This window comes from Mycobacterium sp. NGS61, from assembly GCF_059812325.1.
On record NZ_JCALCL010000002.1, the window covers coordinates 402,481 to 460,151 of the forward strand.

The window sequence follows — 57,671 nt, forward strand, 5'->3', positions numbered from 1 at the left end:
TCACGCTGCCGTCGACGCGGCAGCCGACCGGTGCGCGGCACCCGATCACAATTCTGGCCGAGCACATCGCCGACACCTTCGTCGCGATGGGCTGGGAGCTGGCTGAGGGGCCGGAGGTCGAGACCGAGCAGTTCAACTTCGACGCGCTGAACTTCCCGCCGGACCACCCCGCCCGCAGCGAACAGGACACCTTCTACATCGCGCCGGAGGATTCGCGGCAACTGCTGCGCACCCACACCTCCCCGGTTCAGGTGCGCACGCTGTTGGAGCGGGAATTACCGGTGTACATCATTTCGATCGGGCGCACCTTCCGCACCGACGAACTCGATGCCACCCATACGCCGGTCTTCCACCAGGTGGAAGGTCTGGCGGTGGACCGCGGGCTGACCATGGCGCACCTGCGCGGCACTCTGGACGCGTTCGCGCGCGCCGAATTCGGGTCGCTGGCCCGGACCCGGATGCGCCCGCACTTCTTTCCGTTCACCGAACCCTCCGCCGAGGTCGACGTGTGGTTCGAGGGCAAGAAGGGCGGCGCGGACTGGGTGGAGTGGGGCGGCTGCGGCATGGTGCATCCGAATGTGTTGCGCGCCGCAGGAATCGACCCGCAGGTCTACTCCGGGTTCGCTTTCGGGATGGGTCTGGAGCGAACCCTGCAGTTCCGCAACGGTATTCCCGACATGCGCGACATGGTCGAAGGCGACGTCCGGTTCTCGCTGCCGTTCGGGGTAGGTGCCTGATGCGGGTTCCGTACAGCTGGTTGCGCGAGGTGGTCCGCGCCGGTGCCCCGGATTGGGAGGTCAGCTCCGCTGAATTGGAGCAGGCGCTGGTCCGGGTGGGTCACGAGGTCGAAGAGGTGCACACGCTCGGCCCGGTCGACGGGCCGCTGCGGGTGGGCCGGGTGGCCGAGATCGAGGAGCTGACCGGATTCAAGAAACCCATCCGGGCATGTCTGGTGGATGTCGGCGCCGATGCACATCAGGAAATTATCTGCGGTGCAACGAATTTCGCGGTCGGCGAGCTGGTTGTCGTGGCACTACCCGGGGCCACCCTGCCCGGGGACTTCACCATCGCCGCGCGCAAGACCTACGGGCGTAATTCCCACGGCATGATCTGTTCAGCCGCCGAACTCGGTTTGGGCACAGATCATTCCGGGATCCTGGTGTTGCCTCCGGGAACCGCCGAACCAGGAGCCGACGGTGCGGCGGTGCTCGGTCTCGACGACGTCGTCTTCGATCTGGCCATCACCCCCGACCGTGGGTACGCCATGTCGGTGCGCGGCCTGGCTCGCGAGATCGCCTGCGCCTACGACCTGGACTTCGTGGATCCCGCCGCGCAGGTCGCGCCGTTGCCCGTCGACGGGCAGGCCTGGCCGCTGACGGTGGACCCCGCCACCGGGGTGCGCCGCTTCGCGCTGCGTCCGGTCACCGGCATCGACCCCGTCGCGGTGTCACCGTGGTGGCTGCAACGACGACTGCTGCTGTGCGGCATCCGGGCCACGTCACTGGCCGTCGACGTCACCAACTACGTCATGCTCGAACTCGGCCACCCGATGCACGCGCACGACCGGAGCCGGATTACCGGTGGCTTCGCCGTCCGTTTCGCGCGGGCCGGTGAAACCGTCGTCACCCTCGACGACATCGAGCGCAAGCTCGAACCCGCCGACGTCCTGATCGTCGACGACGTCGCGACCACCGCGATCGGCGGCGTCATGGGGGCGGCCAGCACCGAGGTCCGTGCCGACTCCACCGAGGTGCTGCTCGAGGCCGCCGTCTGGGATCCGGCGGCGATTTCGCGCACCCAGCGTCGACTCCATCTGCCCAGTGAGGCCGCCCGCCGGTACGAGCGCGTCGTCGACCCGGCCATCTCGGTGGCCGTATTGGATCGCTGCGCCCAACTGCTGGTGGAGATCGCCGGCGGAACGGCCGAACCCACACTGACCGATTGGCGAGGCGACCCACCCGTCGCGGATTGGGCCGGTCGGCCGATCACGATCCCCGCCAACCTGCCCGACCGTTTCGCCGGGGTGAGCTACCCGCCAGGGACCACCGCGCGGCGTCTGACCCGGATCGGGGCCCGGGTGGACGCAGCAGGCGACGCCCTGACCGTCACGCCGCCCAGCTGGCGTCCGGACCTGCAGCAGCCCGCCGACCTGGTTGAGGAGGTGCTGCGGCTGGAGGGCTTGGAGGGCATTCCGTCGGTGCTCCCGGCGGCGCCCGCGGGTCGCGGGCTCACGGCCAAACAGCAGCGGCGCCGTGCGGTCGGCAAGTCGCTGGCCCTGTCCGGCTACGTCGAGATCCTGCCGACGCCGTTTCTGCCGGCCGGGGCATTCGACGTGTGGGGGTTGGCGGCCGACGACCCCCGCCGCAACACCACCAACGTGGTCAACCCGCTGGAAGCCGACCGACCGCAGCTGGCCACCACGCTGTTGCCGGCGTTACTGGAAGCATTGAGCCGCAACGTATCCCGCGGTATCGGCGATCTGGCGCTGTTCGCGATCGCGCAGGTGGTGCAACCCACCGAGCACACCCGCGGCGTCGGGTTGATCCCGGTCGATCGCCGGCCCACGACAGCCGAGATCGCGGCACTGGACGCGTCGCTGCCGCGGCAACCCCAGCATGTCGCCGCGGTACTGGCGGGGCTGCGCGAGCCGCGCGGCCCGTGGGGGCCGGGTCGTGCCGTCGAAGCCTCCGACGCGTTCGAGGCGGTGCGGATCATTGCGCGCGCCAGCGGAATCGAGGTCACGCTGCGGGCGACGCAGTACCTGCCGTGGCATCCGGGTCGATGCGCTGAAGTGCTTATCGGCGACACCCTGATCGGTCACGCCGGGCAGTTGCATCCCGCCGTCATCGAGCGCGGGGGCCTCCCGCGTGGCGCCTGCGCGCTGGAGTTGAACCTGGACGCGATCCCCACCGCTGGGGTGCTGCCGGCACCCCGGGTGTCACCGTTCCCGGCTGTGTTCCAGGATCTGAGCCTGGTGGTGCCCGCCGGCGTGCCCGCGCAGGCGGTGCAGGACGCCGTCCGTGCAGGTGCGGGCGAACTGCTCGAACACATTCAACTGTTCGACGTCTACGTCGGTGCGCAACTCGGCGATGACCGCAAATCGCTGACGTTCGCGCTGCGGTTCCGCGCGCCCGACCGCACGCTGACCGAAGACGACGCGAGCGCGGCGCGGGACGCGGCGGTGCGGGTTGCGGCCGAGCGGGTCGGCGCCGTTCTGCGCGGTTGATTACATGGTTGCCGAATTGAGGCCGATGCTGCGAAATCAATTGTTCTTCGTCCGAACTGCAATGATCCAGTCGCGAACTTGACGGATCTCCGCTGGGCTCGCTTTCGAGCCGACGAGCCTGCTGCCTTCCCTAGTTGATCCCCTCAGGTCCGCGCAGTGGCGCAGCACGCAGTTGGTATGCAGCAATTCGCGAGGTGCCAATCCAAGTAAATTCCCGCGCATTGTCGGGAGTCGATTTAGGCTGCGATACACCCTGAGACAGATCAGGCGAACTCTGCAACGAAGCGAGGAAGCCAACAATGTCGTACTTGGTTGCAACGCCAGATCTGTTCACCGCGGTCGCTGACAATCTGGCCGGAATTCGCACGGCGCTCGGCGACGCCGCTGCCGCCGCGGCGGCCCCGACGACGACGTTAGCGGCTGCCGCGGCTGACGAGGTGTCGGCGGCGGTTTCCCAGCTGTTCGGGGTCTACGGCCAACAATTCCAGTCGCTCAACGCGCAGGCCTCGGCGTTTCACGCCCAGTTCGTGCAGACCTTGAACGCGGGTGCGGCCTCGTACGCGGCCGCTGAGGCGGCCAACGCGTCGCAGGCCCTGGCCGCAGCCATCAACTCGCCCGCCGAGACACTGTTGGGCCGCCCGCTGATCGGCAACGGCGCGGACGGGGCTGCGGGAACCGGGTCAGGCGCAGGCGGCGACGGCGCGCCGGGTGGGCTGCTGTTCGGTAATGGCGGCAAGGGCGGGGCGGGCGGTCCCACGGATGGCGCCGGCGGCAACGGCGGTGCGGCGGGGTTGTTCGGCAATGGTGGTGCTGGGGGCACCGGGGTCGGTGCCGGCGCCGGAGGCCGAGGCGGCACCGGTGGATTGTTCTACGGCAACGGAGGCGCTGGCGGGGGCAGTGGCACGGGTGCGGCCGGCGCCGGCGGCAGCGCCCTGTTCTTCGGCAACGGCGGCGGTGGTGGCGCCGGGCCGTCCGGCGGCGCAGCCGGTCAGGCCGGCCTGTTCGTCGGCGACGGCGGCAGCGGCGGGGCCGGGACCGGAGCCGCCGGGGCGGACGGCGGGTTCATCGGTAGCGGTGGTGCCGGCGGATCCAGTACGACGGGTCCGGCTGGCAACGGCGGAAACGCCTTCTTCGGCAACGGCGGCGAGGGTGGAACGAGTACCGCCGGGGCCGGCGGCAGCGGCGGAGACACGTTGGTCGGCATTGGGGGTGCCGGGGGATCGTCCGGGGGTACCGGCGGGGCGGCCGGTGGTGCTGGCGGCAATGTCGGAATTTTGGGATCTGGTGGCAGCGGAGGTGGCGGTGCCGCCAGCGGCGCCACCTTGGGAATCGGTGGACCCGGTGGCGCCGGCGGACGGGGTGGAAACGCCGGACTGCTGTACGGCGACGGGGGTGCCGGTGGAGCTGGCGGAAACGGTGGCACCACGTCCGGACTGGCACTGACAGGTGGTAATGGCGGCATCGGCGGTGCTGGTGGCAGCGCCGGCCTCATCGGCAACGGCGGCGCCGGGGGGTTCGGCGGCACAGGCGGACCCAGCACCTCCAGCCTTTTGGGCGCCCTGTCCGGCGGGACCGGCGGGGCCGGCGGCCAGGGAGGTGCCAGCGGGTTGCTCTATGGCACCGGCGGTAGTGGCGGCGACGGCGGCATTGGTGGGACTACCGCCAGAGGCAGCCAACCCGGTGGCACCGGCGGTGCGGGTGGTTCCGGCGGAGCCAGCTTCCTGGTTGGTGGTGGCGGAACCGGTGGGGAGGGTGGGACCGGGGGATCTCACACCGGGACTGGTTCTCAGGCAGGCACTGGCGGTACTGGCGGCGCCGGTGGTAACGGCGGTGACGCCGCGATTGCCGGGAATGGTGGAGACGGCGGCCCGGGCGGCGGTGGTGGCGCGGGTGCTGCCGGGGCCGGCGCCAAGGGAGGCGGCGGCAACGCAGGTTCCGCCGGTCTGCTCTTTGGGCAGAGCGGCGCTCCCGGGGCCGCAGCGGTAGCTGCCGGCTTGGGCGACAGCATTCCGATCCTTGAACCGTACGAGAATTTGTTCAACAACACCGTTGCCAACTTGCGAAGCATCGGCAGCAGTTACCTGGCCGACCCTTCGTCGTTCCTGCAGCAGATCCTGGCTAACCAGTACGACTATGGGCGGCTGACGCTGACGTCGCTCACCAATGCGACGCGCGACTTCTCGATTGGGGTGGCGGGCATACCCTCCAGCCTGCAAGTGGCCTTCCAGGACCTTCTGGCGGGTGACACCGGTGGCGCGGTGCGCGTCGTCGGAGGTGCACTGCTCAACACCCTGATCAGTGGCCTCGACACTGCGGACCTGTCGAACATCAAGCTGGTCGGGACGCTCGGTGACCTGTTGCCCATCTTGAGCATCCCGGGTGAGTTCGCGCAGAACGTCACCAACGTGATCGACACCGTGCTGGACACCAATATCGCCGCGGCGATCAACACCACGACGCTGAGCGGCAGCATCACGTTCGGCTTGCCGCTGGCGCTGGCCGTCGATGCCCTAGGAGCACCTCTCACCAGCACGATAGCCACGGTCAATAGCGCGACAACTTTCGTCAATGCCGTTCAGGCGGGCAATTTCGCGGCGGCTTTGACCACACTTGTCGAATCGCCGGCAATCATCACCGACGCCTTCCTCAACGGCGAGGCGACGCTGCCGCTGGCCTTGGCGCTACCCGGATTGCCCCCGGCAACAGTCGGTGTTCCGATCGGCGGCATTCTTTCGCCGCTACGACCGTTCACCGCGACAGTGACGGTTTCCCCGTTGCCGCCGATCACCATCGTGCTCGGTGGTACTACCGCTGGTGGCATCGTTCCGGCGCTGCTGAACTACGCGCCCGCACAACTCGCGCGAGCTATCGCGTAGTAGATCTGCAGTTGAGCGACGAGTTCGAGCTGCAGGATTCCGTTGAGCTGCCAGTGGCTTGAGGCCCGGCCAAACCCACAAATGGCGGCCGGGCCTGTCGCCTAACCCACGTTCAGGCCGAAGCTGGCATTGATCGCGGCCTGAAGAGCCAACTGCAAGTTGGTCAGTGCGGCATTACCGGCCAGGGCCAAGCTGAGGGCGACGTCATCGAGCGAACCCAAGAACGCACCGCCAGTCTGAGTCAAGCCGTTGAGCGCACCCTGCAGGCCTGCTGTCAACGCCCCGCCGGTCTGGCCAAACCCGGCAAGACCAGCATTGATGCTGCTGTTGAGGGCTCCACCGAAGACGGAGGCGACCTCGTTGGCGGCATCCAGCCAGATGTCAGCCAGGGCGAAACCGGTTCCGGTACTACCGCTCAGAGCGCCGAGGAGATTGGCCGTCAGATTCGCCCCGGTCTGCGTAAGCCCCGTCAGACCAGCGCTCAAGCTTGCCGCCAGAACCTGACCAGAATTGACCACACCTTCGAGTCCGGCGTTGAAGGCACCCGACAGCGCTGCGCCGAGGTTCGCCGCGACCTGTGCGCTGACGTTGAGCGACGCGCTCAGCATCGGCAGAGCTGGGAAGTTGAAGGTCGGGAGGGTGAAGTCGAAGTCGAATGCCGGGAAGGTGAAGCCGGGGAAGCCGGGCAGGGCGGGCAGGGTGAGGTTGCCGGCCAGGTTGACCAGGGTGTTCAGCCCGCCGGTCAGGGCGGCGCCGAAGTTGGGCAGCGACAGTCCGGGGATGCCGGGGATGGTGATGCCGGGCAGGCCGAAGTCCAGGTCCAGGCCGGGGAAGGTGAAGCCGGGGAAGCCGGGCAGGGCGGGCAGGGTGAGGTTGGCGCCCAGGTTGAGTATTGCGTTGATGCCGCTGTTGAATGCAGCGTTCAAGGCTGGCAATCCGCCGCTCAGCGCGGCGGAAATGTTGCCGATCAACGCGCCGCCGGTTTGTGCAAGCGCAGCCAGCGACGGCAGCGCCCCGGTGAAGTTTGCGGTGAGGTTCGCGGAGATGTTGGCGCCCAGTGTTCCGCTCAAGAACGCCGCAAGCGCAGCGTTGGCCTCGCCGGTAAGTCCCGCGCCCAAGGCCGAGATAGACGCACCAGCGCCGCCCAGCCCCACGCCGAGGTTGGTGATGATCTGACCGGTTTGGGCAAGCCCCGCGCCGAAGCCAGAGGCAAGCGCCCCGCCAGTCTGCAGCGCCAGACCCGCGCCGAGGCTGGGCAGTGCTGCGAAGGCGCGGAAGGCGTTCGCGGCGTTGAGGCCGAGGGACCCGGATCCGCCGAGCGAGAGGCCGAAGCCACCCAACGATGCGTTGAGGGCACCGTTGAGCCCGGCGGCCAGATTGCCGAGACCGATCTCAATATTGGTGGCGAGCTGACCCAGATTGAACAGGGCCGACACGTTCAACGCTTCCGCGGCAGCGTAGGACGTCGCGCCACGGGTCAGTGCATTGACGAACTCCTGGTGATACGCCGCGGCTTGGGCGCTGGCGGCCTGGTAGTCGCTACCAAAGGTGCCGAACAGCCTCGCGATTGCAGCTGACACCTCATCTGCGGCCGCCGGCGCCACCTCAGCCGTCGCTCCCACTGCTGCAGAACTGACGTCGACCAATGTGGAACGAAGCCCGGCCAATTGCTCGGCAGCCGCTTCCACGAATTCAGGCACGATCAATACAGACATGTCCATCTCCCCAGATGACCCAAACAGACATAAACCATGAGCCTCAGACGCCCGAACGCCGCGAAGGCAACACGTGCGCAATAGATCCCCACGCCAGGATTGCGCTAAACCAAATATTTCTGAGAGTTTCCGGCCGGAATCTTAGGGTCTGCGATCACCCCAGCAGTCCTACCTTTGGGCCGAAATCAACTGCGCGAGAGAGCAACTGCTCCTGCGTAGCAGGGCTCCGATGGGGATCGGGTGAGGTCCTCACCGGCGTGTCGAGTTGACTTTAGCGCCAACCGACGAGGAGTCAATGGGCAAGGTGCTATCCCGCGGTGTACGGAATGAATTTGCAATCTAATGAATAACCATGCAACTATCGCCGGATGATCGACGGGATGAAGGTGGCCGTTGCCGGGGCGAGTGGCTATGCGGGTGGTGAGATCCTTCGTCTGCTCCTCGGGCATCCCGCACTGGCCGACGGTCGGCTTACCATTGGAGCAGTCACCGCGGCATCCAGCGCCGGCAGCACCCTCGGCGAACATCACCCGCACTTGGTCCCACTGGCACACCGGGTAGTCCAACCTACTGATCTCGACATCCTCCGTGGCCACGACGTGGTCTTTCTCGCTCTCCCCCACGGGCATTCGGCCGCCCTTGCCGAACAGCTCGGCCCCGAGACCCTCATCGTCGACTGCGGTGCGGACTTTCGGCTCACCGATGCCGCAGCCTGGGAACGCTTCTACGGCTCCGCGCACGCCGGGAGCTGGCCCTATGGGCTGCCCGAGTTGCCCGGCGCGCGAGAGCAGCTCAAAAATGCCCGACGCATTGCCGTGCCTGGCTGCTACCCGACGGCGGCACTGCTGGCCCTGCTGCCTGCAATCGCTGACGAACTCGTCGATCCAGCGGTCACCGTGGTGGCTGTCAGCGGGACCTCGGGCGCCGGTCGCGGCGCCAAGACCGAATTGCTCGGCGCAGAGGTGATCGGGTCGGCGCGGGCATACAGCATCGGTGGCGTCCACCGCCATACTCCCGAGATCGCCCAAGGATTAGGTGCAGTCGGCGCCGGTGACATCACCGTGTCATTCACTCCCGTGTTGATTCCGACGTCGCGCGGCATCCTGGCCACCTGCACGGCACGTACCCGAGCCTCCATCGACCAGTTCCGAACCGCTTACGAGAAGGCCTACGACGCCGAGCCCTTTGTTTACCTGTTGCCGGAGGGTCAATTGCCGCGCACCGGGTCTGTGATCGGTAGCAACGCCGCGCACATCGCGATAGCAGTGGATGAGCGGGCGCAGACATTCGTGGCAATCGCAGCCATCGACAATCTCGTCAAGGGCACCGGCGGCGGCGCGGTGCAGTCGATGAATCTGGCACTGGGATGGCCTGAAACCGAGGGGCTTTCGGTCGTCGGAGTCGCGCCGTGACTGAAACTGTCAACGCCACGCGACTGCTGCGGGCCCAAGGGGTCACCGCCCCGGCCGGCTTCCGCGCCGCCGGAATCGCCGCCGGCATCAAGGTGTCCGGTGCTCTGGATCTGGCATTGGTCTTCAATGAGGGGCCCGATCATGCGGCGGCCGGCGTCTTGACCCGCAACAAGGTCAAGGCCGCCCCTGTGCTGTGGACCCAGCAGGTGTTGACCACCGGTCGCCTGCGGGCAGTCATTCTCAATTCCGGTGGCGCTAACGCGTGCACCGGTGCGGGCGGTTTCCAGGACACCCACGCGACGGCCGAAGCGGTGGCTGCCGCATTGTCGGACTGGGGAACCGAGACCGGGGCCATCGAGGTCGCCGTGTGCTCCACCGGGTTGATCGGCGACCGGCTTCCGATGGACAAGGTCCTCGCCGGAGTTCGCGACATCGTTCACGACATGCACGGCGGACTGACCGGAGGCGACGATGCCGCACACGCCATCATGACCACCGACACGTTTCCGAAACAGGTTGCGCTGCACCACAAAGACAACTGGACGGTGGGCGGGATGGCCAAGGGCGCCGGGATGCTGGCACCGTCGCTGGCCACCATGCTCTGCGTGATCACCACCGACGCGGTGGCCCAGACCCCCGCGCTCGAACATGCATTGCGCCGCGCCACCGCCCGCACGTTCGACCGGCTCGACGTCGACGGCAGCTGTTCCACCAACGACACCGTCTTGCTGTTGGCCTCGGGCGCCAGCGAAATCATCCCCTCCCAAGCAGATCTCGATGAGGCGGTGCTGCAGGTCTGTGACGACCTGTGTGCCCAGTTGCAGGCCGACGCCGAGGGCGTCACCAAGCGGGTAAACGTGACGGTGAAAGGCGCCGCCTCAGAGCAGGACGCGCTGGTCGCGGCGCGGGTCATCGCCCGCGACAGTCTGGTGAAAACCGCTCTATTCGGATCCGACCCGAACTGGGGCCGAGTGCTCGCAGCCGTGGGGATGGCACCGGTCGCACTCGAGCCCGAGCTGATCACCGTGTCATTCAACGACTTTGTCGTCTATCGCGACGGGGCAGGGGCGCCGGGCGCCCGCGACGTCGATCTATCGGGTGCCGACATCAACATCGTGGTGGACCTTGCGCTCGGTGACGGTGCGGCCACCATCCGCACCACCGACCTTTCGCACGGGTATGTCGAAGAGAACTCGGCCTACAGCTCATGACCGACGGCACCGACATGTTATCCACCCAGGTCAAGGCGCAGGTATTGGCTGAGGCACTGCCGTGGCTCAAACAGCTGCACGGCAAGATCGTGGTCATCAAGTACGGCGGCCACGCGATGATCGACGAATCGCTGCGCCGGGCATTCGCCGCCGATATGGCGTTTCTGCGTAATTGCGGCGTGCACCCCGTGGTGGTCCACGGTGGCGGGCCGCAGATCACCGCTATGCTGCGGCGGCTGGGCATCGAAGGTGACTTCAAAGGCGGATTCCGCGTCACCACACCGGAAGTGCTCGACGTCGCCCGGATGGTGCTGTTCGGCCAAGTGGGCCGCGAGCTGGTCAACCTCATCAATGCGCACGGGCCGTACGCGGTCGGGATCACCGGCGAGGATGCGCAGTTGTTCACCGCGGTGCGGCGCAGCGTGACTGTCGACGGCATCGACACGGACATCGGCCTGGTCGGCGATGTCGAATTGGTGAATACCGCAGCAGTTTTGGATCTCATTGCGGCACGGCGCATTCCGGTGGTTTCCACGCTGGCACCGGATGCCGAAGGCGTGGTGCACAACATCAACGCCGACACTGCGGCCGCTGCACTGGCCGAAGCCCTGGGTGCCGAGAAGTTGTTGATGCTGACCGATGTCGAAGGTCTCTACACCAGCTGGCCGGACCGCACCTCGTTGGTCAGCGAAATCGACACGGCCACACTGTCTCAACTGCTCCCCAGACTGGAGGCGGGCATGATCCCCAAAGTCGAGGCATGCCTGCGGGCCGTCACCGGTGGAGTACCCAGCGCGCATGTCATCGACGGACGTGTTCAGCATTGTGTACTTGTGGAGTTGTTCACCAACGCCGGGACCGGCACCAAAGTGGTGTCGGCATGACGAAAACAAGGGCGCTTCAACAACGTTGGCAAGCAGTCATGATGAACAACTACGGCACGCCGTCGATGGCATTGGCCAGCGGCGACGGGGCCGTCGTCACCGATGTGGACGGTAAAACCTATATCGACCTACTGGGCGGGATCGCGGTCAATGTTCTCGGACATCGCCATCCCGCCATCATCGACGCTGTCACCCAACAGATGTCGACACTCGGCCACACCTCCAACCTGTACGCCACCGAGCCCGGGATCGCCCTGGCCGAGCAGCTGGTCGAACTGCTCGGCGCCGACGCTCCAGCGCGAGTATTCTTCTGCAACTCCGGAACCGAGGCCAACGAGGTGGCGTTCAAAGTCACCAGACTCACCGGCCGCACGAAAATCGTTGCCGCACAGGAAGCCTTCCACGGCCGGACGATGGGTTCCCTCGCCCTCACCGGACAACCTGCCAAGCAGGCACCGTTCGAGCCGTTGCCGGGCAACGTCACTCACATCCCGTACGGCGACGCTGAGGCCCTCACCGCTGCGGTCGACGACGACACGGCCGCGGTCTTTCTGGAGCCGATCATGGGTGAAAGCGGTGTCGTCGTCCCACCCGAGAGTTACCTGACGGCTGCCCGCGAGGTCACCGCACGCCACGGCGCGCTGCTGGTGCTCGACGAAGTGCAGACCGGAATGGGGCGCACCGGAACGTTTTACGCCCATCAGCACGACGGCATCACTCCTGACGTGGTGACCTTGGCCAAGGGCCTGGGCGGGGGTCTGCCGATCGGGGCGTGTATCGCGATCGGACCCGCCGCCGACTTGTTGACCCCCGGCCTGCACGGCAGCACTTTCGGCGGCAATCCGGTGTGCACCGCGGCGGCGCTGGCTGTGCTCCAGGTTCTCGAGGCCGACGATCTGGTGCGCAGCGCGGACGTCAAAGGCAAGGCACTGCGACACGGTATCGAATCGCTGGGCCACCCGCTGATCGAGCAGGTGCGGGGACGGGGACTGTTGCAGGGCATCGTGCTGAGGGCGCCGCACGCCAAAGCCGCCGAAGCGGCGGCCCGGGACGCCGGGTATCTGGTGAACGCGGCCGCTCCCAACGTTATTCGGCTGGCACCGCCGTTGGTCGTCAGCGAGGCTCAGCTCGAGGGCTTCGTCGCCGATCTCACCGGCATCCTCGACACGGCAGGAACACGCGATGCTTAGACACTTCCTGCGCGACGACGACCTCACGCCAGCGGAACAGGCCGAGATCCTGACCCTGGCAGCCGAACTCAAGAAGTCTCCGTTCAGCCGTCGTCCCCTCGAGGGGCCGCGCGGAATCGCGGTGATCTTCGACAAGAACTCCACCCGTACCCGGTTCTCGTTCGAGATGGGCATCACCCAGCTGGGCGGGCACGCCGTCGTCGTGGATGGGCGCAGCACCCAACTGGGCCGTGACGAGACCCTCGAGGACACCGCCAGGGTGTTGTCCCGCTTCGTCGATGGCATCGTGTGGCGGACGTTCGGCCAGGAACGCCTGACCGCCATGGCATCGGCCGCATCGGTGCCCGTCGTCAACGCGCTGTCCGACGAATTTCACCCCTGTCAGGTGCTGGCCGACCTTCAGACCGTCGCCGAGCGCAAGGGGACGTTGAACGGCCTGAAGATGACCTATCTGGGCGACGGCGGCAACAACATGGCTCACTCGCTGATGCTGGGCGGTGTGACCGCCGGCATGCACGTCACCGTTGCTGCGCCCGAGGGTTTTACCCCCGATCCCGAGGTGGTCGCCGCGGCCGAGCGGCGCGCCCAGCAGACTGGCGCGACAGTCACCGTCACCGCCGACCCGGAGGGCGCGTCCGGCGGCGCCGACGTCCTGGTGACCGACACCTGGACGTCGATGGGGCAGGAGGACGACGGACTGGACCGGGTCGAACCTTTCCGACCGTTCCAGGTCAACCAGCGCCTGCTGAGCATCGCTGACCCGGAAGCCATTGTGCTGCACTGTCTTCCGGCGCACCGCAGTGACGAGATTACCGACGAGGTGATCGACGGGCCGGCCAGCGCGGTGTGGGATGAGGCCGAGAACCGGTTGCACGCCCAGAAGGCGCTGCTGGTGTGGTTGCTGGAGCAGCGCTCATGACCACCGGCGGCACCAAGGCCGCACCCGAGGTCAGCGCCAACCGGGCCGGCCGGCAGGCCCGCATCGTGGCCATCCTGTCCACCCACGAGGTGCGTAGCCAAGGCGAACTGGCGGCCCTGCTGGCCGCCGAAGGTGTCGAGGCCACCCAGGCCACCTTGTCCCGTGACCTCGAGGAGCTGGGTGCAGTGAAGTTGCGCGGCGCGGACGGCGGCGTGGGCGTCTACGTCGTCCCCGAGGACGGCAGCCCGGTGCGCGGCGTCGCCGGCGGTACGTCGCGACTTTCGAGGTTGCTCGGCGAGTTGCTGGTGTCCACCGATGCCAGCGCCAACCTCGCGGTGCTGCGCACTCCACCCGGTGGGGCGCCGTACCTGGCCAGCGCGATCGATCGCGCGGCGTTACCGTACGTGGTCGGCACCATTGCCGGCGACGACACCGTGTTCGTGGCGGCCCGCGAGCCGATGACCGGCGCCGAGCTGGCGAACGCACTGGAAGACCTCAAATAAACTGCTGCAGACTCGCGACCCTAAAGGAGAACTGTTCATGTCAGAGCGCGTCATCCTGGCCTACTCCGGCGGCCTGGACACCTCGGTGGCCATCAGCTGGATCGGCAAGGAGACCGGCCGCGAGGTCGTTGCGGTGGCGATCGACCTCGGCCAGGGCGGCGAGGACATGGAAGTCGTGCGGCAGCGGGCACTGGACTGCGGAGCTGTCGAGGCCGTCGTCGTCGACGCCCGCGACGAATTCGCCGAAGGCTACTGCCTGCCGACGATCCTCAACAATGCGCTCTACATGGATCGTTACCCGCTGGTGTCGGCGATCAGCCGACCGCTGATCGTCAAACACCTGGTTGCCGCGGCACGTGAGTACGGCGGCAGCATCGTCTCGCACGGCTGCACCGGCAAAGGCAACGACCAGGTCCGGTTCGAAGTCGGATTCGCTTCGCTGGCACCAGATCTCGAGGTGCTGGCGCCGGTCCGCGACTACGCGTGGACGCGGGAGAAGGCCATCGCGTTCGCCGAGGAGAACGGTATCCCGATCAGCGTCACCAAGCGTTCACCGTTCTCCATCGACCAGAACGTGTGGGGCCGCGCGGTGGAAACCGGGTTCCTCGAGCACCTCTGGAACGCGCCCACCAAGGACGTCTACGACTACACCGAAGACCCCACTGTCAACTGGAACACCCCCGACGAGGTCATCGTCGGCTTCGAACAGGGCGTGCCGGTCTCGATCGACGGCACCCGGGTGAGCGTCCTGCAAGCTATCGAGGAGCTCAACCGCCGCGCCGGCGCCCAGGGTGTAGGGCGCCTCGACGTCGTCGAGGACCGGTTGGTGGGCATCAAGAGCCGCGAAATTTACGAGGCGCCCGGTGCGATGGTGCTGATCACCGCACATAGCGAACTCGAGCACGTCACCCTCGAGCGCGAGCTCGGCCGGTTCAAGCGCCAGACCGACCAGCGCTGGGCCGAGTTGGTCTATGACGGCCTGTGGTACTCGCCGTTGAAGATTGCGTTGGAGAGCTTCGTCGCCAAGACCCAGGAGCACGTCACCGGCGAGATCCGCCTGGTGCTGCACGGCGGTCACATCGCGGTCAACGGCCGGCGCAGTCCTGAATCGCTGTACGACTTCAACCTGGCCACCTACGACGAGGGCGACACCTTCGACCAGTCCATGTCCAAGGGCTTCGTCTATGTGCACGGGCTGTCGTCGAAGCTGTCCGCCCGCCGGGACCTACGGTGACGGCAGGCCGGCGAGCAGACACAGAATCGCACCGAACTGCGCGATTGAGTGCGATTCTGTGTCTGCTCGCGGGAGAAAAGTGAGCACCAATGAGGGGTCGCTGTGGGGCGGCCGGTTCGCCGGCGGACCCTCGGACGCGTTGGCCGCGCTGAGCAAGTCCACCCATTTCGACTGGGTGCTGGCCCCTTACGACATCATCGCGTCCCGCGCGCACACCGTGGTGCTGTACGCGGCCGGGCTATTGACCGAGGACCAGCGCGACGGCCTGCTGACCGGCCTGGACAGCCTGGCCGAAGACGTGGCCGACGGCAGTTTCGGGCCCCTGGTCACCGACGAGGACGTGCACGCCGCCCTGGAACGCGGCCTGATCGACCGGGTCGGAGCGGACCTCGGTGGCCGCTTGCGGGCCGGACGCTCCCGCAACGACCAGGTGGCCACCCTGTTCCGGATGTGGTTGCGCGACGCAGTGCGCCGGGTCGCCGACGGGGTGCTGGATGTGGTCGCCGCGCTGGCTGACCAGGCCGGCGCCCACCCGACGGCCATCATGCCGGGCAAGACCCATCTGCAGTCCGCGCAGCCGATCCTGCTGGCACACCATCTGCTTGCGCACGCCCAGCCGTTGCTGCGGGACGTGGACCGGATCCTCGACTTCGACAAGCGTGCGGCGATCTCGCCGTACGGATCAGGTGCGCTGGCCGGCTCGTCGCTGGGTCTGGATCCCGACGCGATCGCTGCGGACCTGGGCTTTTCCGCAGCCGCCGACAACTCGGTGGACGCCACCGCGGCCCGGGATTTCGCGGCGGAGGCCGCGTTCGTCTTCGCGATGATCGGCGTCGACCTGTCCCGCCTCGCCGAAGACATCATCATCTGGAGTTCGACCGAATTCGGTTACGTGAGACTGCACGACTCCTGGTCCACCGGCAGTTCGATCATGCCGCAGAAGAAGAACCCCGATATCGCCGAACTGGCCCGCGGCAAGTCCGGTCGAATGATCGGCAACCTGGCCGGCTTGCTGGCCACCCTGAAGGCCCAACCGCTGGCCTACAACCGTGACCTGCAGGAAGACAAGGAGCCGGTCTTCGACTCGGTCGCGCAGTTGGAGTTGCTGCTGCCCGCGATGGCGGGTCTGGTGGGCAGCCTGACGTTCGACGTCGAACGGATGGCGGCCTTGGCGCCGGCGGGTTACACGCTGGCCACCGATATCGCGGAATGGCTTGTGCGGCAAGGTGTTCCGTTTCGCTCCGCGCATGAGGCGGCGGGTGCGGCGGTACGCACGGCCGAACAGCGTGGCGTCGGGCTGCAGGACCTGACCGACGACGAACTGGCCGCGATCAGCCCCGAGTTGAGCCCGACCGTCCGTGACGTGCTGACCATCGAGGGTTCGGTGTCGTCCCGGGATGCGCGGGGCGGCACCGCCCCGGTTCAAGTGGCCGCGCAACTGGACGCCCTGCGGTCGGCCGCCGACCGGTTGCGCGAGCAGTTGCAGCGCTGAGCCGCGGCCTGCTCCTTTGCCGGTCAGATTGAGGCCGACTAAACTTTGACCTTTGAGCGATTCCGTTGACCGATCCTGGTGAACAAAGCGACCTTGATGTTCGTATCAAAGGGGTGGGACCAATGAGCGTCATCGCAGGTGTTTTCGGCGCGCTGCCCCCGCATCGCTACTCGCAGGACGAACTGACCGAGACCTTCGTCAACATCCCCGACTTCGCGGGATATGAAGATATCGTTCGGCAGCTGCACGCCAGCGCAAAGGTCAACAGCCGCCACCTGGTGTTGCCGCTGGAGAAATACCCTCACCTCAACGATTTCGGCGAGGCCAACGAGCTCTTTCTGGAGAAGGCCGTCGATCTGGGTGTCGAGGCCCTGGTGGGCGCCATCGAGGAAGCCGGGCTGGCGCCGGAGGATCTCGACGTGCTCATCACCACCACGGTGACCGGCCTGGCAGTACCGTCGCTGGACGCCCGGATCGCGGGGCGACTGGGGTTGCGCCCCGATGTGCGCCGGGTGCCGTTGTTCGGGCTGGGTTGTGTTGCCGGCGCGGCCGGCGTGGCCCGGCTGCACGACTATCTGCGGGGCGCTCCCGACGGCATCGCGGCGCTGGTGTCGGTCGAGTTGTGTTCGCTCACCTTCCCGGGATACAAGCCGTCGGTGGCGGGACTGGTGGGCAGTGCGCTGTTCGCCGACGGCGCTGCCGCGGTGGTGGCGGTCGGAGACCGTCGCGCCGAGCAGGTCGGGGCCAATGGTCCAGCCATCCTCGCTTCGCGCAGCCACCTCTACCCGGACTCGCTGCGAACCATGGGTTATGACGTCGGCTCCGCGGGTTTTGAACTGGTGCTGTCGAAGGATCTGGCCGCTGTCGTCGAGCAGTACGTCGGCCAGGATGTTTCTGCGTTCCTCGGCGAACACGGTCTACAGATCACCGACATCGGTGCCTGGGTGACCCACCCGGGTGGGCCCAAGATCATCAACGCGATCACCGAAACGCTCGGGTTGCCGTCGGAGGCACTGGAGCTGACTTGGCGGTCGCTGGGCGAGATCGGCAACCTTTCCTCGGCCTCGGTGCTGCATGTGCTGCGCGACACCATCGCCAAACCACCGCCCAGCGGCAGTCCGGGCCTGATGATCGCGATGGGTCCCGGGTTCTGTTCCGAACTGGTGCTCCTGCGCTGGCACTGAATTGGCGCCCAACCGGCCGGTTTTATGACCAGTACCCAAGACGAGCTCATCGAGGCCCTCCGCCGGTCCCTCAAGGAGAACGAGCGACTCAAGCGGGAGAACCGCGACTACCTGGCTCGGGCCACCGAACCAATTGCGTTGGTGGGCATGGGTTGTCGCTATCCCGGCGGGGTCGATTCAGCCGAGGCGCTGTGGCAGCTGGTGGCCGACGGGCGCGACGTGATCTCAGCGTTTCCGACCGACCGCGGCTGGGATACGACGGGATTGTTCGATTCCGATCCGGACGCTGCCGGCAAGTCCTACACCCGATCCGGCGGTTTCCTGGCCGACGTCGCGGGATTCGACGCCGAGTTCTTCGGGATCGCGCCCAGCGAGGTGCTCGCGATGGACCCGCAGCAGCGGTTGTTGCTGGAGGTGTGCTGGGAAGCGTTGGAGCGAGCGGAGATTGACCCGCTCTCGCTACGGGGTTCGTCGACCGGGGTGTTCGCCGGCGTGTTCCACGGTTCCTACGGTGGTCAGGGCCGGGTGCCCGCAGAGTTGGAGCGTTACGGGTTGCGTGGTTCGACCTTGAGCGTGGCCTCCGGCCGGGTCGCCTACGTGCTGGGGCTGGAAGGTCCGGCGGTGTCGGTGGATACTGCGTGCTCGTCGTCGTTGGTGGCGCTGCATCTGGCGGTGCAGTCGTTGCGCTCGGGGGAGTGTGACCTGGCGCTGGTCGGGGGGGTCACCGTGATGGCTACGCCCGCCATGTTCATCGAATTCAGTCGGCAGCGGGCGCTTTCGCCGGACGGTCGATGCAAGGCGTACGCCGGTGCTGCGGACGGGACGGCGTTCGCCGAGGGCGCCGGCGCCCTGGTCGTGGAGCGGCTCGCGGATGCGCGGCGGTTGGGACACCGGGTGTTGTCGGTGGTGCGGGGCTCGGCGGTCAACCAGGACGGCGCTTCCAACGGTCTGGCCACCCCGAACGGTCCCTCCCAGCAGCGGGTCATTCGGGCGGCATTGGCCAGCGCCCGCCTGTCCCCGGCTGACGTGGATGTTGTCGAAGGCCACGGGACCGGCACCACGCTCGGGGATCCCATTGAGGCACAGGCGATTCTGGCTGCTTACGGAAAGGGTCGTGCCGAGCCGCTGTGGCTGGGTTCTATCAAATCGAACATGGGCCACACGTCGGCGGCGGCCGGGGTGGCCGGCGTCATCAAGATGACGATGGCGATGCGGAACGGCGTGCTGCCCAAGACATTGCATGTGGATGTGCCGACGCCGCAGGTGGATTGGTCTGCGGGCGCGGTGTCACTGTTGACCGAGGCGCGGGCATGGCCCGAGTCCGGGCGGCCACGCCGGTCCGCGGTGTCGTCGTTCGGGATCAGCGGGACCAACGCCCACGTGATCCTGGAATCAGTTCCTGACACGAACCGAGACGTGGAAAGCTCTGTGCCATCTCGTGGTTCGGCTCCATGGCTGCTGTCGGCGCGCTCCGCTCAGGCCTTACGCAACCAGGCGGCACGATTGCTGGCCTGGGTGGGCGGCGACGACGATGTGAGTGCGCCCGACGTGGGTTGGTCGTTGGTCACCACGCGATCGCTGTTCGAGCACCGGGCGGTCGTGGTCGGTGCCGACCGTAGGCAGCTGATGGACGGGCTGGCCGGGTTGGCTGCCGGTGACCCCGGTTCCGGCGTGGTGGTCGGCCAGGCCCGCCCGGTGGGCAAGACGGTGTTCGTATTTCCCGGCCAGGGGTCGCAGTGGGCCGGCATGGGTGCCGAATTGCTCGACAGCTCGGCGGTTTTCGCCGCACAGCTACAGCGGTGTGAGCAGGCGCTGCGAAAGCATGTCGAGTGGTCCCTGCTCGACGTGATCCGGGCCGCGCCCGGGGCGCCCGGGTTGGATCGGGTGGATGTGGTGCAGCCCGCACTGTGGGCGGTGATGGTGTCGCTGGCCGAACTGTGGCGTTCGCTGGGGGTGAAACCCGACGCGGTGATCGGACATTCGCAGGGCGAGATCGCCGCGGCCTGTGTGGCGGGGGCGCTTTCGCTGCCGGATGCGGCGCTGGTGGTGGCGCTGCGCAGTCGTTTGCTGGTGCGGCTGGCCGGGTCCGGTGCCATGGCATCGGTCGCCGTCGGGCCGGCTGAAGCTGAGCGGCTGGTGGCTCGGTGGGCCGGGCGAATGAGTATTGCCGCGGTGAACGGAGTTTCGGCGGTGGTCGTGTCCGGCGAGGTGGCCTGCATCGAGGAACTGCTTCGCCAGTGCGATGCCGCCGGCATTCGGGCCCGGCGAATCGACGTCGACTACGCCTCGCACTCTGCCCAGGTCGAGGCGATCCGCGCCGATCTCACTGCGGGACTCAGATCAATCCAGCCCCGGTCCAGTCCGGTGGCTTTCTTCTCCACGGCGACCGGCGAACTTTCCGACACCGCCGGGTTGGACGCCGATTACTGGTATCGAAGTATCAGGCAGCCAGTGCAATTCGAGCGTGCCGTGAGCGCCGCAGCCGATGCCGGCTACCAGGTGTTCATCGAATGCAGCCCGCACCCGGCACTTCTCGGCGCCGTCGAGGACACGGTGCAGGCGCACCATCCGGTGGTGGTCCCGACGTTGGGTCGCGACGATGGTGGGCTGCTTCGGTTCTGGCTGTCGGCCGCCCAAGCCCACGTGTCGGGTGTGGCGGTGGATTGGCGGCAGGCGTTCGCGGGAGCCCGTCCGGTGGCATTGCCCACATATGGGTTTGCGCGACGACGGTTCTGGCTGGCTGAGTCCGCTACCCGGGATGTGCGTCGCGACGGTTTGCTCGGCGCCGGGCACGGGATGCTTGGTGCGGTGGTGGAAAGGCCCGATTCCGCCGGCGTGGCGCTGACCGGCCTGTTGTCGTTGACTGCACAACCGTGGTTGGCCGACCACGCGGTCAGCGGCTCGGCACTGTTTCCCGGCGCGGGTCTCGTCGAATTCGCCATCCGCGCCGGGGATCAGGTCGGGTGTCCGGTCGTCGAAGAGCTCACGCTGACGGCGCCGTTGTGGGTGCGCGGCGACACCCGGATCCAAGTGGTGCTCGGTCCGCCGGACCATTCGGGCCGCTGCTCGATCGCGATCTATTCGTCCGCCCAGTCGGATTCGGGGTGGACGTTGCACGCCGAGGGCATCCTGAGCGCCGGTGTGCCGGTGCCGCAAGCAGGCATGGCGGTGTGGCCGCCCGCGGCCGCGCAGCCGATTGATCTGGGTGACGCCTACCAGCGGTTGGCTGCCCGGGGATACGACTATGGTCCGGCGTTTCGCGGCTTGCGGGCGGTGTGGCGCTCCGGTGACGATCTCTACGCTGAAGTCGCGCTCGCCGACGATGCCGGGCTGACCGCGACGGGTTTCGGTATCCATCCGGCACTCCTGGATGCCACGCTGCATGCCCTCGGACTCATCGACGCGCACGCCGGCACGGTGGTGCCGTTCGTCTGGCAAGGGGTGGCGTTGCACGCCGCGGGGGCCACGGCGCTGCGGGTCCGGATCAGCCGCACCGAGACCGACTCGGTCTCGTTGGAGCTGGCCGATCAGGCCGGGCTTGCCGTCATGATCGTCGAAAATCTGGTCTTCCGCCCGCTGTCGGCACACCCGTCGCCGGCGACCGGTGATGCCGGGTTGTTCCAGGTCGAGTGGTCGCCGGTCGCCGCCGCTGGGTGCGATACGCCGGTGACGTTGTGGCAGCTGCCATCCGGAGCTGCTGGGCTGCCGGAGGCGGTGTATGCGGCCACGCACGCCGCACTGGCGGCGGTGCAGGCGTGGTTGGCCGGTGACCAACCCGGGGTGCTCGTCGTGCTCACCGACGGGGCGGTGGCGTTGGACGACGAGGACGTCTCGGATCTGACCGGCGCTGCGGTGTGGGGCTTGGTCCGTTCCGCGCAGGCCGAACATCCCGGCCGGCTGCTGCTGGTGGACTCGGACGGAACGGTCGATGTGCACAAGGTGATCGGTTGCGGCGAAACGCAATTGGTGATCCGCCGCGGAGCCGCCCACCGCGCGCGGCTGAGGCCGGCCGGTCCACCGTCGACTCTGGTGTTGCCGGAGGCCTCCTGGCGCCTGGTCACCGGTGCGGCGGGGACGATCGAGGATGTACGGGTTGCGCAGTGTGCGCCGGCACCGCTCGGTGCCGGGCAGGTGCGTGTCGCGGTGCATGCCGTAGGAGTGAACTTCCGGGATGTTCTGGTGGCCCTGGGCATGTATCCCGGCGGTGGCGAGCTGGGTGTGGAGGGTGCCGGAACAGTCACCGAGGTGGGTGCGGGAGTTTCCGATCTCGCTGTCGGTGAGGCGGTGACGGGCCTGTTTGGCGTGGTGGGTCCCGAAGCGGTGGTCGATCGTCGGCTGGTGACGCCGGTTCCGGACGGCTGGTCCATGGCGACCGCGGCCGGTGTTCCGGTGGTGTTTCTGACTGCGTGGTACGGATTGTCGGTGTTGGGCTCGGCTCAGGCCGGTGAGCGGGTGCTGGTGCACGCGGCCACCGGTGGGGTCGGTATGGCCGCGGTGCAGTTGGCGCGGTGGTGGGGGCTGGAGGTGTTCGCGACCGCCAGCCGCGGCAAGTGGGACACGTTGCGCGCGATGGGTTTTGACGACGATCATATCGGCGACTCCCGGACCCTGGAGTTCGAGACACATTTCCGGAAGGCCACCGCCGGTGCCGGCGTCGATCTGGTGCTCAACTCGCTGGCCGGGGAGTTCGTCGACGCCTCGTTGCGGCTGTTGAACGAGGGCGGGCGTTTCGTGGAGATGGGCAAAACTGATGTTCGCGATGCGCAGGCACTGGCCCACCGTGGGGTTCGCTACCGGGCGTTCGACTTGATCGAGGCGGGACCGGACCGCACCGCGCACATGTTGAGCGAACTGATGGTGCTGTTCGACGCCGGAGCCTTGACACCGTTGCCGGTCAAGGTCTTTGATGTGCGGTCGGCGCGGCAGGCGTACCGCTATGTGAGCCAGGCCCGGCACACCGGCAAGGTGGTGCTGACCATGACCAGCGCGACCGCCGACGCGGTAGCCAACGGCACCGTGCTGATCACCGGTGGTACCGGGATGGCCGGCGCCGCGCTGGCGCGGCATGTGGTGTCCCGCTACCGGGTGCCGCACGTGCTGCTCACGAGCCGTTCCGGACTGGAGGCGCACGGTGTTCCGGAGTTGGTGCGCCAGCTGCAGGACGCCGGCGCCCAGGTGTCGGTGGCGGCCGTTGACGTGGCGGACCGTGACAGTGTTGCCACCTTGCTGGGCGAGGTACCCGAGAAGTTTCCGCTCAAGGCCGTGATTCACGCCGCCGGAGTTCTCGACGACGGGTTGATCGCCGCGTTGACGCCGGACCGGCTGGACGCGGTACTGCGCGCCAAGGTCGACGGGGCATGGAACCTGCACGAACTGACCCGCGATCACGACCTGGCCGTCTTTGCGGTGTTCTCCTCGATGGCCGGTATCCTGGGCACCCCGGGGCAGGCCAATTACGCGGCGGCAAACAGCTTCCTGGACGGATTGATCGCACACCGGCGCGCGCAGGGACTGCCGGGTCTGTCCCTCGCGTGGGGGCTCTGGGAGCAGCCCAGCGCCATGACGCGACATCTGGGGGACCGCGACAGGACCCGGATGAGCCGGGCAGGTTTGGCCGCGCTGTCCACCGAGCAGGCGCTCGCGTTGTTTGACATGGCGGTCGCCAGGACTCTCGGTGCCGCCGGCACCCTGGTCGCCACCCGCCTGGATGCCGCCGCACTCGGCGACGAGGCTCCGGTGTTGCTGCGCGATCTGGCCCGCCGCCCCACCCGACGTGTCGTCGATGACACCGAAGTCAGCTCAGCGTCAACGGGTCTGGCTGCCCGTCTGCGTGGCCTCGACGCCGATCAGCGTCATCGCGAACTCGTCGATGTGGTCTGTAGCAACGCCGCCACCGTGTTGGGCCGTTCGAGTATCGCCGACATCAGCGCCCAGCGCGCATTCCAGGACCTGGGGTTCGACTCGCTCACCGCCGTGGAACTGCGCAATCGACTGAAAAAGGCTACCGGCCTTGCACTTTCGCCCACATTGATCTTCGACTATCCCAGCCCCAGTGCGCTGGCCGAGCACCTCGACCTGCGGTTGACGACCCCCGCCGAGCACGCTCAGCCGATGAGCCGCTTCAACGACATCACCCGGGAATTGGACGCCTTGGTCAATCGGGGGGACTGGACGCCGACCGAGAGGGCGCAGCTGTCACACCGACTGCACGCGATCCTGGCCGACCTGACCACCGATGACGACCTGGCCGCGGCCAGCGAGGACGAACTGTTCGCCATCCTGGACGAAGAGCTGGGCTCCTAGACGATGGACCCAGGGATGCAGGACACCTCCAAGCACGTGGACTACCTCAAGCGGCTCACCGCCGATCTGCGACGTACCCGGCGCCGGTTGTCCGAACTGGAGGGCAAGCTGTCCGAACCGGTCGCTGTGGTGGGCATGGCGTGCCGGTATCCGGGCGGCGTGGATTCGCCGGAAGCGTTGTGGGACATGCTGATCGCCGGGCGCGACGGCGTCTCGGACTTCCCCGGGGATCGGGGCTGGAATATCGACGACCGCTACGATCCGGATCCGGACAAGCCCGGCAAGACCTACACCCGCCGGGGCAGCTTCCTGCACGATGCCGGTGACTTCGACGCCGGTTTCTTCGGCATCGGACCCAACGAAGCGCTGGCCATGGACCCTCAGCAGCGACTGATGTTGGAGGTGTCCTGGGAAGCGTTGGAACGCAGCGGAATCGACCCGGCCACGTTGCGCGGCACGTCGACCGGAGTGTTCGCCGGGGTGATCCACGCCGGGTACGGCGGCGAGGTCAAGGGCGAGTTGGAAGGCTACGGCCTGACCGGTTCGACGTTGAGCGTGACATCGGGGCGGGTGGCGTACGTACTGGGCCTCGAGGGTCCCGCGGTCTCAGTGGACACGGCGTGTTCCTCGTCGCTGGTGGCGCTGCACCTGGCGGTGCAGTCGTTGCGCGCGGGGGAGTGTGATCTGGCGCTGGTGGGCGGGGTGACGGTGATGGCCACCCCGGCGGCATTCGTCGAGTTCAGCCGGCAGCGGGCGCTTGCCGCCGACGGCCGGTGCAAGGCCTACGCGGGTGCGGCGGACGGCACGTCGTGGTCCGAAGGTGCCGGGGTGCTCGTGGTCGAGCGGTTGGCCGACGCGCAGAAGTCGGGGCACCGGGTACTGGCGGTGGTGCGCGGCTCGGCGGTCAATCAGGACGGCGCCTCCAACGGGTTGACGGCGCCGAACGGTCCCGCGCAGCAACGCGTCATTCGCGCGGCGCTGGCCGGCGCCGGTCTGACGGCAGCCGAGGTGGACGTTGTCGAGGGGCACGGGACCGGCACCACGTTGGGTGATCCGATTGAGGCGCAGGCGATTCTGGCGGCCTACGGCCAGGACCGTAGCGAGCCGCTGTGGCTTGGTTCGATCAAGTCCAACATCGGTCACACCTCGGCTGCGGCGGGGGTGGCCGGGCTGATCAAAATGATGTTGGCCATTCAGCACCGGGTGATGCCCAAGACGTTGCACGTGGATGTGCCGACGCCGCATGTAGATTGGTCGGCGGGTGCGGTGTCGCTGCTCACCGACGCGCGGCCGTGGCCGGACCCGGGTCGCCCGCGGCGGGCCGGGGTCTCGTCGTTCGGTATCAGCGGTACCAACGCGCACGTGATTCTCGAAGAGGTGAACACACCCGAAAACGTTGCGGCACCGCCGTTCAGCGGGGTACTGCCGTGGGTGTTGTCGGCCCGCTCGGCAGCGGCACTGGCGAACCAGGCCCGCCGGTTGCTGGCGCATGTCAGTGCTGACCACAGTGCGCTGGATGTCGGTTGGTCGCTGGTCAGTACGCGATCGCTGTTCGAGCATCGTGCCGTGGTGGTGGGCGCGGACCGGGCTCAATTGCTGACCGGCCTGGAACGGGTTGCCGCGGCGGAGCCGGCACCGGGCGTGCTGATGGGCCGCGCGCACGCGGTGGGCCAGACGGCGTTCGTGTTTCCCGGTCAGGGCGCCCAATACCTGGGCATGGGACGCGGCCTCTATCAACGGTTCCCGTTGTACGCCAGAGTGTTCGACGACGTCGCCGCAGCGTTGGATGATCATGTGCGGGTGCCGCTGCGCCAGGTGGTCTGGGGTACCGATGAGGCGCTGCTGGAAAGCACCGAGTTTGCGCAGCCGGCCTTGTTCGCCGTCGAAGTGGCCCTGGCCGCCCTGCTGCAATCCTGGGGCGTCCTGCCCGACCTGGTGCTGGGTCATTCGGTGGGCGAGCTGGCTGCCGCGTACGTGGCGGGGGTGCTGTCGCTCGGGGACGCAGCGCGTCTGGTCGCGGTCCGTGGCCGATTGATGGCCGGCCTGCCCGCCGGCGGGGTGATGGTGGCAGTGACGGTCAGCGAGGCCGAAGCGGCGGAGCAACTCGGCGACGAGGTCAGCATCGCCGCCGTCAATGCCCCGGAATCGGTGGTGCTTTCGGGTGGGCAGGCGGCAGTCGGTGCGGCGGTGGGTCGATTGACGGGCCGCGCGCGCCCCTTGGCCGTGTCGCATGCATTCCACTCGGCACTGATGGAGCCGATGATTCCGGAGTTCTCGGCATCGCTGGCCGACGTGGCCGCCGGTGAGCCGCGAATCAGGCTGATATCCAACGTGACCGGCCGGCTCGCCGCTACCGGATACGGCACGGCGGCCTATTGGGCCGAGCACGTGCGCAAACCCGTCCGGTTCGCCGACAGCGTGCGGCTGGCGCAGACGCTGGGCGCCGGGGTGTTTGTCGAGGTCGGTCCCAGCGGAGGATTGGCCGGACTGGTCGAACAGTGCCTCGACAATCCGGCCTTATCGGCTGTGACGCTGGCCAAGAACCGGCCGGAGATCGACTCGTTGTTCACCGCACTGGGACAACTGTTCACCGCGGGTGCCGGCGTGGATTGGCGGGAAACGTTCACCGGTCTAGGGGCGCGCAGCACGCCGTTGCCTACCTACGGCTTTGACCGACGCCACTTTTGGTTGACCGACCTGGGAACCGGGCCCGCCCAGTTGGGTGCCGCCGGGCTGGACGGACTGGGTCATCCGCTGCTGGGCGCGGCGGTGGCGCGACCGGATGTCGGCGGGGTGGTGCTGACGGGTTGGCTGTCACCAGCTGTGCAGGGGTGGCTGGCCGACCATGTCGTCAGTGGCGTGCCGCTGTTCCCGGGCGCCGGCTTCGTGGAACTTGTCCTGCGGGCCGGAGAGCAGGCCGGCGCCCCGGTGGTGGAGGAGTTGACGCTGCTGTCGCCGTTGGGGTTGCCGGCCACCGGCGGGGTGCGGATCCAAGTGGTGGTCGGACCCGCCGACGATGTGCGGCGGTCGAGCGTATGGGTGTATTCCGCTGCGCCCGAATCTGATTCGTGGATCCTGCATGCCGAGGGGGTGCTGGGCCCGGGTGGTATCCGCGGGGGTGCTGACCTGTCGGCGTGGCCGCCGGTCGGTGCCGCGGCGGTGGACGTGTCCGGGGTGTACGAGCAGTTGGCCGTGCGCGGCTACGCCTACGGCCCGGCGTTCCAGGGTCTGCGCCGGGTATGGCGGCGCGGACGCGAGATCTTCGCCGAGGTCGTCGCCCCCAGAGGCCTGAGTGTGGGCGGTTTCGGACTCCACCCGGCCCTGCTGGACGCCGCGCTGCAGGCCTGGGGAGTGGTCGAGGGCGGCGAGCGGTTGGCGTTGCCGTTCTCCTGGCAGAACGTGTCGCTGCACGCCGCGGGTGCGTCGAGGTTGCGGGTCCGCGTCGCGCCGACCGGGGCCGGGTCGGTGTCGGTGGAACTGGCCGACTCCGGGGGGTTGCCGGTGTTGTCGGTGCGGGAGTTGGTGGTCCGCCCGGTGTCTGCCGACGCGTTGTCCGCGGCGATCTCGTCGGGTCTGGCTCCGGGCACCGGCCTGCTGGACCTCAGGTGGTCACCCGTGCAGAGCGACGCCGTCGAGTTCCGCGGCGATGTGATGGTGTGGCAGTCCGAGCCCGGCGCGGTGTCGGGGGCCACGCATCGGGCGCTGGAAGCGGTGCAGGCGCACTTGCGCGCGGGATCCGGTCTTCTCGTCGTGTCGACCCGCGGTGCGGTGGGGTTGCCGAATGAGGCCGTGACCGACCTGGCGGGTGCGGCGGTATGGGGCCTGGTGCGTGCTGCGCAGGCCGAGCATCCGGGCCGCGTGGTGTTGGTGGATTCCGATGACTCGATACCCGTGCAAGACGTGGTGCGGTACGGGGAGCCGCAACTGGTGGTGCGGTCGGGCGTGGTGTACGGCGCGCGGCTGGCCCGGGTCGAGTCGTCGGGCAACGTGCAGTTGCCGGATGGGTTGTGGCGGTTGAGTGTTGGTGACGGCGGCACGCTGGATGACGTTGTCGCGCGCCGCAGCGCGCCGCTGGAGCTGGGTCCCGGTCAGGTGCGTGTCGCGGTGGGTGCGGTGGGGGTGAACTTCCGGGATGTGTTGGTGGCGTTGGGCATGTATCCGGGCGGCGGGCAGCTGGGTGCCGAAGGCGCCGGGGTCGTCGTCGAGGTTGGGCCTGGGGTGACCGACGTATCCGAAGGCGACGCGGTGCTGGGTCTGCTGGGCGTGGTGGCGCCCGAAGCGGTGGTTGACCGGCGCTTGGTGGCAGCCGTTCCGGCCGGCTGGTCGTTGGACACGGCCGCCGGTGTACCGGTGGTGTTCCTGACCGCGCTGTACGGCTTGTCGGTGCTTGCCGGACTCAAAGCCGGCGAACGGGTCCTGGTGCACGCCGCCACCGGTGGGGTGGGGATGGCAGCGGTGCAGTTGGCCCGGCACTGGGGTTGTGAGGTGTTCGCCACCGCCAGCCAGGGCAAGTGGGAGACGTTGCGGGCCATGGGGTTCGACAACGACCACATCGGCGATTCCCGCAGCCTGGAGTTCGAGACACAATTCCTGAAAGCCACCGACGGCGCCGGGGTCGACGTGGTGCTCAACTCCCTGGCCGGTGACTTCACCGACGCCTCGTTGCGGTTGCTGGCCCCGGGCGGGCGGTTCATCGAGATGGGTAAGACCGACCTGCGCTCCCCGGAAGCAGTCGCCGAACACTACGGGGCGGTCAGCTACCGGTCGTTCGACCTGATGGAGGCCGGTCCGGATCGCATCGCGGAAATGCTGGCCGAGGTGTTGGCAATGCTGCAGGCGGGAGCGGTGAAACCGCTGCCCGTGAGAGCTTTCGACGTTCGCTGTGCTCGGCAGGCGTACCGATTCGTCAGTCAGGCCCGCCATATCGGCAAGGTGGTGCTGACCATTCCGTCCAGACCCGACGGACCGGCCGGAGCGCAGTCGCCCCTGGCGGGGGGCACCGTGCTCATCACCGGCGGCACCGGGATGGCCGGCGCAGCGGTGGCTCGTCATCTGGTCGACCGGTACGGCGTCGCCAACCTGGTGTTGGTGAGTCGCTCCGGCGCGGCGGCCGACGGTGTCAGTGATCTGGTCAGCGAACTTCAGGGGGCCGGCACGCGGGTGGCGGCCGCCGAGTGCGATGTGACCGACCGGGCCGCACTGGCCGGTCTGCTGGCGCGGATTCCCGCCGAGTTTCCACTCAAAGGGGTCTTCCATGCCGCCGGCGTGCTCGACGACACCGTGATCACGTCACTGAGTGCGGACCGGCTGGACGCGGTGTCGCGGGTCAAGGTAGACGGCGCATGGAATCTGCACGAGCTGACCCGCGACGCGAACATTGCTGCGTTCGTGATGTTTTCATCGCTGGCGGGAATCGCGGGCAGTCCGGGTCAGGGCAACTATGCAGCCGCGAACGCTTACCTGGACGCGCTGGCCGGTTACCGGCGCCACCAGGGTCTGCCCGGCCTGTCCATCGCGTGGGGGCTCTGGGAACAGGCCAGCGCGATGACCCGGCACCTCGGTGATCGAGACCTGGCCCGGATGCGGCAGGCTGGATTGTCGCCGCTGCCCACCGAACAGGCGCTGGCGCTGCTGGATGCGGCGCTGCTCACCGATCGGGCACTGGTGATCGCTGCCCGGGTGGACACCGCCGCACTGGTAGGTGCGGCCGAACTGCCGCCTCTCTGGCAGGATTTGGTCACCCGCCGTGCCCGGCGCGTTGTCGATGCGGCCGATACCGCCGCAGCCGCAACGGGTTTGCTCGCCCGCCTCCACGACCTGGCACCAGAGCAACGGCAGCGCGAGCTCACCGATTTCATATCGAGCAATGCCGCAACGGTGTTGGGTCATTCCAGCACAGTTGACATCGATGCCCACAAGGCGTTCCAGGAACTCGGCTTCGACTCCCTGACCGCCGTCGAATTGCGCAACCGCCTCAAAACCGCCACCGGGTTGACGCTGTCGCCCACCCTGATCTTCGACTACCCGACGCCGGCCGCGCTGGCTGAACATCTCGCCGGTGAATTGGTTGGCAGCGCGCCACTTGTCGCAGCGAAGCCCGACCTGATGGGCCGTTTCGACGACGTCACCCGCGAACTCGATGCCCTGATCCACCGGCCCGAGTGGACTGAGGCGGAAAAGACCCACGTCACCAGCCGGTTGCATGCGATGATCGCTGAGCTGACCGCAGCACCGGCAGCCGAGCCGAAGCCCGGCCGGGACAACGACATCGCCAGGGACGGCGAGTTGTTCGCCATCCTCGACGATGACTTCGGCCTCTGATGGCGCCAACCGCGATCGCCGTCATCGGGCTGGCATGCCGATTCCCCGCCGCGGCCGGGCCGAGTGAATTCTGGCGGTTGGTCAGTACCGGGCAGGAGGTGTGCCGCCCGCTCGATGCCGTGGCCGATTTCGACGCGGCATTTTTCAACATTTCGCCCCGCGAAGCGGCTGCAATGGATCCGCGCCAGCGACTGGCCCTGGAACTGAGCTGGGAACTGTTCGAGGATGCGTTCCTGGTGCCAGAACACCTGCGGGGCGACCCGATCGCGGTTTATCTCGGCGCGATGAACGACGACTACGCATTGCTGACGCTGCGCGCCGACGCTGTCGACCACCACACGTTCGCCGGCATCAGCCGGGGGATGATCGCCAACCGGCTCTCGTACTTCTACGGGTGGTGCGGCCCCAGCCTGACGGTCGACTGCGGTCAGTCGTCGTCGTTGGTGGCGGTGCATCTGGCTTGTGAAAATCTACGTGCCGGCGCGGTCCCGATGGCGGTCGCCGGCGGCGTCCATCTGAACACGGCAGGCGAAATCGCAAGACTGGAAACCGAATTCGGTGCTATCTCGCCATCCGGCCACACCTACGCATTCGACGAACGGGCGGACGGTTACGTGCGTGGCGAAGGTGGTGCACTGGTGTTGCTGAAGCCGTTGCCGGCCGCGCTCGCAGACGGAAACCGCATCCACGCGATCATAGCGGGGAGCGCGGTCGGTAACGCGGGCCGCGACACCTCCGGACTGACCGTGCCTTCGGCCGCTGCACAAGCCGAGGTGATGCGTCGCGCCCTGGCCGGCGCGGGCCTGCGGCCCGACCATCTCGACTACGTCGAAGCCCACGGCACCGGCACCGCGGTCGGGGATCCCGTGGAGGCTCGAGCCCTTGGTGAGGTGTTCGGTGCGCGCCGGAACCATCCGCTGCCCATCGGCTCGGTCAAGACCAACATCGGCCACACCGGTGCGGCGGCCGGCGTAGCAGGTCTGGTCAAGACGATCCTTGCAGTCGAAAAGGCTTGTCTCCCAGCAAGTCTCAACTTCAAGAGCGCCGGCACCGATCTGCACCGGCTGGGTCTTCAGGTCAATACCGCGCTGACCCCCTGGCCGCAGGGTGAGTGCCGGCGGGCCGGCGTGTCATCCTTCGGAATGGGCGGCACCAACGCGCACGTCATTGTCGAGCAGGCCCCCACCGTGCCGGACCCCGCTGCCCAGCGGGGCGGGCGGGTGACCGTTCCCTGGGTGCTGTCTGCGCGGTCGGCGCAGTCATTGGCAGGTCAGGCCGCCCGATTGGGCGGACTTGCCGACGCGGCCGACATCGTCGACGTGGGTTGGTCGTTGGTGGCGACGCGATCGGTGTTCGAACATCGGGCAGTGCTGGTGGGCGATGACCGTGCCCAGTTGGCGGCCGGGCTGGCGGGTTTGGTCGCCGGCGGGCCGGGCGGCGGCGCGGTGACCGGCCACGCGCGTTCACTGGGCGGCGTCGTATTCGTGTTTCCGGGGCAGGGAGCGCAGTACCCGGGCATGGGCCGCGAACTGTACCAACGATTTCCGGCGTTTGCCGCGGCCTTCGACCGTGCCGTCGACGCATTGGAACCGCACTTGAGTTTGCCGCTGCGGCAGGTGCTTTGGGGTGACGATGCGCATCTAACGGACGGTACCGAGTTTGCTCAGCCGGGACTGTTCGCGGTTCAGCTGGCGCTGACCGCGCTCCTGCGCAGTTGGGGCATCACAGCCGATGCCGTGCTGGGCCACTCGGTGGGGGAACTCGCCGCGGCCTGCGAGGCCGGGGTGCTGTCGTTGCCGGATGCGGCGCGGGTGGTGGCGGCCCGGGGCCGGTTGATGGCGGGGCTTCCGACCGGAGGGGTGATGGTCGCGGTTGCCGCCGGCGAGGGGGAGGTGCTGCCCTTGTTGGGCGCGCAGGTCAGCCTGGCGGCGGTGAACGCACCGGATTCGGTGGTGCTGTCCGGGTCCGAGGCCGCCGTGGGTGCGGCGGTGGAGCGGTTGACCGGTGCAGGGCGACGGGTGCGCCGCTTGGCGGTGTCGCATGCGTTCCATTCGGCCCTGATGGAACCGATGATCGAGGACTTCGCGCAGGTGCTCACCGGCCTGTCGGCGCATCCGCCGCGAATTCAGTTGGTGTCGAACGCAACCGGTCAGTTGGCTGACACCGGATACGGGTCGGCGTCGTATTGGGTCGAGCACGTACGTAAACCGGTGCGGTTCGCCGACGGGATGCAGACGGCGGTGGCTCTGGGTGCCGAGGTGTTCATCGAGGTCGGTCCGGGCGCCGGTTTGGCCGCGGACCACGACGTTTCGGCAGCGACGTTGATCCGGGGCCATTCCGAGGTGCTCACGTTGCTCACCGGGGTGGGCCGGCTGTTCGCCGCAGGGTTGCCGGTGGACTGGGTTCGTGTCTTCGACGGGCTCGGCGCGCGGCCGGTGGACCTACCCACCTACGCGTTCGCGCGGCAACGGCACTGGCTCGGTGGCAACGTAGCGCTCGACGTGGCCGCGCCGGTCGCCGCACAGTTGTCGACCGAGGATCCCGCCGAGCAGCGTCGCCTCCTGGTCGACGTGGTGTGCCTGCACGCCGCCGTCGTGCTGGGTCTGCACGACCGGCACGCCATCGATCCGCAACGCGCTTTCCAGGACCTGGGGTTCACCTCGATGAGCGGTGTCGAACTGCGCAATCGCCTCAAAACAGAGGCCAGCTTGGCGGGATTGCCGCTATCGCGGACCCTCATTTTCGACTATCCGTCCCCAGTTGCCCTTGCTGACCACCTCCTGCATGAACTCGGAAACCAGGAGAAACAATCCGATGACGAAAAGATCTGGTCGCTGCTACGAAATATTCCAATCTCGGAATTACGTCGAACCGGGTTGCTTGACAAACTCCTACTTCTCTCCGGTAATCCTCAAATAACCAGTTCAGACCTGATAGCTGCCGAAAAAGACATCGACTCGTTGAGTCCGGACGCATTAATCGAGATGACCCGGTCCATTTCTGACGCAGGTCATTGATAATCCCGGTGAGACAATGCGGGACGGCTGTAATCCGGCGATCAAATAATACAGGTGTCGAATACCGCAATACTTTGCGGAGTCGTGGTAGGGCCCACTAAACTGGGCATTTCGGGACGCTACGGGGGCGGGCTACCCGGCAATCGATTGACTGAGACTGATTGAGGCAGGTGCATGAGCGTCATCGCAGGCGTGTACGGCGCATTACCGCCACACCGATACACCCAGGCTGAGACCACCGATTTGTTCGTCGAGTTCCCCGGTCTCAAGGAGCACGAGGAGATCGTCCGGCGTCTGCACACGGCGGCCAAGGTCAACGGCCGGCATTTCGTGCTGCCGCTCGACCAGTACCCGGCACTGACCGACTTCGGTGACGCCAACGAGATCTTCATCGAAAAGGCAGTGGATCTCGGTATCGAGGCGCTGATGGGCGCGCTCGACGAGGCCGGGTTACAACCGCAGGACATCGACCTGATCATCACCACCACGGTGACCGGGGTTGCTGTCCCGTCGCTGGATGCCCGCATCGCCGGGCGGCTGGGTCTGCGTCCTGACGTGCGTCGGATGCCGCTGTTCGGCCTGGGTTGTGTGGCCGGGGCAGCAGGGGTGGGCCGGCTGCACGACTATCTGCGGGGCGCGCCCGACGACGTGGCCGTGCTGATTTCGGTCGAATTGTGTTCGCTCACTTACCCTGCCATCAAGCCGACGGTATCCGGCCTGGTCGGGACGGCGCTGTTCGGCGACGGGGCGGCCGCCGTCGTTGCCGTCGGCGACCGACGCGCCGAACAGCTGAACCCCGCCGGCCCCGACATCGTCGACTCCCGCAGCCGGATGTACCCGGAGTCGCTGCACATCATGGGCTGGGACGTGAGTTCGGCTGGCCTGCAGCTGCGGTTGTCGCCGGATCTGACCGACCTGATCGAGCAGTACCTGGCCGCAGATGTCGACGGTTTCCTCACCGATCACGACCTGACCAAGAACGACATCGGTGCCTGGGTCAGCCATCCGGGCGGGCCGAAGGTCATCAACGCGATCACCGACACCTTGCAGCTGCCGCCTGAGGCGCTTGAGCTGACATGGCGATCGCTTGGCGAAATCGGCAATCTGTCCTCGTCCTCGGTCCTGCACATCCTGCGCGACACCATCGAGAAGCGACCGCCCAGCGGCAGCCCCGGATTGATGCTTGCGATGGGTCCTGGATTCTGCTCCGAACTCGTCCTACTGCGCTGGCGCTGACGCTGACGCGCAATGAATTGGTGCGCAGCGTATTTGCGGTAGTCCGGCACTGCAGACGCATCACGTGCGGCGGGCGATGGGTCAGGTCCGGCAACGATTGCAGGCCCTATCCCGTTGGTCACCGGACCCCGGCGCCGCTACAGCGTGCGCAGTACTTCGCCGGGCGGATGGGAGATCAGCGTCATTCCAGTGCTTCCGACAGTTCCAGCCAGTGCCCCTCCAAGGAGGCCACCTCGGCTTCGAGATTGCGCAACTCGTGGGTCAGCGCCGCGATCGCGACGTGGTCGGACTGATCGTGCTCGGCCAGTTCGGTGTGCTTGGCGGCGATCCGGTCGGCGAGACGGGCGAGTTGGCGGTCGATGGACGCCAGCTCTTTTTCCGCGGTCCGGCGTTGCGCGCCCGACATGGCCTGGGCCGCCGGTGCGGGCGCGGGCGTGGTGGGCCCGGTCGGCGCCGCCTCGGCCAGCCGTAGGTATTCGTCGATGCCGCCGGGCAGATGCCGCAACCGGCCGTCCAGGATGGCGTATTGCTGGTCGGTGATGCGCTCGAGCAGGTAGCGGTCGTGCGATACGACGATCAAAGTGCCCGCCCACGAGTCGAGCAGGTCCTCGGTGGCGGTCAGCATGTCGGTGTCGACGTCGTTGGTGGGCTCGTCCAGCAGCAGCACATTCGGCTCCGACAGCAAGGTCAGCATCAGCTGCAGCCGGCGTCGCTGGCCGCCGGAGAGCTCGCCGACCCGCGCCGACAGTTGCCCGCGGCCGAAGCCGAGGCGCTCCAGCAGTTGGGTGGGAGTCATGTCACGGCCCTCCACCCGGTATTCGGTCTGCAGGCGACCCAGCACGTCGGCGATCCGGTCCTCGGCCAGCGCTTTGAGCTCGTCACCACGTTGATCCAGCACCGCCAGCTGCACCGTCTTGCCGCGTTTGACGCGTCCGGAATCCGGTTGCACCGTCCCGGCGATCAAACCCAGCAGCGTCGACTTTCCGGCGCCGTTGGCCCCGACGATGCCGGTGCGTTCGCCTGGCGCGATCCGCCACTCGACATCCCGCAACACCGTCCGGCCCTCGAAGGTGACCGACACGTCCAGCAGGTCGACGACGTCCTTGCCCAACCGGGCTGTCGCCACCTTGGCCAATTCGACGGTGTTGCGCAACGGCGGTACGTCGGCGATCAGTTGATTGGCGGCTTCGATGCGGAACTTCGGCTTCGAGGTGCGCGCGGGGGCGCCCCGGCGCAGCCAGGCCAATTCCTTGCGCATCAGATTCTGCCGCTTGGCTTCCGCGGTCGCCGCGACCCGATCGCGCTCGACGCGCTGCAACACATACGCCGCGTAGCCGCCTTCGAACGGCTCGACGGTCCCGTCGTGCACTTCCCATGTGGTGGTGGCGACTTCGTCGAGGAACCAGCGGTCGTGGGTGACCAGTAACAGTCCGCCGCTGTTCCGTGCCCAGCGTTGTCCGAGATGGTTGGCCAGCCAGGCGATGCCCTGGATATCGAGGTGGTTGGTGGGCTCGTCGAGCGCGATCACATCCCAATCGCCGATCAGCAGCTGAGCCAGCTGCACCCGTCGGCGCTGACCACCGCTGAGGGTGGAAACCGTTGTTGCCCAATCGATGTCGGATACCAACCCGGACATCACGTCGCGGATGCGGGCGTTACCGGCCCACTGGTGTTCGGGCTGGTCGCCGACAAGCGTCGCGGCCACGGTGCTGGCCGGGTCCAGGGTGTCGGCCTGGCTCAGCGCGTTGACCCGTAGCCCGCTGCGGCGGGTGACCCGGCCGGTGTCGGGTTGGATCTGGCCGGTGAGCAGGCCCAGCAGACTGGATTTCCCGTCCCCGTTGCGGCCGACGATGCCGATGCGGGCCCCGTCGTTGACCCCCAGGGTGAGCGAGTCGAAGATCACCTGAGTCGGATACGCCAGGTGCACGGCCTCAGCTCCGAGTAGGTGTGCCACCCGCACGACGGTAGTGGGTGGAACGCGCCGGCATCGCCATTCGAGCGCTGCTGCCGACGGCCACCCGCGACAGATCCGCGATCTGATAGCACGTCGCGGCCCTGCAGGCGACGGAACGGGCGCGCTTCGGAGAGGTGCGCGCCCGGCTCGTGCGCACCGGCGCAGTGACCCAGGCCACACTGTCGGGTCGATGTGCCATGATGACCACGCTGGTCAAGGCCAACTCAGCGAGCATTCAGGAGTAGCGGTGGATCTCAACTTGTCGATGGTCACCCGACCGGTCGAGCGTCTGGTGGCCACGGCGCAGAACGGTCTGGAGGTTCTGCGACTGGGCGGCCTGGAAACAGGCAGCATCCCGTCGCCGTCGCAGGTCGTCGAGAGCGTGCCGATGTACAAGCTCCGCCGGTACTTTCCGCCGGACAACCGGCCCGGTCAGCCGCAGGTGGGCCCCCCGGTCCTGATGGTGCACCCGATGATGATGTCCGCGGACATGTGGGACGTCACCCGCGAGGACGGCGCCGTCGGGATCCTGCACGCCGGTGGCCTGGATTGCTGGGTCATCGATTTCGGATCCCCCGACAAGGTCGAGGGCGGCATGCGCCGCAATCTGGCCGATCACATCGTTGCGCTCAGCCAAGCCATCGACACGGTGAAGGAGGCCACCGGGCAGGACGTGCACCTGGTCGGATACTCGCAGGGCGGCATGTGGTGCTACCAGGTCGCCGCCTACCGGCGCTCGAAGGATCTGGCCAGCATCGTTGCGTTCGGGTCGCCGGTGGACACGTTGGCCGCGCTGCCGATGGGGATTCCGGCGAACCTGGCCCCCGGCGTCGCCGATTTCATGGCCGATCACGTGTTCAACCGTCTGAATATCCCAAGTTGGATGGCGCGCACCGGTTTTCAGATGATGGATCCGCTCAAGACCGCCAAGGCCCGGGTGGATTTCGTCCGGCAGCTGCATGACCGTGAGGCTCTGCTGCCGCGGGAGCAACAGCGCAGGTTCCTCGAGCGCGAGGGTTGGATCGCCTGGTCGGGGCCGGCCATCTCCGAACTGCTCAAGCAGTTCATCGCGCACAACCGCATGATGACCGGCGGGTTTGCGATCAACGGTCAGCTGGTGACCCTCACCGACATCACCGTCCCGATTCTGGCGTTCGTCGGTGAAGTCGACGACATCGGCCAGCCGGCCTCGGTGCGCGGCATCCGACGTGCCGCGCCCAACACCGAGGTTTACGAATGTTTGATCAGGACAGGACATTTCGGTCTGGTGGTGGGATCCCGGGCGGCTCAGCAGAGCTGGCCCACCGTTGCCGAATGGGTGCGCTGGGTGTCCGGTGGTGGCGACAAACCGGGCAGCATCAGCCTGATGGTCGAACAGTCGGCCGAGCACACCGACAGTGGCGTGGCCTTCAGTTCGCGTCTTGCCCACGGGGTGGGCGAGGTCTCTGAGGCTGCGCTGGCGATGGCGCGCGGCGCGGCGGACGCGGTCGTCGCGGCGAACCGGTCGATGCGCACCTTGGCCGTCGAGACCGTCCGGACGCTGCCCCGGCTGGCGCGGCTGGGGCAGCTCAACGATCACACCCGAATCTCGTTGGGCCGCATCATCGATGAACAAGCACAGGACGCCCCGCAGGGCGAATTCCTGTTGTTCGACGGGCGGGTGCACGCCTACGAGGCCGTCAACCGCCGCATCAACAACGTCGTCCGCGGGTTGATCGAAGTCGGGGTGCGGCAGGGCGACCGGGTGGGTCTGCTGATGGAGACCCGGCCCAGCGCGCTGGTCGCAATCGCCGCGCTGTCCCGGCTGGGTGCCGTGGCCGTCATGATGCGCCAGGATGTCGATCTGGCCGCGCAGGTGCGGCTCGGGGGAGTCAGCGAGATCCTGACCGACCCCAGCAACCTCGAGGCCGCCCGGCAACTGCCGGGCCAGATCCTGGTCCTGGGCGGCGGTGAGTCGCGGGATCTGCACTTGGCTGAAGACGCCGACGTGATCGACATGGAGCAGATCGATCCCGACGCGGTGCAGTTGCCGGCCTGGTACCGGCCCAACCCGGGATTCGCGCGGGACCAGGCGTTCATCGCGTTCAACGCGGCCGGCGGCGAACTGGTCGCCAAGCAGATCACGAATTTCCGATGGGCCCTCTCGGCATTCGGAACGGCGTCGACGGCGGCGCTGGACCGCAAGGACACCGTGTACTGCCTGACGCCGTTGCATCACGAGTCCGCGCTGCTGGTCAGCCTGGGTGGCGCGGTGGTCGGGGGTACCCGCATCGCATTGTCCCGTGGCATCCGGCCGGACCGGTTCGTCTCCGAGGTCCGGCAGTACGGCGTCACCGTGGTGTCCTACACCTGGGCCATGCTGCGCGACGTCGTGGACGACCCGGAGTTCGCGCTGCACGGCAACCATCCGGTGCGGCTGTTCATCGGGTCCGGCATGCCCACCGGGTTGTGGCAGCGGGTCGAAGACGCGTTTGCCCCTGCCCATGTCGTCGAGTTCTTCGCCACCACCGACGGCCAGGCGGTGCTGGCCAACGTCTCCGGGGCCAAGGTGGGCAGCAAGGGCCGGCCGCTGCCGGGTGCCGGGCGGGTCGAACTCGGTGCCTATGACGCTGAGCAGGATCTGATCCTGGAGAACGACGACGGGTTCGTCCAAGTCGCCGAGACCAACCAGATCGGGGTGCTGCTCGCCCAGTCCCGCGGGCCTATAGATCCCACCGCGTCGGTCAAGCGCGGCGTTTTTGCGCCTGCCGATACCTGGATCTCCACCGAGTATCTGTTCCGGCGCGATGAGGACGGTGATTATTGGCTGGCCGGCCGGCGCGGATCGGTGGTGCGTACAGCCCGCGGCATGGTGTACGCCGAACCGGTCACCGATGCGCTGGGTTGCATCAGTGCAGTCGACCTTGCGGTGACTTACGGTGTCCCAGTGGGAGATCGACATCTGGCGGTATCGGCGGTGACGTTGCGTCCGGGGGCGACCATCACCGCCGCCGATCTCACCGAGGCGATCGCGGGTATGCCGGTGGGCCTGGGGCCCGACATCGTGCACGTGGTGCCGAAGTTCGACCTCAGTGCGACCTACCGCCCGACGGTGAGTGCGCTGCGGGCCGCCGGCATCCCCAAGTCGGGTCGCCAGGCCTGGTACCTGGATGCGGGCAGCGGCGAGTTCCGCCGCCTGACACCGGCCGCGCGGACCGAGATCAGTGGGAAGCGAGCACCTGCCAATGCTTGACGACACTCTGCTGCAGATCCTGGTGTGCCCGGCCGATCGGGGGCCGCTGCTGCTCGTCGAGGGCGGCAAGACCCTCTACAACCCCCGGTTGCGGCGCGCCTACCGCATCGACGACGGAATCCCGGTGCTGCTGGTCGACGAGGCCCGCGACGTCGACGAACAGCAGCACACCGCCTTCACGGCGCAAGGCCTTCCGGAAGATCCCCAGTGAGGTAACGCTGCAGGTTGGGCGCAATGATCTGCACGATCTGATCGGTCGGCAGGGATGCGAAAGGCTCCACCTTGACGATGTGGCGAGCCATCACCACGCCCATCAGCTGCGACGCGACGAATTGCGTGCGGATCTTGCCCGTTCCCGGTGGATTGTCCACGCGCGCGCCGAGTTCCCCACCGATGATCTCCTGCAGGAAAGTGCGTGCCAAACCCACCTCGTCTCCGGAGATCAACGATCGCAGGGTCGCAATCAGGCTGGTGCCCAGTTCCGAATCCCACAGCGGCAGCAATATCGACGGCAGTCGGACCCCGAGTTCCTCGACCGGAACGCGTCGCATCTGTTCGATCACCACCATGGGGTCGATCGGTAACTCGACGGCGGCGGTGAACAACTGCTGTTTGGTGCCGTAATAGTGATGCACCAACGCGGAATCGACGCCGGCCCTGGCGGCGATTGCCCGTATCGAGGTGCGGTCGATTCCGTTCCGCGCGAACAATTCTCGCGCGCTGGCCAGAATTCGCTCGCGGGTGTCGGAATTCCCGGCGGGCCGGCCGGGCCGGTTACGGCCGGTGGTCGTCACGCTAGGGCGTCCGCCTGCGCAGTGTGGCAGCGGCCAGGCCCAGCGCCGCGACCGCGAACGCCATCACCACGACGATGTCGCGTACGGCGAGAAACGTCAGGTCCGGGTGGGCGCCCACCTGTTGCAGGGCCTCCAGCGCATAGCTGGCCGGCATCACATTGCTGATCCACTCGAGCCAGTCTGGCATCGCGGCCCGCGGCACGATCACACCAGCCAGCAGAAACTGCGGGACGATCACCACCGGCATGAACTGCACAGCCTGAAACTCGCTGCGCGCAAATGCACTGCACAACAGGCCCAGCCCGACACCCAGCACCGCATTGATGATGGCAATCACGAACACCCACAACGGGTTTCCCGCCGTGTCGAGGCCCAGCAACCAAAACGACACCACGCACGCCAGGCTCGCCTGAGCCGCCGCGGCGACCGAGAACGCGGTCCCGTAGGCCGCCAGCAGGTCCAGTCGGCGCAATGGCGTGGTCAGGATGCGCTCCAAAGTTCCCGACGCCCGCTCGCGTTGCATGGTGATCGAGGTGATCAGGAACATCAGCAACAGCGGGAACAGGCCCAGCAGGATCAGGCACGCGTTGTCGAACGGTGTCGGTGCGCCGGGCCGGTGCGGGGCGTTCTGAAACATGAAGTACATCAGCGTGATGATCGCGCTGGGCACCACCAGAATCATCGCCACGCTGCGGCGGTCGGCGACCAACTGACGCAGGATCCGTCCGGTGCTCGCCGGGTACGCCTGAAGTCCTATCCGGCCTTGGATTCCTGCTCGGTGCTGCGCCGAATGATGGACAGAAACGCTTGCTCCAGGGACGTGCATGAGGTGTCCTCTCGTAGCTGGGCCGGGGTGGTGTGGGCGACCAGACGCCCTTCCCGCATGAGCAGTAGGTCGTCGCAATGGTCGGCTTCGTCCATCACGTGGCTGGAGACCAGCAGCGTGGTTCCGCCGCGGGCGAGTTCGGTGAACTGTTCCCAGAGATCGACGCGCAGCACCGGATCCAGGCCTACCGTGGGTTCGTCGAGGACCAGTAGGGCGGGGTGGCAGACCAACGCGCACGCCAGCGACACCCTGGTGCGCTGACCGCCGGACAAGTTGCCGCAGTACGCCGTTCGATGATCGGCCAGACCGACCCGGTCGATGGCTTGCGTGGCGGCCTCGCCGTGGTAGCCGTGCAGCGCGGCGATGTAGCGGACGTTGTCGATGATGCGCAGATCGTCGTAGATGGCCGGGTTCTGCGGCAGGTAGGCGACCTGCCGACGCAGCGCCGCCGATCCGGCGGGGTGGCCCAGCACGGTGACGGCCCCTTTGGAATGGCTGGGCAGGATCTGCGTGCCGACGATGCTGCGCATCAAGGTCGTCTTTCCGCAGCCGGACGGGCCGAGCAATCCGGTGATGGTGCCTTCGGCGATATCCACCGAGATGTCGTGCAGCGCGGTGCGTTTTCCCCGAACCACTCGCAGGTGTCTGATGCTGACGGCGGGGGGCGAACTGCTTCCAGAAAATTCATCATGCGATGAAGTCATCATGAGATGAATAATTCGCCGGTGCTGCGTGGATGTCAAGAGGCGCTCGGGCAGAATCGGTTCGGTGAGCGCTGAGCAACTGCTGGTAGACCCGGTCGCGGCCGCCCACCGGCTGCTCGGTGCCACCCTGACCGGCCGTGGTGTCAGCGCAGTGATCGTCGAGGTGGAGGCCTACGGCGGGGTTCCCGACGGCCCGTGGCCGGATGCCGCTGCGCATTCCTACCGCGGACGCAGCGCGCGCAACGCCGTCATGTTCGGGCCACCCGGGCGGCTCTACACCTACCGCAGCCACGGAATCCACGTCTGTGCCAACGTGGCCTGCGGACCCGACGGGACCGCCGCCGCGGTGCTGCTGCGGGCCTGCGCCGTGGCCGACGGCTTCGACACGGCACGGTCGCGGCGCGGCGAACTCGTGCGCACCGCCGCGCTGGCGCGCGGGCCGGGTAACCTCTGCTCAGCTCTGGGAATCACCATGGCGGACAACGGTATTGATGTGTTCGACCCGGACAGCCCGGTGCGGCTCGAACTGTGCGGCCCGCTGACCGCAACGACGGGACCCCGGGTCGGAGTGAGTCACGCCGCCGACCGGCCGTGGCGATTGTGGCTGCCCGGCCGGCCCGAGGTGTCCGCGTACCGCCGGAGTCCCCGAGCGCCGGCACCCGGCGCCAGTGACTAGTGCGGTGGCTACGCCGGAGGTTTCCGCGCCAGGGTGTCGTCGGCGTCGGGGGCCGAGCGGTACGCCGGGTCCAGACGCCGGACCGCAAAGATGAACGGCAGCGCGATGAACGGCGCGAGGATGCCGTAGATCGCAGCCGGAGTGGCCATTTCGGCGTTGTTCAACAGCTGCGGGCTCAACGCGATCCCGATGGCCACCACGGCATTGTGCAGTCCGATCTCCAGACTGACCGCGATCGCCTGGCGCGGAGCCAGCTTGAGGAAGCGCGGCGCGAGGTAGCCGATGGTGAGGCTGATCGCGCAGAACAACACCACCGCGGCGCTGAGCACCCCGAAGTTGTTCCACAGCGTCGCCTGGCCACCGGCCACCCCCGCGACGACGGCGATCACCAGCAGCACCGCCGCGGCGATCTTGACCGGAAACCCCAGCCGTCGAGCCAGATCCGGGAACCGGTGCCGGATCGCGACACCGACCGCGGTAGGGATCAGGACGAGGGCGAACACGGTGAGAAACTTGTCGAACTGCAGGGGGATGAAGCGTCCGTTGCCCAGGAACCACGTCATCGAGACCGCCAGGATCGCGGGGATGGCGAAGATCGACAGCACCGCGTTGATCGCGGTGAGGGTGAGGTTGAGCGCCAGGTCACCATTGGCCAGATGGCTGAGCACGTTGGCGAACATGCCGCCGGGAGTAGCCGCCATCAGCATCAGCCCGACCGCCAGATTGGGGGACAGGTCCAAGGCTTCGGCAATCGCCAAGCACACCGCTGGCAGCAGCGCCGCCTGACAGAGCAACGCCACCAGCAGCGGACGGCGCAGCGTGGCGGCCCGGCGGAAGTCGTCCACCGTCAGCGTCAGCCCGAGCGCGAGCATGACCGCACCGATGACCAAGGGGAACAACTGGCTCTGCATATCGCTTCCGCGGGACGTGGGCTGATTTTGCCTTCAGTGGCAGCAAGTCACTCTACGGCCGGTGGTGGGCAGCGCCCTCAGCTGGAATCAGGTAGAGCGGATCGCGGCCACGTACCGGCCGCGGTAACCGTCCTGCAAGACTCTGTGCCATGGGTAGCGAGCCTTCCGGGATCCTCGACGAGTTGAGCTGGCGCGAACTGATCGCGCAGTCCACCGACCTCGACGCGCTGGCCGCCGAGGCGCAACGCGGACCCCTGACCGTCTATGCGGGATTCGACCCCACCGCGGCCAGCCTGCACGCCGGACACCTGGTGCCGTTGCTGGCGCTGCGTCGATTCCAGCGGGCTGGGCACCGCCCGATCGTGCTGGCCGGCGGCGCCACCGGGCTGATCGGCGACCCACGCGAGGTCGGCGAGCGCAGCATGCACGAGGTCGACACCGTCGCCGAATGGACCGAACGAATCCGGGGCCAGCTGGAGCGCTTCGTCGACTTCGACAATTCGCCGACCGGAGCGATCGTCGAGAACAATCTCGACTGGACCCGGCCGATGTCGGCGATCGAGTTTTTGCGCGACATCGGCAAGCACTTCTCGGTCAACGTGATGCTGGACCGGGACACCGTCCGGCGCCGCCTGGAGGGCGAGGGGATCTCCTACACCGAGTTCAGCTACATGTTGCTGCAGGCCAACGACTACGTGGAACTGCACCGGCGGCACGGCTGCACACTGCAGCTCGGTGGATCGGATCAGTGGGGCAACATCATCGCCGGGGTGCGATTGGTGCGCCAGAAGCTCAGTGCTGCCGTGCACGCGCTCACCGTGCCGCTGGTGACCGCAGCCGACGGCACCAAATTCGGCAAGTCCACCGGTGGCGGCAGTCTGTGGCTGGACCCGCAGCTCACCAGCCCGTACGCGTGGTACCAGTACTTCGTCAACACCGCCGACGCGGACGTGATCCGCTACCTGCGCTGGTTCACCTTCCTGAGCAGCGACGAATTGGCCGAGCTGGCGCAGGCCACCGCCGAACGCCCGCAGCAACGCGCAGCGCAGCGCAAGCTGGCCGGTGAGCTCACCACGCTGGTGCATGGTGAGGCGGCCACCGCCGCCGTCGAGCACGCCAGCCGGGCGCTGTTCGGGCAGGGTGAGCTGGCCCGTCTTGACGAGGCGACGTTGTCCGCGGCCCTGCGCGAGACGACGGTCGCCGAATTGAAACCCGGTGAGGCGGACGGGATCATCGACTTGTTGGTGGCCACCGGGCTGTCCGACAGCCGTAAGGCGGCGCGTCGCACGATCGGCGAAGGGGGCGTGTCCGTCAACAACATTCGCATCGACAGCGACGAATGGGCCCCACACTCAACGGATTTCCTGCACGGACAGTGGCTGGTGCTGCGCCGCGGCAAGCGCAACATCGCCGGGGTGCACCGGGGTTAAGCGGGCTGGGGGCAACCCAGCCGGCCGACTTCAAAGGACGGCAGTTCGTCGTCGGCGGCGGCTACCGCGAACATGGTTGCGGCGGTGTAGAAGGCATCGGTGGTCATCAGCCCGCGGCTGGCCAGTTCGACGCGGTCGGCTGCCGTGCCCCAGCGGTTGCTGAACAGCCTGTTGAGTTGGGTGGGGTCGGGGCGGTGCAGGTTCAATTGCGGCTTCTGCCTGGCCAACTCGTCTCGCCTGGCCAGGGCCTGTGCCACCAGCATCCGCCACTGCGGCAACCGCGGGTCGGTGCGCAGCAGGTCGAGGAAATGCTGGATCGCGGGCAGTGAGCGGGCGAAGAACAGCGTGCGGGTGGTCAGTCGCGCCGCGACCGAGATCGGATCGTCGTGCAGAGTGGCGTTCTCCTCGTCGGTCAACCAGTACGCCCGGACCTGCGCGGGGAAACCGGACTCGTCGACGATCCCCGTCGCCAGCGCGTAGTGGTGCGCAACGGTCTCCAGCGCGCGCTCGTAGTCGGCGATGCCTACCGCGGCGACGGCCTTGGCGGCGCGCTCTCGGACGCTGCTCCGGTCACCGGGATGGGTCAGGTTCCAGTGCCAGGCGGCGACCTGCTCGAGGGCGGGCAGGTAGGCCCAACGGTCGGTGGCGCACAGGCTGAGTAGCGACAGCACGTCGAGGTCGAGAATGTCGACGCTGGAGTCGTCCGGCAGGGCGACGGGGGTCGGCGGGGCCCAGCGCTGCCGCCACCGTTGCGACCAGATGGTCGGTGGCGGGCCGGGCCGTACCGCGACATCCCGTGGCCCGCGCACGATCTCCTGCAACGCCAGCACCGCGTCGGCATGTTTGACGTCGACCCGCATCGACTTCAATTGCTTTGCCAGCTCACGATTTTCCGGTATCCCTACCGCTTCCAGCAATCGATCCCAGGTGCGCTGGGTGAAGGTGGTGCGGCGCGCGGTCTCGACGATTCGTGCACCGGCCGCCGCGGACAGCACACCGGAACGCACTGCGTGGGCGACGGTTTGGCGAATGTTCACCAACGCGTCCACAAACACCGGATAACCGTCTTCGGGGTCGCCGTGCACCATGCCGACTTCGTCGTCTGCCTCGATGACTCCGTCTCGGTAACCTTCGAAGACCCAGCCGTAGCCCTCCATGCCGAACGGGTGCAATTCGGCCGCCCGCAACGCGCCCATGCTCGATGAGCCGACCACCCGCACGCCGTCGTCGATCAGCGTCAGTAGTTCCTTGTGCCGCACCGCAGCGCTCTGGAAGAACAGCCCGTCGACGATGAGCAGGGTGTCACCGGACCGCAATCCGTAGCGAAAGGCGTCACCGAATGAAATCGGTGCTACCACTTCGGCATCGGAGATGATCGCATGAATGTCCGCCGCGCTGATCGTGGGGCCGGCCGTCACCACGATCCGGGTCATGAGTGCTCCTCCAGCGGGGTGCGCAGGGGTGACTGGATGGTCGCCGACAAGCCGGGGGCGATGACTTTGACGACCGGCACGCACGCGTCGGCGAAATCGCACACCACGGCCAGCGGTTCGGCGCCGGCCTGAGCCGCCACCGCGGTCGCCGCCGACGCCAGCAGGTCGTGCAGCGAGTCACTGGACGTGACATGCCACGGTGTCGGTTCGGCATCGGGCATGTCCTGCATGGACTTTCGGGCCGGGGCATAGGTGTGCACCCGGGCGAATCGTTGGTAGATCGCCGACGGCAGATCTTCGCGGGCTCCGCTGATGGCCGTCAGCCGGGACTGCGCGGCTTCGGTAATCGCCCGCGACAGCGCAACATTGGGGTTGTGGTGAAGTCCGCTGCCGCTGAACGGGACCTCCATCATCGGCGAGCTGATCTCGGCGGCGAACAGGTAGTAGCCGTCCCAGGTGTCCATCCGGGCGACCTGCAGTTCGCTGCCCGCCCGATGAATCATCTCGATGAGCTCGGCGCACTCCGAGCGGGCGACGTCGTCCAGCGGGACCCCGAACAACGTCGAGCCGGGTCGGGCGGCGGCCATGCCGTGACGCTCCATGATCTCGTAGAGACCGTGCAGGGCGGCTTCGTGGTAGCTGTTGCCCGATGCCAAACCCGTTGTGTCCATTCCGAATATCGGCGGACCCCAGGAATCGCCGACCGCGATGTTCACCACGGTGGCCAGCCAGGGCACCCAGGTCTTGCGTCCGGTCAACAATGTCGTGGCGATCATCCAGTCGAGCTTGGCGCCGCGGTGATAGAAGCTGCCCGCCGGACGGTTCAGCTCGGCGGGATCGTAGGTGAGGGTTTCAGCGAGTTCGTCGGTGGAGGTCGAGGTCAGATCGGGGGTGATGTTCTCGACGTGCCAGTTCTCCAGAGACTCCATCGCGGCCGATACCTGCGCGGCGCGGTAAGTGGTGGCTTTGCCCTGACTGACCGACAGGGTCAGCGAGGCCGGTCGTACTGCCTGCACGGTGGGGATGCCGAGGTCGTCGAGCCAGGTGAGGTCGGCGACGCGAGTGATTCCCGCTGCGCTGAGCAGCGGCTGAATCGCCGCCCAGGTCTGCTCGGGAGAGATGATGCGGTGGGTGCCCGCATGGTGGCCGATGGTCAGCGGATCGGCGTGACCGAGAACTCGGGACGGCCAGTGCGACCAGTCAGGGCCGGTGCGTACCACGGTGCCTGCACTAGTGCTCAAGCCCGGCAGTTCCGACATGGCTTCACGCTACTTAGTTCGGTGATCGACGGGTGGGAAATCAGCGAGTCGGCGAAAAATGTTCCAGCGGGATCTCATCGCGGAGAGAGGGGGGGAGGGCTGCGATGAGATCCCGCTGGATGGTCTGACTACTCGGCAGCGTCAGCGACCGTGAAGAACGGCATCGAGTAGGCGGACTCGGTCTCGGAGAACAGGATTTCGTGGGACATGGGGTACTACCTTTCGGGGAAGTTGTTTCGTCGGATTCGGGCAAGCGGGTCAGAACGGGATGGACATGCAGATCTGCCTTTCCGGTCGACGAGATGGTGTCGGGGAAGGTCAGATCACTCGGCGTCGCCGGCGTGGAAAGCCGGAGCGGTGTAAGCGGTCTCGTACTCGCAGAACAGGTTCTCGTAGGACATGGTTTCCTTCTTTCGGGAGCTGGGCGGTTGAGCTGACCTGGATTCGTGGTGTCTTGTCTCCGTGTCGAAACCCATTCTTCGGCGCCGGGCACCGGCCCGGTATCCCCTTACCGGCTGCTGCGCAGCGGAAAACTCGGTCCGCTGACGGCACGAGTCGGGCCGTCCACCGATCGGGGGACGACCACTACCCGAGCCGCGTCCCCCTGCAAAACGCGGTAGTGCGCAAATCTTTATCGCACTGTGTTGCGGACGTGACCCGCGTTGCGCACTGTTGTCACGATGACCGCACCCGTGCTCGCGCTCAGAGTTCTGGCGCTGACACTCGGTGCCTTCGGGGTGTCGGCCGGGGTGGCAGCACCAATTCACGCGGACATGCTGGGCAATTCCTTTCTGAACGCGTTGACCGCCGCCGGCATCTCCTATGGGCAGCCGGCGACCGCGATCGCGCTGGGCCGGACGGTGTGTCCGAAGGTGTTGGCGCCCGGGGGCACGTTCGACGCCGTCGCCGCCGAAATGGCGGAGATCAACGGGCTGTCGCGGGAGCGGGCGGCGGGATTCACCGTTGTGGCGATCGCAACGTACTGCCCGTCGTTGCTGTCGCCGCTGTTCCCCACCCGGCTGCAGGCGTAGCCGCCGCTGCTGTCCGGCCGTGCCTGCTGTCGGCAAATTGTGTGGTTGTCCCGAGTGCCCGTAACCTCTAGCGGGTGGTCGACGACAGGCAGGGGCGCAGCGGGGCGAGGCGTCCGCGACCTGCGTCCGGCGGCGCCCGCGGGCGTGATCCGCGCCGGGAGGGCGACGCGTCATGGTCGGGTCCCGGCCGAGCCCGCCCGGCCCAACCCAGGCCCAACGCCGATCGCGCCACGCACGACGGGCCCCGGATACCGGCGGACGTCGACGCCCGACAGCTGGCCCCCGAGGTCCGGCGCGAGCTGAGCACCCTGGACCGTGCCACCGCCGACGCCGTTGCGCGCCATCTGGTGGCCGCGGGCGGGCTGCTCGACGACGACCCGGAATCCGCGCTGAGTCACGCTCGGGCGGCGCGGGCCCGCGCCAGCAGAATCGCCGCGGTCCGCGAGGCGGTCGGCATTGCCGCGTACCACTGCGGCGACTGGGCGCAGGCGCTCGCCGAATTCCGCGCGGCCCGCCGGATGGGCAGTAAATCCGCGTTGCTGGCACTGATCGCTGATTGCGAACGCGGCCTGGGTCGTCCGCAGCGGGCCATCGACCTTACGCGCGGGCCCGAGGCAGCGGAGCTCACCGGTGACGACGCCGACGAGTTGCGCATCGTCGCCGCCGGCGCCCGCGCTGACCTGGGTCAGCTCGAGCAGGCGTTGACCGTATTGTCCACCCCGCAGTTGGACCCGGCACGGACCGGCTCCACCGCGGCACGGTTGTTCTACGCCTACGCCGAGACGCTGCTGGCGCTCGGGCGTAACGACGAAGCGCTGCAATGGTTCCTGCGCTCGGCGGCAGCCGATGTCGAAGGTGTCACCGACGCCGAAGACCGGGTCAGCAGCCTTGGCTGACACCAAAACGCTTGCGCAGGAACATGATTGCCTGCTCCTCGACCTGGACGGGACAGTCTTCCGCGGCCATCAGCCCACCGAGGGTGCGGTGCAGACGCTGAGCGAGATAGCAAGCCGCACACTGTTCGTCACCAACAACGCCTCCCGGGCTGCGGACGAGGTCGCCGCGCACCTGTGTGAGCTGGGTTTCACCGCAGCGGCCGACGACGTCGTCACCAGTGCCCAGAGCGCGGCGCACCTGCTGGCCGGGCAACTTCCGTCGGGCTCGAAAGTCCTGGTCGTCGGCACCGACGCCCTGGCCGGTGAGATCTCGGCGGCCGGCCTGCGGCCGGTCCGCTCCTTCGATGACGACCCGGACGCCGTCGTCCAGGGTCTCTCGAAGACCCTCGGTTGGCCTGAGCTGGCCGAGGCCGCGCTGGCGATCCGGGCGGGCGCACTGTGGGTCGCCGCCAACGTCGACGCAACCCTGCCCACCGAGCGAGGCCTGTTGCCGGGCAATGGGTCTCTGGTCGCCGCGCTGCGTGCGGCCACCGGCGAGGAACCGCAGGTAGCGGGCAAACCGGGCCCGCAGCTGATGAAGGATGCGGTGGGGCGGGGCGATTTTCGCGCGCCGCTGGTGGTCGGTGACCGGCTGGACACCGACATCGAGGGCGCCAATGCCGCCGGACTGCCCAGCCTCATGGTGCTCACCGGCGTGAACTCCGCACGCGACGCGGTCTTCGCCGACGCGGCCCGCCGGCCCAGCTACATCGGCGCGGATCTGCGGTCGCTGCTGCGCGAACCCGACGAGCTCAAAGTCGGCGATCAGCCAGGCTGGCAAATCGACAGCCGGGACCGGACGGTCACCGTCACCGCGAGCGGCAACGGCCAGAAGGACGATCTGGCCATCGTGCGTGCCGTCGCCGGTGCAGTTTGGGACATGGACGAGACACCGCGCATCGAGGCCGGTGACGATCAGGCCCGCGACGCGCTGGAGCGCTGGTCGCTGCTGTCCGACGAGTAGCGTAGGAGCGCAATGACTATCGATCCCGAACAGATTCGCGCGGAAATCGAAGGGCTGATGGCCCAGCTGCCCGACCCGGCCGACGCGACAGGCGGACCGTCGCTCGAAGAGCTCGAGGACATCGCCAGACGACTATCCGAGGCGCACGACGTGCTGATGCGGGCGCTGGAGTCGGCGGAGAAGGGCTGAGTGCGCGCATGGCACGGCGTGCTCGCGTCGACGCCGAGCTGGTCCGGCGGGGTCTGGCGCGATCCCGGCAGCAGGCCGCCGAGTTGATCGGTGCCGGCCGGGTGCGCATCGACGGACTCCCGGCGCACAAGCCGGCCACCGCGGTAGCTGTCACCGCCGCCTTGACGGTCGCCGACGACGGCGAACGCAGTTGGGTGTCGCGCGGCGCGCACAAGCTGATCGGAGCGCTGGACGCGTTCGCCATCCCCGTGGCGGGCCGCCGTTGCCTGGACGCGGGCGCATCGACCGGGGGATTCACCGAGGTGCTGCTGGACCGGGGCGCCACCGAAGTCGTCGCTGCCGACGTCGGGTACGGCCAGCTGGCGTGGTCGCTGCGCAGCGACCCGCGGGTGCTGGTGATCGAACGCACCAACGTCCGCGACCTCGCGCCCGCAGCGGTCGGCGGGCCGGTCGAGCTGGTGGTGGCCGACCTGTCATTCATCTCGTTGGCCACGGTGCTGCCTGCGCTGGTTGATTGCGCTTCGCCCGGCGCGGATATCGTTCCCATGGTGAAACCGCAATTCGAGGTGGGCAAGGGCCAGGTCGGGCCCGGTGGGGTGGTACAGGATCCCCGATTGCGCGCGGAGTCGGTGCTTGCGGTCGCGCGTCGTGCCGGCGAGCTGGGCTGGCACCCGGTCGGAGTGACGGCCAGTCCGTTGCCGGGCCCGTCGGGCAATGTCGAGTACTTCCTGTGGTTGCGCGCCCAGACCGAGGGTGCGCTGAGCGGCGATGAGTTAGCCGGCGCGGTTCAGCGCGCAGTCTCGGAGGGGCCGCAGTGACGTCACCACGAACCGTACTGCTGGTCGTCCACACGGGCCGGGACGAAGCGACCGAGACCGCCCGGCGGGTGGAAAAGGTCCTCAACGAGAACAACATTGAGCTGCGCGCGTTGTCGGCCGAGGCGGTGGACCGGGGATCGTTGCGGATGGCTCCCGGCGATATGCGGGCCATGGGCGTCGACATCGAGGTCGTCGATGCGGACCCACGGGCCGCCGAAGGCTGCGAACTGGTCTTGGTCCTCGGCGGCGACGGCACGTTCCTGCGCGCGGCCGAATTGGCCCGCAACGCCGGCATTCCGGTGCTGGGGGTGAACCTGGGCCGGATCGGTTTCCTGGCCGAGGCTGAGGCCGAGAATATCGATGTCGTGCTCGATCACATCTGTGCGAAGAGCTATCGGGTGGAAGACCGCCTGACGCTGGATGTCGTTGTGCGCCAAGGTGGCGAGGTGATCGGGCAGGGTTGGGCGCTCAACGAGGCCAGCTTGGAGAAGGGTCCCCGCCTGGGTGTGCTCGGTGTGGTGGTCGAGGTCGACGGCCGGCCGGTGTCGACGTTCGGCTGCGACGGGGTGCTGGTGTCGACTCCCACCGGGTCCACCGCCTACGCATTCTCCGCCGGTGGCCCGGTGTTGTGGCCCGACCTCGAGGCAATCCTGGTGCTGCCCAACAATGCTCATGCCTTGTTCGGCCGGCCGATGGTCACCAGCCCGGACGCGGCGATCGCGGTCGAGATCGAAGCCGACGGACACGACGCGCTGGTGTTCTGCGACGGCCGTCGGGAAATGTTGGTCCCGGCGGGCAGCCGGCTCGAGGTGACCCGCGCTGTCACACCGGTGAAGTGGGCGCGACTGGACAGCGCACCGTTCACCGACCGGCTGGTGACCAAGTTCCGGCTACCCGTCACAGGTTGGCGCGGGAAGTAGCCGGTGCTCACCGAGATCCGCATCGAGTCGCTGGGCGCCATCAGCGTCGCGACCGCCGAATTCGGCCGTGGCCTGACGGTGCTGACCGGTGAAACCGGAACCGGCAAGACGATGGTGGTCACCGGTCTGCATCTGCTCGGCGGCGCGCGCGCCGACCCGACCCGGGTGCGGTCGGGCTCCGACCGTGCCGTGGTCGAAGGTCGTTTCACCACAACCGATGTCGACGATGCGGTGACCGCGGACCTCGACGGCATCCTGGACGCCTGCGGTGCCGAGCGCGATGAAGACGCCAGCGTGATCGCGCTGCGCACCGTCAATCGGGACGGGCCGTCGCGCGCCTACCTCGGCGGTCGCAGTGTGCCCGCGAAGTCGCTGAGTGAATTCACCACGCACTTGCTCGCGTTGCACGGCCAGAACGACCAGTTGCGGTTGATGCGTCCGGACGAGCAGCGCGGAGCGTTGGACCGCTTCGCGGCGGTGGGGGCCGCGGCTGAGCGTTACCGCAAGCTGCGCGATGCCTGGCTGACGGCGCGACGCGATCTCGCCGATCGCCGCGACCGGACCCGCGAACTCGTCCAGGAGGCCGACCGGTTGAAGTTCGCGCTGCAGGAGATCGACGCGGTCGCCCCCCAACCCGGTGAGGACGAGGCGCTGGTCGCCGATATTCTGCGGCTCTCTGAACTGGACACGCTGCGCGAGGCCGCGGCCTCAGCGCGCGAGTCGCTGTCGAGTTCGTCGGAGGAGGCCGTGGGCGCCGCTGACGTGCTGGCACGGGCCCGGGCGGCGCTGGAATCGACCGGAGACACCCGGCTGCGGGCGCTGGCCGACCAGATCTCTGATGCGCTGACGGTGGTCGTCGACGCGGTCGGCGAACTCGGCGACTACCTGGACGGGCTGCCGGTCGACGCCAGCGCGTTGGATGCCAAGCTGGCCCGGCAGGCTCAGTTGCGCACGCTGACCCGCAAGTACGCCGCCGACATCGACGGCGTGCTGCAGTGGGCGCAGGACTCCCGCGCGCGGCTTGCGCACCTGGACGTGTCCGAAGAAGGGCTGGCCGCGCTGCAGCGCCGCGTCGACGATCTCGGACACCAATTAGCTGACGTAGCAATCGATCTCAGCAAGATCCGGCGCCGGGCAGCCAAGAAACTGGCCAAGGAGGTCACCGCCGAGCTGTCCGCGCTGGCGATGGCCGACGCCGAGTTCAGCATCGGCGTCGCATCGGACCTCGCCGAGTCGACCGACGCGGCCGCGCTGTTGCTGCCCTCCGGCGAGACGGTCAGGGCCGGTGTCGACGGCATCGACGTCGTCGAGTTCGGCTTCGCCGCGCACCGCGGCATGTCGCTGCTGCCGCTGGCCAAGAGCGCCTCCGGCGGGGAGCTTTCCCGCGTCATGCTCGCCCTGGAGGTGGTGCTGGCAGCGTCGGCGACCGGGACCACCATGGTCTTCGACGAGGTGGACGCGGGTGTGGGTGGTTGGGCGGCGGTGCAGATCGGCCGGCGGTTGGCCAAGCTGGCACGTACCCACCAGGTCATTGTCGTCACGCATCTACCGCAGGTCGCCGCCTACGCCGACGTGCATCTGGTGGTACACAGCCACGGACCCAAGGGGGCCAGTGGCGTGCGCCGATTGGACAGCGACGACCGGGTGGCCGAACTGGCGCGCATGCTGGCCGGTCTGGGCGAGTCCGACAGCGCGCGGGCGCACGCCCGCGAACTGCTCGACACCGCGCAGAGCGAGCAGTGACCCCGGCGCCCGCGGGGTGCGCGAGCGACCTCATAGGTGCGCCGACACGCCGATGCGGACCGTACATATGGGGACTCTGGTCCCGCGCTCCAACACCTTGATGCCGCACCGCCATCAAGGTGTTACAGATGTGACGCTTTTAAACTAATGAGGCAGATGTTACGGCGCGCCTCCCCGCAGCGAGCGGTCCGCGCGGACAGAATCAGCCCCCATGAAGATGTCAGCACTTCTATCTCGCAACACTGACCGACCGGGTCTGACCGGCACCGCTCGCGTGGACCGCAATATAGACCGACTGCTGCGCCGGGTGTGCCCCGGCGACATCGTGGTCCTCGACATCCTGGACCTGGACCGCATCACCGCCGATGCCCTGGTCGAAGCTGACATCGCCGCCGTCGTCAACGCCTCGCCCTCGGTGTCGGGTCGCTACCCCAACCTCGGGCCCGAGGTGCTGGTCAACAACGGGGTCACCCTGATCGACGAGACCGGGCCGGAAATCTTCAAGAAGGTCAAGGACGGCGCGAAGATCCGCCTGCACGAGGGCGGGGTGTACTCCGGTGACCGCCGACTGATCCGGGGCACCGAACGCACCGATCACGACATCGCCGACCTCATGCGTGAGGCCAAGAGCGGACTGGCTGCGCACCTGGAAGCGTTCGCCGGCAACACCATCGAGTTCATCCGCAGCGAGAGTCCGCTGCTGATCGACGGAATCGGCATCCCCGACATCGACGTCGACATGCGGCGCCGGCATGTGGTGATCGTCTCCGAGGAGCCCAGCGCCGCAGACGATCTGAAGTCCCTCAAGCCGTTCATCAAGGAGTACCAGCCGGTGCTGGTCGGCGTCGGGCAGGGCGCCGACGTGCTGCGCAAAGCGGGCTACCGTCCGCAACTCATCGTGGGCGATCCCGACCAGATCAGCACCGAAGTCCTCAAGTGCGGCGCGCAGGTGGTGCTGCCCGCCGACGCCGACGGGCACGCCCCGGGTCTGGAGCGCATCCAGGATCTCGGTGTCGGGGCCATGACGTTCCCGGCCGCCGGGTCGGCGACCGATCTGGCGCTGCTGCTGGCCGATCACCACGGCGCTGCGCTGCTGGTCACCGCCGGCCACACCGCCAACATCGAGACGTTCTTCGACCGCACCCGCTCGCAGAGCAACCCCTCGACGTTCCTCACCCGGTTGCGGGTGGGGGAGAAGTTGGTGGACGCCAGGGCGGTCGCCACCCTGTACCGCAACCACATCTCCGGGGGTGCCATCGCGCTCCTGGCGCTGACGATGCTCATCGCGATCATCGTGGTGCTGTGGGTGTCGCGCACCGACGCTGTGGTGCTGCACTGGGTTGCCGACTACTGGAACCGCTTCACGCTCTGGATCCAGCACTTAATCTCCTAGATCGGACTCGTCATGATCTCGTTACGCCAACATGCGATCTCGCTGGCCGCGGTCTTCCTGGCCTTGGCCATCGGAGTTGTGCTGGGCTCGGGGTTCTTCTCCGACACCGTGCTGTCCAGCCTGCGTAACGAGAAGCGCGATCTGGCCGCACAGGTGAGCGGACTCAACGACCAGCGCAACGCGCTCAACGAAAAGCTGAGTGCGGCAAACAATTTCGATGCCCAAGTGCTCGGCCGGATCGTGCACGACGCGCTGACCGGCAAGGCGGTGGTCGTTTTCCGAACCCCCGACGCCAAGGATGACGACGTCGCCCGGGTGTCGAAGATCGTCGGGCAGGCCGGCGGCTCGATCACCGGAACCGTGTCGCTGACCCACGAGTTCGTCGAAGCCAACTCGGGGGAGAAGTTGCGCTCGGTGGTCAACTCGACGGCATTGCCGGCCGGCTCACAACTGAGCACCAAACTGGTCGACCAGGGCTCGCAGGCGGGCGACCTGCTCGGTATCGCACTGCTGACCACGTCCAAGCCAGATGTGCCGCCCGTCGACGAGGCCCAGCGCGACACCGTCCTGGCCGCCCTGCGCGAGACCGGCTTCATCACCTATCAGCCCAGCCAACACGTCGGCGTGGCGAACGCGGCGATCGTCGTCACCGGCGGAGGGCTACCGGCCGACGCCGGCAATCAAGGGGTCACGGTGGCGCGGTTCGCCGCCGCGCTGGCCCCACACGGCTCCGGCACGGTGCTGGCCGGGCGCGACGGCTCGGCGGGCGGCAGTGCGGCGGTGGCCGTGGCCCGTGCCGATGCCGCCATGGCGGGTGCGGTGAGCACTGTTGACGACGTCAACGCCGAGTCCGGGCGGATCACCACGATTCTGGCGCTGCACGAGTTGCTCGGTGGCGCGCATCCGGCGCACTTCGGCACCGGACACGGCGCGACGTCGGTGACCGTTCCCGAGTAAGGGCGTGTTACCCGCGGCGCGACGCGGTGGATGTTAGGGTGGGTTTCCGTGGGTCGGCAGGCCCAGTTCGTTGAATTCCATGCATCGCCCTGCCCGTCTTCACGGAGGTCGCCCAGTTGCGCAAGCATCCGCAGACTGCCACCAAGCACCTCTTCGTCAGCGGTGGGGTCGCGTCGTCACTGGGCAAAGGCTTGACCGCCAGCAGCCTCGGACAGTTGCTCACCGCCCGCGGACTGGCCGTGACCATGCAGAAACTCGACCCGTATCTCAATGTCGATCCGGGCACCATGAATCCGTTTCAGCACGGCGAGGTCTTTGTCACCGAGGACGGCGCCGAGACCGACCTCGACGTCGGACACTACGAACGCTTCCTCGACCGCGACCTGTCAGGTTCTGCGAATGTCACTACCGGACAGGTGTATTCGACGGTGATCGCCAAGGAGCGCCGTGGTGAATACCTCGGTGACACCGTTCAGGTCATCCCGCACATCACCGACGAGATCAAACGGCGCATCCTGGCCATGGCCGAACCGGACGCCGAAGGCAACCGTCCCGACGTCGTCATCACCGAGATCGGCGGCACCGTCGGTGACATCGAGTCGCAACCGTTCCTGGAGGCCGCCCGCCAGGTCCGTCACTACCTAGGCCGCGAGGACGTGTTCTTTCTGCACGTGTCGCTGGTGCCCTATCTGGCGCCGTCCGGGGAACTCAAGACCAAACCCACCCAGCACTCGGTGGCCGCGCTGCGCAGCATCGGTATCAGTCCGGACGCGTTGATC

General features: G+C 67.6%; 39 protein-coding genes (2 of these 39 only partly in view). 30 read left to right on the forward strand and 9 right to left on the reverse strand.

Annotated elements, in window-relative coordinates; translation table 11 throughout:
- The 3 genes from pheS to AC5Y3Z_RS06535 all read left to right on the forward strand — a co-directional run.
- Positions 1 to 737, forward strand: the 3' portion of a protein-coding gene (pheS, locus tag AC5Y3Z_RS06525) for a phenylalanine--tRNA ligase subunit alpha (protein WP_463825256.1). 307 nt of this gene lie to the left of the window's left edge; 737 of the gene's 1,044 nt are visible here — the last part of the coding sequence; its start codon lies off the left edge, out of view; it ends in the stop codon at positions 735 to 737.
- On the forward strand, positions 737 to 3,226 hold the full coding sequence (gene pheT / locus AC5Y3Z_RS06530; protein ID WP_463825257.1) for a phenylalanine--tRNA ligase subunit beta: 2,490 nt from the start codon (positions 737 to 739) through the stop codon (positions 3,224 to 3,226). The genes pheS and pheT overlap by 1 nt, the downstream gene beginning before the upstream one ends.
- A gap of 299 nt (positions 3,227 to 3,525) precedes the next feature.
- The gene (locus tag AC5Y3Z_RS06535; protein WP_463825258.1) at positions 3,526 to 6,102 is read left to right on the forward strand and encodes a PE family protein; all 2,577 of its coding nucleotides are present in this window, start codon (positions 3,526 to 3,528) and stop codon (positions 6,100 to 6,102) included.
- Between the two features lie 101 nt (positions 6,103 to 6,203).
- Here AC5Y3Z_RS06535 and AC5Y3Z_RS06540 read toward each other — a convergent pair whose 3' ends face one another.
- Positions 6,204 to 7,823, reverse strand: coding sequence for a PE family protein (locus tag AC5Y3Z_RS06540; RefSeq protein ID WP_500000285.1), 1,620 nt, complete (start codon positions 7,821 to 7,823; stop codon positions 6,204 to 6,206).
- Between the two features lie 362 nt (positions 7,824 to 8,185).
- Here AC5Y3Z_RS06540 and argC point away from each other — a divergent pair, with 362 nt between their 5' ends.
- The 13 genes from argC (at position 8,186) to AC5Y3Z_RS06605 (ending at position 34,723) form a co-directional block, all read left to right on the forward strand.
- Positions 8,186 to 9,229 carry an N-acetyl-gamma-glutamyl-phosphate reductase gene (gene argC, locus AC5Y3Z_RS06545; RefSeq protein ID WP_463825260.1) on the forward strand — a complete coding sequence of 348 codons (1,044 nt, stop codon included), beginning with the start codon at positions 8,186 to 8,188 and terminating at the stop codon, positions 9,227 to 9,229.
- The gene (gene argJ, locus AC5Y3Z_RS06550; RefSeq protein ID WP_463825261.1) at positions 9,226 to 10,440 is read left to right on the forward strand and encodes a bifunctional glutamate N-acetyltransferase/amino-acid acetyltransferase ArgJ; all 1,215 of its coding nucleotides are present in this window, start codon (positions 9,226 to 9,228) and stop codon (positions 10,438 to 10,440) included. Before argC ends, argJ begins: the two co-directional genes overlap by 4 nt.
- Complete coding sequence (argB, locus tag AC5Y3Z_RS06555) at positions 10,437 to 11,324, forward strand: acetylglutamate kinase (RefSeq protein WP_463825262.1); 888 nt, start codon at positions 10,437 to 10,439, stop codon at positions 11,322 to 11,324. The genes argJ and argB overlap by 4 nt, the downstream gene beginning before the upstream one ends.
- Positions 11,321 to 12,514 (forward strand): acetylornithine transaminase, encoded by a 1,194-nt coding sequence (locus AC5Y3Z_RS06560; RefSeq protein WP_463825263.1) that lies wholly within the window; start codon positions 11,321 to 11,323, stop codon positions 12,512 to 12,514. The genes argB and AC5Y3Z_RS06560 overlap by 4 nt, the downstream gene beginning before the upstream one ends.
- On the forward strand, positions 12,507 to 13,433 hold the full coding sequence (argF, locus tag AC5Y3Z_RS06565; RefSeq protein ID WP_463825264.1) for an ornithine carbamoyltransferase: 927 nt from the start codon (positions 12,507 to 12,509) through the stop codon (positions 13,431 to 13,433). The genes AC5Y3Z_RS06560 and argF overlap by 8 nt, the downstream gene beginning before the upstream one ends.
- Positions 13,430 to 13,936 carry an arginine repressor gene (locus AC5Y3Z_RS06570; RefSeq protein ID WP_463825265.1) on the forward strand — a complete coding sequence of 169 codons (507 nt, stop codon included), beginning with the start codon at positions 13,430 to 13,432 and terminating at the stop codon, positions 13,934 to 13,936. Before argF ends, AC5Y3Z_RS06570 begins: the two co-directional genes overlap by 4 nt.
- 37 nt (positions 13,937 to 13,973) lie before the next feature.
- A complete protein-coding gene (locus AC5Y3Z_RS06575) occupies positions 13,974 to 15,170 on the forward strand; it encodes an argininosuccinate synthase (RefSeq protein WP_463825266.1) in 1,197 nt (398 codons plus the stop codon).
- Positions 15,171 to 15,249: 79 nt separating this feature from the next.
- On the forward strand, positions 15,250 to 16,662 hold the full coding sequence (gene argH, locus AC5Y3Z_RS06580) for an argininosuccinate lyase (RefSeq protein ID WP_463825267.1): 1,413 nt from the start codon (positions 15,250 to 15,252) through the stop codon (positions 16,660 to 16,662).
- Between the two features lie 122 nt (positions 16,663 to 16,784).
- Entirely contained in the window at positions 16,785 to 17,846 is a 1,062-nt protein-coding gene (locus AC5Y3Z_RS06585; RefSeq protein ID WP_463825268.1) for a type III polyketide synthase, read from the forward strand.
- Positions 17,847 to 17,870: 24 nt separating this feature from the next.
- On the forward strand, positions 17,871 to 24,149 hold the full coding sequence (locus tag AC5Y3Z_RS06590) for an SDR family NAD(P)-dependent oxidoreductase (RefSeq protein WP_463825269.1): 6,279 nt from the start codon (positions 17,871 to 17,873) through the stop codon (positions 24,147 to 24,149).
- Positions 24,150 to 24,164: 15 nt separating this feature from the next.
- Entirely contained in the window at positions 24,165 to 30,470 is a 6,306-nt protein-coding gene (locus AC5Y3Z_RS06595) for an SDR family NAD(P)-dependent oxidoreductase (protein WP_463825270.1), read from the forward strand.
- Entirely contained in the window at positions 30,470 to 33,487 is a 3,018-nt protein-coding gene (locus AC5Y3Z_RS06600) for a type I polyketide synthase (protein WP_500001803.1), read from the forward strand. The genes AC5Y3Z_RS06595 and AC5Y3Z_RS06600 overlap by 1 nt, the downstream gene beginning before the upstream one ends.
- A gap of 174 nt (positions 33,488 to 33,661) precedes the next feature.
- Positions 33,662 to 34,723, forward strand: coding sequence for a type III polyketide synthase (locus AC5Y3Z_RS06605; RefSeq protein ID WP_463825272.1), 1,062 nt, complete (start codon positions 33,662 to 33,664; stop codon positions 34,721 to 34,723).
- Positions 34,724 to 34,904: 181 nt separating this feature from the next.
- Here AC5Y3Z_RS06605 and AC5Y3Z_RS06610 read toward each other — a convergent pair whose 3' ends face one another.
- The gene (locus AC5Y3Z_RS06610; protein ID WP_463825273.1) at positions 34,905 to 36,677 is read right to left on the reverse strand and encodes an ABC-F family ATP-binding cassette domain-containing protein; all 1,773 of its coding nucleotides are present in this window, start codon (positions 36,675 to 36,677) and stop codon (positions 34,905 to 34,907) included.
- 190 nt (positions 36,678 to 36,867) lie between these two features.
- Here AC5Y3Z_RS06610 and AC5Y3Z_RS06615 point away from each other — a divergent pair, with 190 nt between their 5' ends.
- Complete coding sequence (locus AC5Y3Z_RS06615; protein ID WP_463825274.1) at positions 36,868 to 39,909, forward strand: acyl-CoA synthetase; 3,042 nt, start codon at positions 36,868 to 36,870, stop codon at positions 39,907 to 39,909.
- Positions 39,902 to 40,120: a Trm112 family protein gene (locus AC5Y3Z_RS06620; RefSeq protein ID WP_463825275.1), complete on the forward strand. Its 219-nt coding sequence runs from the start codon at positions 39,902 to 39,904 to the stop codon at positions 40,118 to 40,120. The genes AC5Y3Z_RS06615 and AC5Y3Z_RS06620 overlap by 8 nt, the downstream gene beginning before the upstream one ends.
- Here AC5Y3Z_RS06620 and AC5Y3Z_RS06625 read toward each other — a convergent pair.
- The 3 genes from AC5Y3Z_RS06625 to AC5Y3Z_RS06635 are packed head-to-tail and all read right to left on the reverse strand — an operon-like array spanning position 40,086 to position 42,236.
- Entirely contained in the window at positions 40,086 to 40,703 is a 618-nt protein-coding gene (locus AC5Y3Z_RS06625) for a TetR/AcrR family transcriptional regulator (RefSeq protein WP_463825276.1), read from the reverse strand. The two genes, AC5Y3Z_RS06620 and AC5Y3Z_RS06625, sit on opposite strands and share 35 nt — an antisense overlap.
- A 1-nt stretch (position 40,704) precedes the next feature.
- A complete protein-coding gene (locus AC5Y3Z_RS06630) occupies positions 40,705 to 41,529 on the reverse strand; it encodes an ABC transporter permease (protein WP_463825277.1) in 825 nt (274 codons plus the stop codon).
- Positions 41,457 to 42,236: an ABC transporter ATP-binding protein gene (locus AC5Y3Z_RS06635; RefSeq protein WP_463825278.1), complete on the reverse strand. Its 780-nt coding sequence runs from the start codon at positions 42,234 to 42,236 to the stop codon at positions 41,457 to 41,459. The genes AC5Y3Z_RS06630 and AC5Y3Z_RS06635 overlap by 73 nt, the downstream gene beginning before the upstream one ends.
- A gap of 61 nt (positions 42,237 to 42,297) precedes the next feature.
- Here AC5Y3Z_RS06635 and AC5Y3Z_RS06640 point away from each other — a divergent pair, with 61 nt between their 5' ends.
- Positions 42,298 to 42,909, forward strand: coding sequence for a DNA-3-methyladenine glycosylase (locus AC5Y3Z_RS06640; RefSeq protein WP_463825279.1), 612 nt, complete (start codon positions 42,298 to 42,300; stop codon positions 42,907 to 42,909).
- An 8-nt stretch (positions 42,910 to 42,917) separates the two neighbouring features.
- Here the strand turns inward: AC5Y3Z_RS06640 and AC5Y3Z_RS06645 are convergent, their stop codons facing one another.
- Positions 42,918 to 43,820 carry a bile acid:sodium symporter family protein gene (locus AC5Y3Z_RS06645; RefSeq protein ID WP_463825280.1) on the reverse strand — a complete coding sequence of 301 codons (903 nt, stop codon included), beginning with the start codon at positions 43,818 to 43,820 and terminating at the stop codon, positions 42,918 to 42,920.
- Between the two features lie 149 nt (positions 43,821 to 43,969).
- On the opposite strand from AC5Y3Z_RS06645, the gene tyrS reads away from it, so the two are divergent.
- Complete coding sequence (gene tyrS / locus AC5Y3Z_RS06650) at positions 43,970 to 45,250, forward strand: tyrosine--tRNA ligase (protein WP_463825281.1); 1,281 nt, start codon at positions 43,970 to 43,972, stop codon at positions 45,248 to 45,250.
- On the opposite strand, the gene AC5Y3Z_RS06655 is transcribed toward tyrS, so the two are convergent.
- The 3 genes from AC5Y3Z_RS06655 to AC5Y3Z_RS06665 all read right to left on the reverse strand — a co-directional run bounded on the left by AC5Y3Z_RS06655 (position 45,247) and on the right by AC5Y3Z_RS06665 (position 48,418).
- On the reverse strand, positions 45,247 to 46,683 hold the full coding sequence (locus AC5Y3Z_RS06655) for a TfuA-like protein (protein WP_463825282.1): 1,437 nt from the start codon (positions 46,681 to 46,683) through the stop codon (positions 45,247 to 45,249). The two genes, tyrS and AC5Y3Z_RS06655, sit on opposite strands and share 4 nt — an antisense overlap.
- Positions 46,680 to 47,942: a YcaO-like family protein gene (locus tag AC5Y3Z_RS06660; protein ID WP_463825283.1), complete on the reverse strand. Its 1,263-nt coding sequence runs from the start codon at positions 47,940 to 47,942 to the stop codon at positions 46,680 to 46,682. The genes AC5Y3Z_RS06655 and AC5Y3Z_RS06660 overlap by 4 nt, the downstream gene beginning before the upstream one ends.
- Positions 47,943 to 48,265: 323 nt before the next feature.
- Positions 48,266 to 48,418, reverse strand: coding sequence for a hypothetical protein (locus AC5Y3Z_RS06665; RefSeq protein WP_463825284.1), 153 nt, complete (start codon positions 48,416 to 48,418; stop codon positions 48,266 to 48,268).
- Positions 48,419 to 48,622: 204 nt separating this feature from the next.
- Here AC5Y3Z_RS06665 and AC5Y3Z_RS06670 point away from each other — a divergent pair, with 204 nt between their 5' ends.
- From AC5Y3Z_RS06670 to pyrG, 10 genes are all read left to right on the forward strand, one after another.
- The gene (locus AC5Y3Z_RS06670) at positions 48,623 to 48,973 is read left to right on the forward strand and encodes a DUF732 domain-containing protein (RefSeq protein ID WP_463825285.1); all 351 of its coding nucleotides are present in this window, start codon (positions 48,623 to 48,625) and stop codon (positions 48,971 to 48,973) included.
- A gap of 74 nt (positions 48,974 to 49,047) precedes the next feature.
- Entirely contained in the window at positions 49,048 to 49,869 is an 822-nt protein-coding gene (locus AC5Y3Z_RS06675) for a tetratricopeptide repeat protein (RefSeq protein WP_463825286.1), read from the forward strand.
- Complete coding sequence (locus tag AC5Y3Z_RS06680) at positions 49,862 to 50,872, forward strand: HAD-IIA family hydrolase (RefSeq protein WP_463825287.1); 1,011 nt, start codon at positions 49,862 to 49,864, stop codon at positions 50,870 to 50,872. The genes AC5Y3Z_RS06675 and AC5Y3Z_RS06680 overlap by 8 nt, the downstream gene beginning before the upstream one ends.
- Before the next feature lie 12 nt (positions 50,873 to 50,884).
- On the forward strand, positions 50,885 to 51,061 hold the full coding sequence (locus tag AC5Y3Z_RS06685) for a hypothetical protein (RefSeq protein ID WP_463825288.1): 177 nt from the start codon (positions 50,885 to 50,887) through the stop codon (positions 51,059 to 51,061).
- An 8-nt stretch (positions 51,062 to 51,069) separates the two neighbouring features.
- Positions 51,070 to 51,879 (forward strand): TlyA family RNA methyltransferase, encoded by an 810-nt coding sequence (locus AC5Y3Z_RS06690; RefSeq protein ID WP_463825289.1) that lies wholly within the window; start codon positions 51,070 to 51,072, stop codon positions 51,877 to 51,879.
- Positions 51,876 to 52,799, forward strand: coding sequence for an NAD kinase (locus tag AC5Y3Z_RS06695; protein ID WP_463825290.1), 924 nt, complete (start codon positions 51,876 to 51,878; stop codon positions 52,797 to 52,799). The genes AC5Y3Z_RS06690 and AC5Y3Z_RS06695 overlap by 4 nt, the downstream gene beginning before the upstream one ends.
- A 3-nt stretch (positions 52,800 to 52,802) precedes the next feature.
- Positions 52,803 to 54,542: a DNA repair protein RecN gene (gene recN / locus AC5Y3Z_RS06700; RefSeq protein WP_463825291.1), complete on the forward strand. Its 1,740-nt coding sequence runs from the start codon at positions 52,803 to 52,805 to the stop codon at positions 54,540 to 54,542.
- A 211-nt stretch (positions 54,543 to 54,753) separates the two neighbouring features.
- Positions 54,754 to 55,935 carry a putative cytokinetic ring protein SteA gene (gene steA / locus AC5Y3Z_RS06705; RefSeq protein ID WP_463825292.1) on the forward strand — a complete coding sequence of 394 codons (1,182 nt, stop codon included), beginning with the start codon at positions 54,754 to 54,756 and terminating at the stop codon, positions 55,933 to 55,935.
- 12 nt (positions 55,936 to 55,947) lie between these two features.
- Positions 55,948 to 56,892, forward strand: a complete 945-nt coding sequence (locus tag AC5Y3Z_RS06710; protein WP_463825293.1) for a copper transporter — start codon at positions 55,948 to 55,950, stop codon at positions 56,890 to 56,892.
- A 116-nt stretch (positions 56,893 to 57,008) separates the two neighbouring features.
- Positions 57,009 to 57,671: the beginning of a CTP synthase gene (gene pyrG / locus AC5Y3Z_RS06715; protein ID WP_463825294.1), read on the forward strand. It continues 1,101 nt past the right edge of the window; only the first 663 of its 1,764 coding nucleotides appear in the window; it begins with the start codon at positions 57,009 to 57,011; its stop codon lies beyond the right edge, outside the window.

Coding starts and splice junctions, on each gene's coding strand:
- pheT (WP_463825257.1), top strand. CDS start 737: ATGCGGGTTCCGTACAGCTGGTTGCGCGAGGTGGTCCGCGCCGGTGCC.
- AC5Y3Z_RS06535 (WP_463825258.1), top strand. CDS start 3,526: ATGTCGTACTTGGTTGCAACGCCAGATCTGTTCACCGCGGTCGCTGAC.
- AC5Y3Z_RS06540 (WP_500000285.1), bottom strand. CDS start 7,823: ATGGACATGTCTGTATTGATCGTGCCTGAATTCGTGGAAGCGGCTGCC.
- argC (WP_463825260.1), top strand. CDS start 8,186: ATGATCGACGGGATGAAGGTGGCCGTTGCCGGGGCGAGTGGCTATGCG.
- argB (WP_463825262.1), top strand. CDS start 10,437: ATGACCGACGGCACCGACATGTTATCCACCCAGGTCAAGGCGCAGGTA.
- AC5Y3Z_RS06560 (WP_463825263.1), top strand. CDS start 11,321: ATGACGAAAACAAGGGCGCTTCAACAACGTTGGCAAGCAGTCATGATG.
- argF (WP_463825264.1), top strand. CDS start 12,507: ATGCTTAGACACTTCCTGCGCGACGACGACCTCACGCCAGCGGAACAG.
- AC5Y3Z_RS06570 (WP_463825265.1), top strand. CDS start 13,430: ATGACCACCGGCGGCACCAAGGCCGCACCCGAGGTCAGCGCCAACCGG.
- AC5Y3Z_RS06575 (WP_463825266.1), top strand. CDS start 13,974: ATGTCAGAGCGCGTCATCCTGGCCTACTCCGGCGGCCTGGACACCTCG.
- AC5Y3Z_RS06585 (WP_463825268.1), top strand. CDS start 16,785: ATGAGCGTCATCGCAGGTGTTTTCGGCGCGCTGCCCCCGCATCGCTAC.
- AC5Y3Z_RS06590 (WP_463825269.1), top strand. CDS start 17,871: ATGACCAGTACCCAAGACGAGCTCATCGAGGCCCTCCGCCGGTCCCTC.
- AC5Y3Z_RS06595 (WP_463825270.1), top strand. CDS start 24,165: ATGCAGGACACCTCCAAGCACGTGGACTACCTCAAGCGGCTCACCGCC.
- AC5Y3Z_RS06600 (WP_500001803.1), top strand. CDS start 30,470: ATGGCGCCAACCGCGATCGCCGTCATCGGGCTGGCATGCCGATTCCCC.
- AC5Y3Z_RS06605 (WP_463825272.1), top strand. CDS start 33,662: ATGAGCGTCATCGCAGGCGTGTACGGCGCATTACCGCCACACCGATAC.
- AC5Y3Z_RS06615 (WP_463825274.1), top strand. CDS start 36,868: ATGTGCCATGATGACCACGCTGGTCAAGGCCAACTCAGCGAGCATTCA.
- AC5Y3Z_RS06620 (WP_463825275.1), top strand. CDS start 39,902: ATGCTTGACGACACTCTGCTGCAGATCCTGGTGTGCCCGGCCGATCGG.
- AC5Y3Z_RS06630 (WP_463825277.1), bottom strand. CDS start 41,529: ATGCACGTCCCTGGAGCAAGCGTTTCTGTCCATCATTCGGCGCAGCAC.
- AC5Y3Z_RS06635 (WP_463825278.1), bottom strand. CDS start 42,236: ATGATGACTTCATCGCATGATGAATTTTCTGGAAGCAGTTCGCCCCCC.
- AC5Y3Z_RS06645 (WP_463825280.1), bottom strand. CDS start 43,820: ATGCAGAGCCAGTTGTTCCCCTTGGTCATCGGTGCGGTCATGCTCGCG.
- tyrS (WP_463825281.1), top strand. CDS start 43,970: ATGGGTAGCGAGCCTTCCGGGATCCTCGACGAGTTGAGCTGGCGCGAA.
- AC5Y3Z_RS06655 (WP_463825282.1), bottom strand. CDS start 46,683: ATGACCCGGATCGTGGTGACGGCCGGCCCCACGATCAGCGCGGCGGAC.
- AC5Y3Z_RS06660 (WP_463825283.1), bottom strand. CDS start 47,942: ATGTCGGAACTGCCGGGCTTGAGCACTAGTGCAGGCACCGTGGTACGC.
- AC5Y3Z_RS06665 (WP_463825284.1), bottom strand. CDS start 48,418: ATGGGTTTCGACACGGAGACAAGACACCACGAATCCAGGTCAGCTCAA.
- AC5Y3Z_RS06670 (WP_463825285.1), top strand. CDS start 48,623: ATGACCGCACCCGTGCTCGCGCTCAGAGTTCTGGCGCTGACACTCGGT.
- AC5Y3Z_RS06685 (WP_463825288.1), top strand. CDS start 50,885: ATGACTATCGATCCCGAACAGATTCGCGCGGAAATCGAAGGGCTGATG.
- AC5Y3Z_RS06690 (WP_463825289.1), top strand. CDS start 51,070: ATGGCACGGCGTGCTCGCGTCGACGCCGAGCTGGTCCGGCGGGGTCTG.
- steA (WP_463825292.1), top strand. CDS start 54,754: ATGAAGATGTCAGCACTTCTATCTCGCAACACTGACCGACCGGGTCTG.
- AC5Y3Z_RS06710 (WP_463825293.1), top strand. CDS start 55,948: ATGATCTCGTTACGCCAACATGCGATCTCGCTGGCCGCGGTCTTCCTG.